41 protein-coding genes are annotated in these 44,651 nt (G+C 71.8%); 30 read left to right on the top strand and 11 right to left on the bottom strand.

The features are described from left to right. The first annotated feature begins 149 nt into the window (after nucleotides 1-149). On the top strand, nucleotides 150-761 hold the full coding sequence (locus Acy02nite_RS36420) for an SAM-dependent methyltransferase (RefSeq protein WP_203751918.1): 612 nt from the start codon (nucleotides 150-152) through the stop codon (nucleotides 759-761). A 291-nt stretch (nucleotides 762-1,052) separates the two neighbouring features. On the opposite strand, the gene Acy02nite_RS36415 is transcribed toward Acy02nite_RS36420, so the two are convergent. Next, on the bottom strand, nucleotides 1,053-2,252 hold the full coding sequence (locus Acy02nite_RS36415) for a YncE family protein (protein ID WP_203751916.1): 1,200 nt from the start codon (nucleotides 2,250-2,252) through the stop codon (nucleotides 1,053-1,055). 57 nt (nucleotides 2,253-2,309) lie between these two features. Here Acy02nite_RS36415 and Acy02nite_RS36410 point away from each other — a divergent pair, with 57 nt between their 5' ends. The 6 genes from Acy02nite_RS36410 (at nucleotide 2,310) to Acy02nite_RS36385 (ending at nucleotide 6,937) form a co-directional block, all read left to right on the top strand. Beyond that, nucleotides 2,310-2,867, top strand: coding sequence for an RNA polymerase sigma factor (locus Acy02nite_RS36410; RefSeq protein ID WP_307872305.1), 558 nt, complete (start codon nucleotides 2,310-2,312; stop codon nucleotides 2,865-2,867). Further along, on the top strand, nucleotides 2,860-3,582 hold the full coding sequence (locus Acy02nite_RS36405; RefSeq protein WP_203751911.1) for a hypothetical protein: 723 nt from the start codon (nucleotides 2,860-2,862) through the stop codon (nucleotides 3,580-3,582). Before Acy02nite_RS36410 ends, Acy02nite_RS36405 begins: the two co-directional genes overlap by 8 nt. A gap of 17 nt (nucleotides 3,583-3,599) precedes the next feature. Further along, on the top strand, nucleotides 3,600-4,595 hold the full coding sequence (locus Acy02nite_RS36400; RefSeq protein ID WP_203751909.1) for a glycoside hydrolase family 6 protein: 996 nt from the start codon (nucleotides 3,600-3,602) through the stop codon (nucleotides 4,593-4,595). 67 nt (nucleotides 4,596-4,662) lie between these two features. Continuing rightward, nucleotides 4,663-4,950 (top strand): hypothetical protein, encoded by a 288-nt coding sequence (locus Acy02nite_RS36395; RefSeq protein WP_239175502.1) that lies wholly within the window; start codon nucleotides 4,663-4,665, stop codon nucleotides 4,948-4,950. 521 nt (nucleotides 4,951-5,471) lie between these two features. Next, on the top strand, nucleotides 5,472-6,062 hold the full coding sequence (locus Acy02nite_RS36390; RefSeq protein ID WP_203751907.1) for a carboxymuconolactone decarboxylase family protein: 591 nt from the start codon (nucleotides 5,472-5,474) through the stop codon (nucleotides 6,060-6,062). Beyond that, nucleotides 6,059-6,937: an RNA polymerase sigma-70 factor gene (locus Acy02nite_RS36385; RefSeq protein ID WP_203751905.1), complete on the top strand. Its 879-nt coding sequence runs from the start codon at nucleotides 6,059-6,061 to the stop codon at nucleotides 6,935-6,937. The genes Acy02nite_RS36390 and Acy02nite_RS36385 overlap by 4 nt, the downstream gene beginning before the upstream one ends. Nucleotides 6,938-6,987: 50 nt before the next feature. On the opposite strand, the gene glxA is transcribed toward Acy02nite_RS36385, so the two are convergent. Beyond that, nucleotides 6,988-8,937: a radical copper oxidase GlxA gene (gene glxA / locus Acy02nite_RS36380; RefSeq protein ID WP_203751904.1), complete on the bottom strand. Its 1,950-nt coding sequence runs from the start codon at nucleotides 8,935-8,937 to the stop codon at nucleotides 6,988-6,990. Beyond that, nucleotides 8,934-10,622 (bottom strand): glycosyltransferase family 2 protein, encoded by a 1,689-nt coding sequence (locus tag Acy02nite_RS36375; RefSeq protein WP_203751902.1) that lies wholly within the window; start codon nucleotides 10,620-10,622, stop codon nucleotides 8,934-8,936. Before Acy02nite_RS36375 ends, glxA begins: the two co-directional genes overlap by 4 nt. A gap of 402 nt (nucleotides 10,623-11,024) precedes the next feature. On the opposite strand from Acy02nite_RS36375, the gene Acy02nite_RS36370 reads away from it, so the two are divergent. The 6 genes from Acy02nite_RS36370 (at nucleotide 11,025) to Acy02nite_RS36345 (ending at nucleotide 17,049) form a co-directional block, all read left to right on the top strand. After that, entirely contained in the window at nucleotides 11,025-11,300 is a 276-nt protein-coding gene (locus Acy02nite_RS36370) for a hypothetical protein (protein WP_203751901.1), read from the top strand. A gap of 136 nt (nucleotides 11,301-11,436) precedes the next feature. Continuing rightward, the gene (locus Acy02nite_RS36365) at nucleotides 11,437-11,958 is read left to right on the top strand and encodes an RNA polymerase sigma factor (protein ID WP_203751900.1); all 522 of its coding nucleotides are present in this window, start codon (nucleotides 11,437-11,439) and stop codon (nucleotides 11,956-11,958) included. After that, complete coding sequence (locus tag Acy02nite_RS36360) at nucleotides 11,955-12,602, top strand: hypothetical protein (RefSeq protein WP_203751899.1); 648 nt, start codon at nucleotides 11,955-11,957, stop codon at nucleotides 12,600-12,602. Before Acy02nite_RS36365 ends, Acy02nite_RS36360 begins: the two co-directional genes overlap by 4 nt. A 93-nt stretch (nucleotides 12,603-12,695) precedes the next feature. Continuing rightward, nucleotides 12,696-14,669, top strand: a complete 1,974-nt coding sequence (locus Acy02nite_RS36355) for an acyl-CoA dehydrogenase family protein (protein ID WP_203751898.1) — start codon at nucleotides 12,696-12,698, stop codon at nucleotides 14,667-14,669. A 155-nt stretch (nucleotides 14,670-14,824) separates the two neighbouring features. Next, the gene (locus Acy02nite_RS36350) at nucleotides 14,825-16,285 is read left to right on the top strand and encodes a hypothetical protein (RefSeq protein ID WP_203751896.1); all 1,461 of its coding nucleotides are present in this window, start codon (nucleotides 14,825-14,827) and stop codon (nucleotides 16,283-16,285) included. 224 nt (nucleotides 16,286-16,509) lie between these two features. Then, nucleotides 16,510-17,049, top strand: a complete 540-nt coding sequence (locus tag Acy02nite_RS36345; protein WP_203751894.1) for a macro domain-containing protein — start codon at nucleotides 16,510-16,512, stop codon at nucleotides 17,047-17,049. A 190-nt stretch (nucleotides 17,050-17,239) separates the two neighbouring features. Here the strand turns inward: Acy02nite_RS36345 and Acy02nite_RS36340 are convergent, their stop codons facing one another. Then, complete coding sequence (locus tag Acy02nite_RS36340) at nucleotides 17,240-17,647, bottom strand: hypothetical protein (RefSeq protein WP_203751891.1); 408 nt, start codon at nucleotides 17,645-17,647, stop codon at nucleotides 17,240-17,242. Between the two features lie 550 nt (nucleotides 17,648-18,197). Beyond that, entirely contained in the window at nucleotides 18,198-19,154 is a 957-nt protein-coding gene (locus Acy02nite_RS36335) for an isocitrate lyase/PEP mutase family protein (protein WP_203751890.1), read from the bottom strand. A 236-nt stretch (nucleotides 19,155-19,390) separates the two neighbouring features. On the opposite strand from Acy02nite_RS36335, the gene Acy02nite_RS36330 reads away from it, so the two are divergent. Both Acy02nite_RS36330 and Acy02nite_RS36325 read left to right on the top strand, forming a co-directional pair. Beyond that, nucleotides 19,391-20,458 (top strand): DUF6348 family protein, encoded by a 1,068-nt coding sequence (locus tag Acy02nite_RS36330; RefSeq protein ID WP_203751888.1) that lies wholly within the window; start codon nucleotides 19,391-19,393, stop codon nucleotides 20,456-20,458. Nucleotides 20,459-20,474: 16 nt separating this feature from the next. Beyond that, a complete protein-coding gene (locus Acy02nite_RS36325; protein WP_203751886.1) occupies nucleotides 20,475-21,377 on the top strand; it encodes a serine hydrolase domain-containing protein in 903 nt (300 codons plus the stop codon). A gap of 326 nt (nucleotides 21,378-21,703) precedes the next feature. On the opposite strand, the gene Acy02nite_RS36320 is transcribed toward Acy02nite_RS36325, so the two are convergent. Next, entirely contained in the window at nucleotides 21,704-23,647 is a 1,944-nt protein-coding gene (locus tag Acy02nite_RS36320) for an ABC transporter ATP-binding protein (RefSeq protein ID WP_203751883.1), read from the bottom strand. Further along, complete coding sequence (locus Acy02nite_RS36315) at nucleotides 23,644-25,425, bottom strand: ABC transporter ATP-binding protein (RefSeq protein ID WP_203751881.1); 1,782 nt, start codon at nucleotides 25,423-25,425, stop codon at nucleotides 23,644-23,646. The genes Acy02nite_RS36320 and Acy02nite_RS36315 overlap by 4 nt, the downstream gene beginning before the upstream one ends. Nucleotides 25,426-25,534: 109 nt before the next feature. Between Acy02nite_RS36315 and Acy02nite_RS36310 the strand changes: the two genes are divergently transcribed. Continuing rightward, nucleotides 25,535-26,758, top strand: a complete 1,224-nt coding sequence (locus Acy02nite_RS36310; RefSeq protein WP_203751879.1) for a lamin tail domain-containing protein — start codon at nucleotides 25,535-25,537, stop codon at nucleotides 26,756-26,758. A 77-nt stretch (nucleotides 26,759-26,835) separates the two neighbouring features. Here Acy02nite_RS36310 and Acy02nite_RS36305 read toward each other — a convergent pair whose 3' ends face one another. Together Acy02nite_RS36305 and Acy02nite_RS36300 are read right to left on the bottom strand one after the other, a co-directional pair. Beyond that, entirely contained in the window at nucleotides 26,836-27,459 is a 624-nt protein-coding gene (locus tag Acy02nite_RS36305; protein ID WP_239175501.1) for a thymidine kinase, read from the bottom strand. Nucleotides 27,460-27,861: 402 nt separating this feature from the next. Continuing rightward, nucleotides 27,862-29,316 (bottom strand): NAD(P)/FAD-dependent oxidoreductase, encoded by a 1,455-nt coding sequence (locus tag Acy02nite_RS36300; protein ID WP_239175500.1) that lies wholly within the window; start codon nucleotides 29,314-29,316, stop codon nucleotides 27,862-27,864. Nucleotides 29,317-29,647: 331 nt separating this feature from the next. Between Acy02nite_RS36300 and Acy02nite_RS36295 the strand changes: the two genes are divergently transcribed. Then, nucleotides 29,648-29,989 (top strand): L-rhamnose mutarotase, encoded by a 342-nt coding sequence (locus tag Acy02nite_RS36295; RefSeq protein WP_203751877.1) that lies wholly within the window; start codon nucleotides 29,648-29,650, stop codon nucleotides 29,987-29,989. A gap of 34 nt (nucleotides 29,990-30,023) precedes the next feature. On the opposite strand, the gene Acy02nite_RS36290 is transcribed toward Acy02nite_RS36295, so the two are convergent. Further along, the gene (locus tag Acy02nite_RS36290) at nucleotides 30,024-30,608 is read right to left on the bottom strand and encodes a TetR/AcrR family transcriptional regulator (RefSeq protein WP_203751874.1); all 585 of its coding nucleotides are present in this window, start codon (nucleotides 30,606-30,608) and stop codon (nucleotides 30,024-30,026) included. Nucleotides 30,609-30,739: 131 nt separating this feature from the next. Between Acy02nite_RS36290 and Acy02nite_RS36285 the strand changes: the two genes are divergently transcribed. The 5 genes from Acy02nite_RS36285 (at nucleotide 30,740) to lexA (ending at nucleotide 35,387) form a co-directional block, all read left to right on the top strand. After that, nucleotides 30,740-31,804, top strand: a complete 1,065-nt coding sequence (locus Acy02nite_RS36285; protein ID WP_203751872.1) for a hypothetical protein — start codon at nucleotides 30,740-30,742, stop codon at nucleotides 31,802-31,804. Then, nucleotides 31,801-32,691, top strand: coding sequence for a hypothetical protein (locus tag Acy02nite_RS36280; protein WP_203751870.1), 891 nt, complete (start codon nucleotides 31,801-31,803; stop codon nucleotides 32,689-32,691). The genes Acy02nite_RS36285 and Acy02nite_RS36280 overlap by 4 nt, the downstream gene beginning before the upstream one ends. A gap of 1 nt (nucleotide 32,692) precedes the next feature. Beyond that, entirely contained in the window at nucleotides 32,693-33,340 is a 648-nt protein-coding gene (locus Acy02nite_RS36275; RefSeq protein WP_203751868.1) for a hypothetical protein, read from the top strand. Next, nucleotides 33,337-34,539: a hypothetical protein gene (locus Acy02nite_RS36270; RefSeq protein ID WP_203751866.1), complete on the top strand. Its 1,203-nt coding sequence runs from the start codon at nucleotides 33,337-33,339 to the stop codon at nucleotides 34,537-34,539. The genes Acy02nite_RS36275 and Acy02nite_RS36270 overlap by 4 nt, the downstream gene beginning before the upstream one ends. A gap of 167 nt (nucleotides 34,540-34,706) precedes the next feature. Further along, nucleotides 34,707-35,387, top strand: coding sequence for a transcriptional repressor LexA (gene lexA / locus Acy02nite_RS36265; protein ID WP_203751864.1), 681 nt, complete (start codon nucleotides 34,707-34,709; stop codon nucleotides 35,385-35,387). Nucleotides 35,388-35,642: 255 nt separating this feature from the next. Here lexA and rhaI read toward each other — a convergent pair whose 3' ends face one another. Beyond that, a complete protein-coding gene (gene rhaI / locus Acy02nite_RS36260; RefSeq protein ID WP_203751861.1) occupies nucleotides 35,643-36,812 on the bottom strand; it encodes an L-rhamnose isomerase in 1,170 nt (389 codons plus the stop codon). Nucleotides 36,813-37,206: 394 nt separating this feature from the next. On the opposite strand from rhaI, the gene Acy02nite_RS36255 reads away from it, so the two are divergent. The 8 genes from Acy02nite_RS36255 to Acy02nite_RS36220 all read left to right on the top strand — a co-directional run bounded on the left by Acy02nite_RS36255 (nucleotide 37,207) and on the right by Acy02nite_RS36220 (nucleotide 44,310). Further along, nucleotides 37,207-38,385 (top strand): MFS transporter, encoded by a 1,179-nt coding sequence (locus Acy02nite_RS36255; protein ID WP_203751858.1) that lies wholly within the window; start codon nucleotides 37,207-37,209, stop codon nucleotides 38,383-38,385. Between the two features lie 88 nt (nucleotides 38,386-38,473). Further along, entirely contained in the window at nucleotides 38,474-38,776 is a 303-nt protein-coding gene (locus tag Acy02nite_RS36250; RefSeq protein ID WP_203751855.1) for a hypothetical protein, read from the top strand. An 84-nt stretch (nucleotides 38,777-38,860) separates the two neighbouring features. Then, on the top strand, nucleotides 38,861-39,988 hold the full coding sequence (locus Acy02nite_RS36245) for a DegT/DnrJ/EryC1/StrS family aminotransferase (RefSeq protein ID WP_203751853.1): 1,128 nt from the start codon (nucleotides 38,861-38,863) through the stop codon (nucleotides 39,986-39,988). Next, entirely contained in the window at nucleotides 39,985-40,629 is a 645-nt protein-coding gene (locus Acy02nite_RS36240) for a sugar transferase (protein WP_203751851.1), read from the top strand. The genes Acy02nite_RS36245 and Acy02nite_RS36240 overlap by 4 nt, the downstream gene beginning before the upstream one ends. After that, on the top strand, nucleotides 40,622-41,257 hold the full coding sequence (locus Acy02nite_RS36235; protein WP_203751849.1) for a NeuD/PglB/VioB family sugar acetyltransferase: 636 nt from the start codon (nucleotides 40,622-40,624) through the stop codon (nucleotides 41,255-41,257). The genes Acy02nite_RS36240 and Acy02nite_RS36235 overlap by 8 nt, the downstream gene beginning before the upstream one ends. 9 nt (nucleotides 41,258-41,266) lie before the next feature. Further along, nucleotides 41,267-42,505, top strand: a complete 1,239-nt coding sequence (locus Acy02nite_RS36230; protein ID WP_203751847.1) for a glycosyltransferase family 4 protein — start codon at nucleotides 41,267-41,269, stop codon at nucleotides 42,503-42,505. A 51-nt stretch (nucleotides 42,506-42,556) separates the two neighbouring features. Beyond that, nucleotides 42,557-42,904: a PadR family transcriptional regulator gene (locus tag Acy02nite_RS36225; RefSeq protein WP_203751845.1), complete on the top strand. Its 348-nt coding sequence runs from the start codon at nucleotides 42,557-42,559 to the stop codon at nucleotides 42,902-42,904. Further along, on the top strand, nucleotides 42,901-44,310 hold the full coding sequence (locus tag Acy02nite_RS36220; protein ID WP_203751843.1) for a hypothetical protein: 1,410 nt from the start codon (nucleotides 42,901-42,903) through the stop codon (nucleotides 44,308-44,310). Before Acy02nite_RS36225 ends, Acy02nite_RS36220 begins: the two co-directional genes overlap by 4 nt. Nucleotides 44,311-44,651: the final 341 nt, after the last annotated feature.

Raw genomic sequence — 44,651 nt, 5'->3', positions numbered from 1 at the left:
CTCTCGCGCGCCCCTCGCCCTCGCGCCCCCTCGACCTCGCACTTCCTCTCGCCCTCGCGGCACCCGGACCCGCGGCGCCGGACCCTGGACCGCGGCGCCGGTGAAGCCCTGACCGCTCGGGCCTGTCGTCCAGAGGGCAGAATCGCGGGGTGACACGTACTCAGGGTGACGCCCTGCCACCGGAGGAATCCTTCTCCCTCGACCATTTCATCGGCCTCTACGAGGCGAAGGACGACCCCTGGGACAACGAGACCAAATGGAGCGACAGGCGTAAGTACGCGGTGGCGATGGCCAGCCTGCCGCGCGAGCGTTACCGCAGCGCCTACGAGCCCGGCTGCGCGGTCGGGGCACTGAGCGTGATGCTCGCCGCGCGCTGCGACGCGCTCCTGGCCACCGACGCGGTCGACGAAGCGGTGGTCCAGGCCCGCGCGGCCGTCGCGGATCTTCCCCACGTACGCGTCGACCGCGCCCTGCTCCCCGCCGAGTTGCCCACCGGCACGTTCGACCTGATCGTCATCGGCGACCTGCTGTACTACCTTTCCGCCGACGACCTGCGCCTGACCCTCGACGGCCTGCTCACCGCCCTGGAACCGGGCGGCGACCTGCTCCTGGCCCACTTCCGCGACCGCGACAACCCCGGCGGCTACGACGGCTTCAACGTCCACGCCGAGGTCGCCGCCCGCCCGGAGCTGGAACGCCTCATCCACCACGAGGACGAGTGGTTCGTCCTGGACGTCCTCCGCAAGGCCGGCCAGGTGTGATTCGTAGGGACCGCCGGGACTGACCAACCCAGCCGGCGATCCTCAGCCGGGCACGCAGACCGCGGCAGTCGAGGATGTCGCGTCGGCGCGGGGTCCCGGCTGGCTCTCCCGGTGGTTGTCGCCGTCGCATCACCACAGTGAGCGCCAGCCGGAAGGTCCGATCTTCTGCCACACTCGTGGCGTGCACGGGAAAGAGCCGGCGTTCACCGGCCCGCCCACGGTGATGCTGCGGCTGCCCGAACTGGATCTCTGGCCGAAGCGGTAGCCGGGACCTGGCGGTTCCCGAGCGGATCAGGCCACTGATCTCAGGTCGGCCGGGTCCGGGACCGGCCGCGACCCCAGGTGGGCCCCGTCGGCGGCCGAGAACCAGTGCACGGCGCCCGCCGTCCCCGCGTAGAGCCGCGTGCCGTCCCGGCTGAGCCCCAGCCCGCGCACCTGGCCCGGCACCGGCCAGGTCGCCTCGACGGCGTCGCTCTCCCGGTTCAGCACGATGATCCGGTCGCCGGCGCCGGCGAACAGGCGCCGGTCGGGGCCGATCGCGAGCGCTGTCGTTGTCCCGGCCGGAAGGGGAGCGGACACCACCCGGTCGACGGCGAGGGACTCGGTGCTCGCGTACGCGATCTTGCCGCTGGTGCTGTCCACGACCGCCGCGCCCCAGGTGTCCGCCGCGATGGCGTGTCCCTGCGCCGGCCCTTCGCCGAACGGGTGCGGCAGGTCCAGGCAGTACGCCCAGCCCTCGGCCAGGTTCAGCACGTGCACGAACGCGTGCGCGTTCCCCGGCCGCCCGGAGATCAGGTCGCGCGTGTGCTGGTGGCCGGGCTGGTGCGTGTAGAGCGTGAGCAGCAACTGCCCGCCCCGGGTCAGCACCGCCTGCCGCCCCTCGCCCCGCATCTCCTCCTCCGTCCCGTTCGGCACCGGCACCTTGTTCCGGGTCAGCAGCGGCTCCAGCCGCCCGGATGCGAGGTCCAGCCGCCGGACCCGGTAGTGGCCGGGGTTCCCGGCGGGCAGCCAGTCGAGCACGAACAGGCCGTCGGCGGCGGTGCTGAACGCGTCCGGCTCGATCGTGCCGGGCAGGTCGTACTCGCGGGCGTTCCCGTCGGTCACCACCGTCAGCGGGGTGCGCGCGCGTCCGGAAGGGATCACCGCGGCCGGTGTCCGGGTCAGGGCGCAGGCACGCCCGTCCGGCGAGATCACCCGGGGCAGCCATCCGGCGGCGACGCCGATCGCCGCGGTCTGCGCGCCGGTTGCGGTCTCGATCAGGGACAGAGACTTCTCCCGTACGACGGCGAGCCACGCCCCGTCCACGCTGAGCGCGGCCGCCGTCCCGTACGCCTGCTCGGCCGCCGGCGACACGCGCACGAGCCCACCGCCGGTCTCGGCGATCAGCACGTCGGTCAGCGGGGCGGCGGCCGTCGTGGCCCGGTCGCGGCAGCCGGCGAGCGCGAGCCCGGCCACCCCGGTCAGGGCGAGGAAGGTGCGGCGAGTCGTCATGTCCCGATGACACCGCTCGATGCGGAACCGGTTCCCGATCGGTGGTGTCCTAGTGACGTGGTGGTTGACGAGGCGGCCGTCGTGGCGAGGGCACGGGCGGGGGACCTGGACGCGTACGAGATCCTGGTCGAGCGCTGCACCGCGCCCGCGCACCGGGCGGCCGTGCTGCTCGGCGCCGGCGCGGACGCGGACGACGTGGTGCAGGAGGCGTTCGTGAAGGCGTACCGGCAGCTCGGTCGTTATCGCGGGGACGCCGGGTTCAAGGCGTGGCTGCTGGCCATCGTGGCGAACGAGACCCGCAACCTGGTGCGGTCCCGGCGGCGGCGTGACGGCGTGCTGCAACGGGCCGGGGTGCGCGCGGGGCCCGAGCCGCACGAGCCGGACCCGGCCGAGACAGCGGTGGCCGGGGAACGCCGCCGGTTCCTGCTCGAGAAGTTGCGCGCCCTCGACGCCCGGGACCGGGACGTGCTGGTCTGCCGGTACCTGCTCGACCTGTCCGAGGCGGAGACCGCGATGACGCTCGGGCTGCCGCGCGGCACCGTGAAGTCACGGACGGCCCGCGCGCTCGGCAAGCTGCGCGACCGGATGCCGGTGGAGGAGGTGCCCGGTGCCTGAGCAGGAGTTCGACGCGCTGATCGAGGAGCTCCGGGAGCTGGGGCGGGCGTACGCCGTACCGGAGGCGGCCGACCAGCGGCAAGCGGTCCGGAGGCGCCTGGCGCGCCCTGCCCGGAGGCGGCCTCGCGCCCGGTTCTATCTGTCCGCGATCGTCGCGGCCCTGGTCGTCGCCGTGGCGGTGATCTCGCCGGCCCGGGCCGCCGTGGTCGGCGCGTTCCGGAGGATCGCCGGGATCGAGCTGCGGCAGGAGACGGCGCGTGAGACGCTGCCGGCCACGCCGAGTCCGATTCCGTCCATCCGGGACGCGGATCTCGCGGAGGCGCGGCGGGTGGCGCCCTTCCCGGTGACGTCACCGGCAGTGCTTGGGTCGCCCGACCGGGTGCTTCTCGCGGATTTGGACACCACGGGCGCGCCGCGTGTGGTGTCGCTCGTCTACCTGGGCGGTACGGTGCGTTTTGACCAGTTCGACGGGACGCTGGAGCCGGCGTTCCTGAAGACCGCTCCGAACGCGGAGTGGGTGACTCTCGGCGACGGCGCGATCTGGCTGCCCATGCCGCACCCGGTCACGTACGTCGGACGCGACGGCGTGGCCAGGACCGAGACCGCCCACCTCGCCGGGCCGACGCTGATCTGGGCGACCGGGAGCGTCACCTACCGGCTGGAGGGACTGACGACGCTCGAGGACGCGATGGAGGTGGCCCGCTCGGTGCGCTGACCAGACGTGAAGGGGATATGAGAGTTCGTTCCGCGGTCCTGGCCGTCCTCGCCTGCACGGGTCTCGTGGCCTGCTCCGACGACCCCGAACCCCAGCCCGCCCCGGCGACGCCCAGCCCGTCCGCGTCCGTCGAGCAGTTCTACACGCAACCGTCCGGCCCGGCCGTCGACCAGGTCCAGCAGTGGACCGCGCAGGGCCGGGTCGCGGACGCCACGGCGGTGCGCCGGATCGCCGACGCGCCGACCGCGGTCTGGTTCGCCGACGCCGATCCCGGTTTCGCCGGCAAGGCCCGTGAGCTGGTCACCGCCGCACAGGCGGCCGGCCGGACGCCGGTTCTGGTCGCCTACTACGTCCCGCAGCGTGACTGCGGCGGTCACTCCGGCGGCGGCGCGCCCGACGCGGCGGCCTACCGGGCGTGGATCGCGCAGCTGGCCGCCGCGATCAGCGGCTCGCCGGCGCTGGTCGTCCTGGAGCCGGACGCGGTCACGCACGTACTGCAGAATTGTCTTTCCCCGGAGGCCACCGAGGAGCGTTATCGGCTGCTCGGGGAGGCGATCCGGGCTCTCAAGGCCGGCCCGTGGGTGCGCGTCTACCTCGACGGGGGCAATCCGGGCTGGGTGAAGGACGTCGACCGGGTCGTCGACTCGCTGCGCCGAGCCGGTGTCGCCGACGCGGACGGGTTCAGCCTCAACGTCGCCAACTTCGAGACCACCAAGGCCAACCTCGATTACGGTACGGCCATCTCCGACCGCCTCGGTGGAAAGCACTTCGTCATCGACACCAGTCGCAACGGCAACGGCCCGGCCCAGACCGAGGGGTCGGGGGACGGCCACTGGTGCAACCCTCCCGGACGCGCCCTCGGCCCGGCGCCCACGACGCAGACCGGCCAGCCCCGGGTCGACGCCTACCTGTGGGTGAAGCGCCCCGGCGAGTCGGACGGCGCCTGCGGCGGCGGCGCACCCGAGGCCGGCCGGTGGTGGCCGGAATACGCCCTGGACTTGGCGACCAATTGAACTCCGGCGCATTTCGGTGCCGCTGTCGTGACCCGGAGGAGCGCCGTCCGGGATAGCCTTGGCGCATATGGCTACTTATCGCAGCACCTCAGTGCTCCTCGCATCGGACGGCACCAGGACCCCGGGCACGGCCGCTCTCTTCGCCGAGCCGGCCCGCAAGAGCGGGATCGTGCCGTGGGCCGGTGACTTCCGGCCTGCCAACAGCGCCGGCAACGGCCCCAAGAACGCGGTCGGCAAGACGTTCACCCTGGAAATGCCCGACGGCAGCACCGGCAAGGTCGTGGTGCAGAGCCTCAAGCGGGGAAAGGGCGGCGTCGTGCTGGCGCTGATGGGCGAGGACGCGCCTCCCTTCTGATGCGGTGATCGCCGCCGGCCACCTCGGCCCGGCGGCTCCGTAGCGGACCGGAGAACCGGCGACGGGCCGGCGACCACAGACCGGCGAGGCGGACGCCTCGCCGGTCACCTTCACGCGCGGGTTGCCGCACGGGCCCGGCGTTCCGGGCCAACCAGCACAACGGACCGCCTCGCCGGTTTCTGGCTTGCGCCGCCCGGCTGGTGCTCACGGTTGCCCGGCAGGTCTGTTGCGACCATCAGTGCCAGCTCGGCTGGCTCGGCTGGTGCTCACGGTTGCCTGACGGGTCTGTTGCGACCACCAGTGCCAGCCGGCGAGAAGGCACCCGCCGACGTCCCTTCTCGGCCGCGGACCATGCGCGGGGAAACGCGGCCGGGGCGGGAAGCACTGCTGTCTGTTCAAGATCTACGGGCGTGGGTGTGTGGCCGGGATGCGGGCTCGGGGTGTCACATCCCGGGCGTGGGTGGTGTCTTGATGGCGTGACGGCCTGCCGGTCGTCGCACGGCATCGACACAGGAGACGACATGGTGCACACGACCCGCATCCCCCCGGCCGAGATCACCGGTGTCAAGGGTGCGCTGCTGAAGCGGATGATCGGGAAGAAGCTGGGCAGGGTGCCGACGGCGGTCGGCGTCTACTGGCACAATCCGCGGGTGCTGTTCGCCAGCTTCGGCATCGGTGGCAAGGTGCAGAAGTGGGACGCCTGCGACGAGGGCCTGAAGTCGTTCGCCCACATGGCGGTCGCCTCGTTGATCGGCTGCTCCTGGTGCCTGGACTTCAACTACTTCGAGAGCCGCAACAAGGGGCTCGACGTGGACAAGGCACGCGAGATCCCGCGGTGGCGGGAGGCGGACGTCTTCACCCCGCTGGAGCGTGACGTGCTGGAGTACGCCGAGGCGATGAGCCAGACCCCGCCGACGGTCACCGACGAACTGGTGGATCGCCTGCACGCCGCGCTGGGACCGGCCGCCCTGGTCGAGCTGACCTCGGTGATCGCGTTCGCGAACATGAGCACGCGCGGCAACGTGGCGCTCGGCATCGAGTCCGACGGGTTCGCCGCCGCGTGCGGGTTGAAGCCGATGGCCGCGCGGCCCGCGGTCGCGTCCGCCGCATGAGCGAGGACGTCTTCGTCGCCCACCGCGGCCTGCTGTTCACCGTCGCCTACGAGATGCTCGGCTCGGTCGCCGACGCCGAGGACGTGGTGCAGGAGACCTGGCTGCGGTGGGCGGGCCTGCCCGGAGCCGAGCGCGACGGCGTCCGCGAGCCACGGGCGTACCTGGTGCGGATCGTCACCCGCCTGTCCCTCAACCGGCTGCGCACGCTCGCGCGCCGCCGCGAGGAGTACGTGGGTGAATGGCTGCCCGAGCCGGTGGCGACCGGCCCGGACGTCGCCGAGGACGTCGAGCTCGCCGAGAACGTGTCGATCGCCGTGCTGGCGGTGCTGGAGACGCTGCTGCCGACGGAACGAGCGGTCTTCGTGCTCCGCGAGGTCTTCGACGTGCCGTACGACGAGATCGCCGAGGCGTTGGACAAGTCGCCGGTGGCGGTCCGCCAGATCGCGGCGCGGGCCCGCAAGCACGTGGCGGCGCGCCGGCCCCGGATGCCGGTGGGCCGTGCCGAGCAGCGGCGGGTGGTCGAGCGGTTCCTCGCCGCATTGACCACCGGCGACGTGCCCGGGCTGCTCGAGGTGCTGGCTCCCGACGTGGTGGTCGTGGGCGACGGCGGTGGCTTGGCCCCGACGATCCCGAAGCCGGTGCGCGGGGCCGCGAAGCTCGTCCCGGTGATGGCCCGCTTCCCGGAGCTCGCGCCCGGCGCCAGGGCTTTCGCCGTCGATCTCAACGGCGGCGCCGGCGCGCGCCTCGACCCCGGGGGCGAGTTCGACACCGCCGTCTCGTTCGTCGTCGAGGACGGCCGGATCACCCGGATCTTCGCGATCCGCAACCCGCACAAGCTGGCGAGACTGGGTGAGGTGGCGCAGCTGCGCCGGTGAGCGGGGTACGGCCCGGTCGCGCGGACCGGGCCGTACGCCGAAGAGGGTCGTCAGGAGACGTGGACCCACTTGGCGGGGGAGGGGACGCCGGCCGTGTCGGTGAGGAAGAGCATGTACCAGCCGGGCGGGATCACCCCGCGTTCCTTCGGGATCTGGACCATCACCCCACCGGCGGTACGGCGGAGCGTCAGCGCCACCGAGCGCTGATCCACATCGGTCGCGTGGGTGACCGCCGCCGGCCGTATCAGGCGGGCCGTCGCGATCCGGGCGGCGTCCGGGGTGGCGTACTGGACGACCGCGCCGCGGGCGACCTCGGCCGGGCCGCCGGCGATCGACGGGCGGGCGCCCTTGAACAGGTACGGCGGGCTGTAGATCTCGATCCGCTGCTCGAAGACGCCGGGGTTCTTCCCGGTCCGGTCGTAGATCGGGTCGCTGCCCATGGTGATCACCCGCCCGTCCGGCAGGAGCAGCGCCTCCGAGTGGTAGTCACGGCCGACCGTGGGCGCGGCCGCGGTCCGGAACACGTTGGCCCGCACGTCGTAGATCTGGGCGGTGAGCAGGTCGCTGCGCTTGCGTCCCTGGTAGGGGCCGCCGCGGTAGCCCTCCGAGCCGCCGCTGGTGAAGACCGTGTCGTCGGGCAGGATGACGGCGTTGAGGTAGCGCGTCGGGTGCGGCAGGTCCGGCCCGGGCTCGTAGACCGGGTGTTTCGCGGCCAGTCCGGCGATCGCGGTCCGGGCCGTGGAGGCGGGGGAGTCGCCGACCGCGCCGCCGCCGAGGATCATCACGCGCTGGTCCTGGGCCGGCGGCAGCAGCACCGACGCGCTGGTCTCGGTCATCGTCGCGTCCCGCAGCCCGGGCACCGGCTGGAAGTCGTTGGTGCGCAGGTTCCACAGGCCGGGGGTGCGGCCGACGGTGGCCGAGCCGTACCCGGCGTTCGACCCGGAGAAGAAGAGCCGCTCGTCGCGGGTGACGAAGAGCGCCGGGTAGGTGGGGAAGGGCCGGGTGAGTTTCGGGGCGGCGACCCAGCGCTTGTCCTTGGCGTAGTAGACCTCGTTGCGCCCGGGCAGCATCCGGCCGAACTGATCGAGCCCGGACACGGCGATGACGTTGCCGCCGGAGAGCGGTGCGAGGGTCGGATACCACCGGTGGTCGGTGAGGTCGCCCGTGCGCACGTAGCGTTCGGTGCGGGGGTCGAACTCGTAGGAGGTGTTGTCGCCGCCGTACTCCTGCTTGTCCCGGCTGATCTTGTCGGCGACACCGTACAGGTTGCGCGCGGCGGCCCCGGTCAGCCCGGCGATCCGGTACTGCGCGGGTTGCGCGATCACCTGGCTGTCCCCGGCGATGAGCGCGTCCACCCAGACCTCGGCCTCACCGGCGTGCACCATGGTCTTCCCGGCGTGCCGCATCTTCATCGCGGCCGGAACGGTGACGTCGACCCTGGTCGCGTACTGCTTGCCGTCCGGCGCAACGAAGATCGTGCCCTTCCTGACCGGGCGTGGCCCGCCGTCCGGCGACTCGTTCTTGATCTTCATGACGCCGGCCGCGAACCTGATGTTCTCCGGCAGCACCTCGTACGACTTGGTGCCCCCGGCGACCAGCAGTTTGCCGTCGGCCAGGAAGGTGTGCCCGCCGCAGAACATGTCGGTCGGCGTGGGGACCAGCGAGTACCTGTCGGTCGCCGGGTCCCACAGGATCGTCTTGAACGTGCCGGCCTCGAAGTTCTGCCGGTTGTTGCCGGAGCCGGCGACGATCAGGACCTTGCCGGTGCTGAGCAGCGCCGCGTGAATCGCGTTGATCGTGAAGGCGTCCGGCACCGCGAGCATCGACCAGTGGCCGTAGGCCTGCTTGTAGGCCGGCCGATCGATCGTGAACCGGTGGTACTCGCCGGCGGCGAAGACCACGATCGGGCGGTTCGCGGCGAGCACCGCCGCGACGGCGGGGACGACGGCCAGGGCGCGGAGCAGGCGCCGGGTCATCGTGGGTTCGGGTCGGGGGATCATGCGTACGTCCTCATCGGCTCTTCGGTTCGTTGTCGGGGGATCACCACGGGCGCCGGCGTCGGACGGCGCCCGAACGCCCAGAGCACGGGCGGCGCGAGGCAGAGAGCGAGGTTGAGCGACGGCCAGAGCCACATCAGGCCCTGGGTGCGGCCGGTGATCACGGCCGTGACCAGCAGGAAGGCGAAGAACGCGGCCCAGGTGAGGTGGGCGCGGAAGGTGGCGATCCGGTCCGGGCTGGCCGAGTCGCCCTTCGGGGTCACCACGAAACCGGCTTGTCTGCGCAGGATCGTCTGCCGGAACGACGCCACGTAGACCGGCGCGCACAGCGTGGAGAGCAGCATGCCGGTCAGCCCGGACGAGCCGGCCTCCTCGTGCGGGCTGACGTTGTGCCGCCGGTTCCACAGGTAGAGCCCGACCTGGAAGAGCGCCGCGTCGACGTAGAGCATCGACCAGACCTGCTGCGGCACCTGCACGCCGCGCAGGCCCAGAACGATGTGACCGAAAGCGGTAGCGGTGCCGAGCAGCCACGCGATCGCGGTCAGCGGGTAGTACGCCATCAGGAGCCCGTAGTGCAGCGATCGCCGTACGCCCAGGCCGGGGATCTTCTTCCAGAAGCCCGTCAGGCACACCTCGTCGGTGCCGCGCGACCAGCGGTGCTGCTGGCTGAACAGGTCGGTCCAGGAGGACGGGCCCTCGCCGACCGCCAGCACGTCCGGCGTGTAGACCGAACTCCAGCGCCGCCCGGTCGCCGGGTTGCGGGTCGCGTGGATCGCCAGGCTGGTCGCCATGTCCTCGGTGATCGAGTCCTGCAGGCCGCCGATGCTGCGCAACGCCGTGATCCGGACCGCGTTGTTCGTGCCGACCAGCATCGGCGAGCCCAACTTGTTGCCGGCCCGTTGCAGCAGCGAGTGGAACAGGTACTGCTGCGACTCGGCCCACCGGGTGACCAGGTTGTCGTAGTTGCCGTAGATCTGCGGCCCGACCACGAACGCCACGTCCGGGTCGCGGAAGTAGCCGAGCAGGCGCTCGCAGAACGACGGCAGCGGCACGTGGTCCGGGTCGACGGAGACGAACACGTCGTACTCGTCGCCGTGCGCGTCGACCCAGGCGTTGTAGTTCCCGTGCTTGGTCCTCGCCTTGAAAGCGCCGCCTCCGGCGTTCCATCTCGGTACGCCCTTCCGGCTGAAATGGTGCGCGCCGACGCGGCGGCACATCTGTTTGACCTGGTCGTCGTCGCCCTCGTCGAGCAGCCAGACGTCCGGGCTCTCGTAGATGCGGCGCGCCGCCCGCAGGGTGCCCTCGACCATCTCGATCGGCTCCTTGCCGGGCACGATCGTGGTGAGGAACGCGACCCGCAGCCGCCGGTCCGGCGGGACCGGCACGGGATCGCGCGCCCGCAGTGTGGCCAGACACAGGGTCACCACGTTGACCAGGCGGAACAACTCGATCAGGGCGATCGCGACGACCATCGTGATGGTCGGGACGGTGAGCCCGCCGGCCAGGTGGGCCGAGGTGAGCAGCCAGCCGAAGAACGTCGCCTCCAGCGTGAACGCGAAACCCGCGATCAGGAGGCTGCGTACCGGGCGGTGGCGGGTCAGGCGCTTGAGCCGGACCCGGTGGTCGCCCTCGGGGGCCGGATCCGGGGACCCGGCGAGGCGGCTGAAGCTGTCGTAGTCGTAGGGCATCGTGCTCCCTGAGCAATGTGGACAGACGGCCCGGTTGCGCGCAGCACGCATTTACGGATTTACAGTGGTGAACCGGATTTTCCGGGCACAGTTGGACACTAGCCAGAGATCACGGGGGCTGGACATCCCCCGTACCCGATCGTGGAAGCCGGGGCGTGCGGCGGGCCGCGGCGCCCGGGTCTTACGGCGCTTCGCATGCGGCCTTCGTCACTGTCGGCGAGGGAGATCCCGGGACGTCCGGTTCCTCACCCCGACGGGGAGGTGTCGCGGGCCGGCGGCGAGGCCCGGATCTGCACCTGACGGAGATCGTTGCGAAACCGTCGAACCGATACGCCCTGTGATCCGTTTGCTTTGACAAGGCGGGCGAGTTCGGTCCGCTCCAGTTCCGACAAGGCGGTGGCGATGCTGATCCTGTTCCTGCTCATCCTGGTCCTGGTCGCCGCCTGCGTGCTCGCAGTGCGGGGGGTTCGTGCCGAGGCGCGGAAAGCCGAGGATCCGCTGCTGGTGCCCGAGGCGTTCTTCTCCCCGCAGAGCCTGGAAGGCGTTCTCTGCACCCAGCTGATGGACGGCGACATCACTCGCCGGCAATACCTGCGATCGATGGAGGGCATCGCCGCGCGCGACGAGGAGCGTCACCCGCTCGTCGTTCCGTGGCACCTCGGCGCCGGGGAAGAGTGACACAGCGCAACGAGACCTCAGGAAGCCCGGCGCCACGTGGCGCCGGGCTTCTTCGTGCCGGGCACCCCGTCACGAGAATCTCCGGCACGGTGTGAAAGCTCCGCCTTCCTGCCGGACATGACGCAGGGTGGAGCTCGTGAACGTGGACGCCCGCCGGAAACGGTTCGAGGCGATCGCCCCGGCGGTGATCGACGCCGTCCGCCGGTACCTGGCCCGGCGCACCGACCCGGCGACCGCCGACGACGTGCTCTCCGAGACGCTGCTGATCTGCTGGCGCCGGCTGGACGAGATGCCCGCCGAGCACCTGCCCTGGGCGTACGGCGTGGCCCGCAACTGCCTCGCCAACGCCGACCGCGGCCGTCGCCGCCAGGCCCGGCTGACCGCCCGCATCGCCACGCTGGACCCGCCGCCCGAGGTCGCGCCGGCCCCAGCCGCGACCGGAACCGATCTGACCGCAGTGCTCGCCGAGATGCGCCCCGAGGACGCCGAGCTGCTGCGCCTGTGGGCCTGGGAAGACCTCACGCCGCCACAGATCGCCCAGGTTCTGGGCGTCTCGGTGAATGCCGCGACGATCCGGCTGCACCGCGCGAAGCTACGGCTGCGAAAGCTGATCGAGGCTGCCGGACATGAGGAGTCGACAGAAGGGAGCCGGCCGTGACCGACGACGATCTGCGCGCCACCCTGCGCCGTGCCGACCCGGCGGCGTCGTTGCCACCGCTGCCTTCCGCCCGCGTCGACCACCTCCTGGAGCAGACCATGGCCACCCCGTTCGCCGACGCCTCCCCCGCCACCGACGGCCGGGCGGCGACCCCGTCGCGATGGCGGCGGCCCGCCCTGCTCGCCGCCGCGGCCGCCGTCGTGCTGGCCGGCGCCGGCATCGGCTGGCTCACCCTGCGCACGCCCTACACGGACTCGCCGTCGACCACGGCCGGTCCCGGGTCGGCCGGCCCGGCGTCGCCCTCGGTCACCCGGCTCACCGGCGCCGGGATCGCGGCCAAGTGTGTCGAGCCGACCGCGCAGGTCCTCGCGTCACGGGCGGACCTGGCGGTCGCCGCGACCGTCCGCGACATTGCCGGAGACACGGTCACCCTGCAGGTGACGCACGTCTACAAGGGCACCGACGCCGACCTGATCGAGGTGCCGCAGGCGCCCGGGGCCTCCGAGGGGCTGATGGGCAGCGGATCCTTCGAGGCGGGCCGGAAGTACCTGGTCGCGGCGTCCGAGGGGAGCATCCTGACCTGCGGTTACAGTGGCGAGGCGGACGCGCCGGGGCTGGCCGGGCTCTACGAGGCGGCGTTCTGACCGGCAGCGGGCCGGTGCCCGGCCTCGGCTCGCGCCTCGATCGGCGTACCCACCGGGCGGGTTAGGGTTCGTACCAGCGGGTAACTTATAGGCATGATCGGCGACACCATCGACCCGGCCCGTCTGCAGGAAGTCCTCGACGGGCGGTGGGCCGGCATCCGGCAAGCGGTCCGCGACGAGCTCGGCAAGGCCGGGTTCGCCGCGGTGCACGGCGAGACCGGCGACGAGGCGCGGGCGCGGATCTCCTCGCTGATCAGGCAGATCCCCACCGACGTCGGCGTGGCGTCGGCGTTCCCGAAGGCCTACGGCGGCTCGGACGACCCGGGCGGCTCGGTGGTCGCCGCCGAGATGCTCGCCTACGCGGACCTGTCCCTGATGGTGAAGGCCGGCGTGCAGTGGGGCCTGTTCGGCGGCGCGGTCGTCGCGCTCGGCACCGAGCGGCACCACGAGCGGTTCCTGCCCGGCATCATCTCGACCGACGTCATGGGCTGTTTCGCGATGACCGAGACCGGTCACGGCTCCGACGTACAGAAGCTCAGGACGACCTGTGTGTACGACCCGGTCACCCGCACGTTCGACCTGCACACGCCACACCAGGCGGCGCGCAAGGACTACATCGGCAACGCGGCCCGCGACGGCCGGATGGCGGTCGTGTTCGCGAAGCTCGTCACCGGTGGCCGCAGCCGGGGCGTGCACGCCTGGCTCGTTCCGATCCGCGACGCCGACGGCAACCCGATGCCGGGCGTGACGCTGAGCGACGCCGGGCACAAGGCCGGGCTGCTCGGCGTCGACAACGGGCGGATCAGTTTCGACCACGTGACCGTGCCGCGCGACATGCTGCTCGACCGGTACGGCCAGGTCGCCGAGGACGGCACGTACACCAGCCCGATCGAGAACGACACCCGCCGCTTCTTCACGATGCTGGGCACGCTGGTCCGCGGGCGGGTGACGGTGGGCGGCGCGGCGTCGGCGGCCACCCGTGCGGCATTGACGATCGCCATCCGGTACGGGGAGAGCCGCCGCCAGTTCGGGGTGCCCGGCGACGACCGCGAGGTGGTCCTCAACGACTACCTCGCCCACCAGCGCAAACTGCTTCCCGCGCTGGCCACGTCGTACGCCTATGTCTTCGCCCAGGAGGAACTGGTCGGCACGCTCGCCGACGTGCAGTCCGGCCCCGGCCCGGTCGACGAGCACCGGCAGCGCGAGCTGGAGTCACGCGCCGCCGGCCTGAAGGCGATGCAGACCTGGCACGCCACGCACACCATCCAGATGTGCCGCGAGGCGTGCGGCGGCGCCGGGTACCTCTCGGAGAACCGGCTGCCCGCGCTGAAGGCCGACACCGACGTGTTCACCACGTTCGAGGGCGACAACACGGTCCTGCTGCAACTGGTCGCGAAGGGCCTGCTCACCGGTTACCGCGACGCTTTCGGATCGCTGGACGGCTGGGGCCGCGCCACGTTCGTCGCCGAGCAGGTCCGCGAGATGGTCCTGGAGCGCACCGCCGCCCGCGGCCTGATCCAGCGCCTGGTCAGCGCGGTGCCCGGCCGCGGCGAGGAGGTCGCGGTCACCGACCGGGGCTGGCACCTCACCATGTTCGAGGACCGCGAGAAGCACGTCCTCGAAGGCGCGATCCGCCGCCTGCGCAACGGCGCCGCGACCAAGAAGGATCGCCCGTTCGAGATCTTCAACGACGTGCAGGACCACGTGCTGAAGACGGCCACCGCCCACATCGAGCGGATCACCCTGGAAGCCTTCGTCGCCGGCATCGAACGTGCCACCGACCCGGCCGTGAAGTCCCTGCTCAACCGGCTCTGCGACCTCTACGCGCTGACCACGATCGAGGCCGACCGCGGCTGGTTCCTGGAACACGGCCGTCTCACCCCGGCCCGGTCCAAGGCCGTCACCGGCGTGATCAACGACCTGCTGCGCGAGCTGCGGCCGCACCTGCCGGTGCTGGTGGACGCGTTCGCGATCCCGGACGAGTGGCTCAACGCCGCCATCCTGCGCGAGGAGCCGGGCCGCCAGGAGGCGATGGCCGAGGAGGACGCCCGCGTCGCCGGCGCCTGACCGCCGTCCTCACCGGCGCGAGGCCCCCGCCATCCTGGGGGAAAAGCGGTGGACCGCCGAGGACCGGTGCCGGGATACTGTGCGGCTGGCCACCGGCCGGCGTCCGGACACGTGCTGACACCCGTGCCGGGCCGGCGCCGGCACGGGGAGCGGCAATGGCGACGAAACGCGGCGGGGACGAGATCCTGCGACGGTTGCACCGGGGACTCGGAGAACGCCGGCCACCCCAGGACGTGGCGGCCGACCTGCTGGAACTCGGCGTGCAGGAGTGGGTCGGCGCGGTCACCGCACGCGACCTGTACCTGATCGTCCGGCGCGCCCGGGCGTACGGGGAGACCTCCTCGATGCCCAAGACCTGGCGCCGCCACGCGGGCCTGGCGCGCGCCTGCCTCGCGGCCGGGACCGCCGTCGCGACCGTCGCCGAGCGGGCCGGACGCGACCTGCCGGAAGCCGCTGATCCCGCCGACCCGGAGTCGCTGCTAGCGTGGCTGACCTGGGCGCTCGACCTGCTCGGCCTGCCGGCGGACGCCCCGGCCGAGCCCCGGCTCACCGTGCCTCGCGCGCCGAAGCGGGTGACCACCGCGTGGGGCACCTATCACGTGCGGCGACGCCCGAACGGCGCCCGCGGCGAGCACGGCGGGCACGCCGACGCGCGCGAGCGGATGACCGCGGCGACCCGCCGCGAGCTGCTGCCCGGGGTGCCGGTCCGCGCCTACCGCCGGGCCGTCCGCGCGGTGCTGCACCTCCAGCAGCGGACCACGGTGCTGGCCGCGGAACGGGACCGGGAGGCCGCGACCGCGTTCGGCAAGTCCCGGCTCGCGCACCTGATCACCGAGGAGGAGTTCCTGGCCTGCCCGCGGACGGCGGCGTTCACGGCGTACTACGTGTCCCGCCTCAACCTGCGCACCCGGTTCACGAACGGCTCGCAGGCCAGGCCGATGGACACCCTGGCCGAGGAGTTGCTCGGGGCCGCGCTGGCCGCACCGACGTGCCGTCCTTGGGTGCTCGCGTCGGTACTGACCCGGTGGGCGGTGCTGGACCGCCTCGACGACGCGCAGTGCGGTGCGCTGCTCGGGCGCTACTACGAGCAGCTCGCGGCGGCCGCGAGGGCGTTGCGGTCGAGCTTCGACGCCAACCGGGACCGGACGCACATGGTGGTGCGGGGCGGGGACGACTCGTACACCTGGAACGTCGCCTCCCGGGCCTTCAACCAGGCACGGACCGGCTGGCTCAACGTGACGCGCGCGCTCGGCTACGACGACCTCGTCGAGCGCTCCTGCCCGGGGAAGGTGCCGGCGCTCGTCGCGTCGGACGTCGCCGCCTGGCACGCCGCCGACGGCGGGGACCAGCATGCCGACGTACGGGTGTGGGCCCTGCTCCCGCTGCCCTGGGAGGTGGTGCTCGGCGACGCGGAGTGCCCGGCGGACCTCGTCCGGGAGAGGTGCCTGCGAGCCGGGGTGGATCCGGAGTCCACGGGGTGGACGCAACCGTACCGGCAGGACGTGAACGAGCTCCCGGCCCCGGCGCCGGACCTGGTGCACGGCGTGGTCGTCGCGTCGCCGCTGCTCGCGACGGTGATGCGCAGGGCCGGCGTCTTCTCGGGCCAGGCCGGTTAAATCGGTTGCGCAGCCATGGGGGATTCGGCAGGCTCGGGCTCGCACGACGGTAGCTCAGAGAGCTGGGGGAGGCTCCAGCCAGGCAGAGCGGGCGGCTCACCGACCTTCCGCCCCGTCCCCGTTTCGACCACGGGTCATCGTGCACAACGGGGGCGGGACCCGATGTTCGGGTCGGGTTCCGTCAACCCGGATTCCTGTCAGAGGTCGTCACTACCATCCGGGCCATGGAGAAGCTGACCTACGTCGTGGGTGACGCCACCGATCCGCCCGGCCCCGGCCCGCGGATCATCGCGCACGTCTGCAACGACATCGGCGCCTGGGGCCGCGGCTTCGTCCACGCCGTCTCCCGGCGCTGGCCGGCCCCGGAGCGCGAGTTCCGTCGCTGGTCCCGAGCCGATTCGTTCCGGCTGGGGGCGGTGCAGCTCGTCCCGGTCGAGGCGGAGCTCTGGGTGGCGAACATGGTGGGCCAGCACGGCATCATGACCGGGCACGGGCTGAAGACCGGCGCCGGTCACGAGCCCGATGCCGGTCCGCCCGTGCGGTACGAGGCGATCCGCGAGTGCCTGGGCACGCTGGCCGGGCACGCGCGGGAGCTCGGCGCCTCGGTTCACATGCCACGGATCGGCTGCGGCCTCGCCGGCGGGGAGTGGCCGAGGGTCGAGCCGCTGATCATGGAGACGCTGGGGGACATTCCGGTGGTCGTCTACGACTGGACCGGCTCCCTGCCGGCCCGCCGCGCCGCCGTCGATCTCACCGCGGGCTGACACGCGCAGAAGCTCGTTGCTGCGCGGCCGGCAGGCGCAGAAGCTTGTCGCCAAGCGGCTGACATGCGCAGAAGCTCGTTGCCAAGCGGCTGACATGCGCAGGAGCTCGTTGCCAAGCGGCTGACATGCGCAGAAGCTCGTTGCCGAGGGGCTGGCAACGAGCTTTCCGGTCGGCTGACGACGGCATTCGTCAGCAGTTGAGAGGCAGGTAAGAGCCGGTCCACTGGCACAGGCCGAACGGGTCCTTGGAGTTGCTGCCGGGCTTCGGCGTGGTCGATCCGCTGCTGCTGGGCTGGCCGGAGTCCGACGGCCCACTGGACGGCCTGATCGTGTAGACCTTGGCGGGGTTGCCACCGGAGTCGAAGCCGGAGATCTTCTGGCATTTGCCGCCCGCGATGTCGCCGTTGTCGACCAGGTTCTGCTTGGCCGACAGACAGTCGCTGAGCGTGTCGTACGTCGAGTCGAGCGGGTCCTCGGCGGGTGCGCCGATGACCTCGGTCGTCCGGCTGTTCCCGGGTGACGCCTGGGCGGGCGAGCCGGTGAAGAGCACTCCGGTCAGGCCGATGCCGGCCAGGGCGATGACGGGTAGTCGTTTCACGGTGAACCTCCTGGTGATGGGATCCTGTGTCGTGCGGTCGTGCAGTGGCGTGCGGGCCCGCAGGTCGCTTTCTCGTCGGCTCCCGCTCGGCGTCTCATCGGCACGCCGGATCACCGCCGGCGACGGCGGTCATGGATCCGGGTGCGGGGACGGGCTCCCGGCGATGCCGCATCGACGGTTGATCGTCGGCGAGCTCGCCAGGTCTGATTCCGGGCCTCGACGGCGGGCCCGGACAGGGCGGGCGATGGCGAACCCGCCCTATCGCACTGATCCGGCGGAGCCATCTGCTCACTGACGACTTCACCATTCGCGTGGCCTCGGGATCGCCGAATGCCGCGCACTAGGCCGTTCGATGAAGATTTATGTACTTATGACAGGATTTGAAGATTTTTGACGTGGATCTCTGCCCAGGTAGGCGGTTTCAGCGGAGAGGAGGGTGGTCCTTCGTCAGTTGGGCCCTGGCGAGACGTCCGGCCGGGTAAGGGGGACGGTCCGTTGGTGACGACCGTGGCTGGCGGCCCTGACGCCGGCGGTACATGGACGGCACGGGTCAGGTCTGCAACCTGTCAGGGACATAGCGGGCGTCGAGGGGCTCGTCCTGGGCGGCGAGCGCGGTGAACGCGGCCCATGGCATCCGCTCGACCGGCTCGGCTGTTCTGGTTTCAGCGTTCCGGGCATCAGCGTTCCGCGGCTCAGCGCTCCGGGTCTCAGCGTTCTGGGCCTCAGCGTTCCGGGTTTCGGCGCTCCCGGTCTCGGCGATCGCGCGATAGGTGACCGACGCCGCGCGCATGGCGGCGAGCAGCGCAGCGACCGGATGCAGGACCAGTCGTACCCCGACTCGTGCCAGGTCAGCGTCGGTCCAGGCGGGCAGTTGGGCAGCGGCTTCGCTGCGGCTGACGACGAGAGGTACGCCGGGGAGCGCGCGACTGATCGCGGCCAGCTCCCCGATGTCCCGCACCCCTTCGGGGAAGACCGCGTCGGCGCCCGCCTCCGCGTACGCGACGCAGCGGGCGATCGTGTCGGCGAGACCGTTCACGGCGTACGCGTCGGTCCGCGCGACGATCGCCAAGTCCGGGACCTGATCGGCCAGCGCCCGGACAGTGGCGGCCGCCAGACCGGTTCCGATCACCTCCCGGCCGGCCGGTGGCCCGCCGCGTCCCGGGTTCACCCGGTCGTCGAGGTGCAGCCCGGAGATCCCGGCGCGGCTGTATGCGAGCCCGGTCCACACGGCGTGCCGGGGCGCGCCGTAACCGGTGTCCGCGTCGGCCAGCAGCGGCGTGCCCCGCAGCGCGGGAACGAGCGTGGCCGCCCGGTCGGCGATCTGCGTCGCCTGCACGAAACCCAGATCGGAACGGCCCAGCATGGTCGCCGAGACGGCCACGGCGGAGAGGTGCACAGCCCGGTTACCCGCGGCGACCGCGAGCGCCGCGGTCGCCGGGTCGTAGATGCCGGGCACGTGGGTGACCTGGCCGGAGGCGAGGAGCGCGCGGAGCGCGGAAGCGGTCATGAGCGATTCTGCAACGCGAATCCGTTTTCACCACCGACCACACGCGGGCCGGTGCAGACCAACGTTCCCCGGCGGGTGGTGTTCATGGCGGCCGAGCCGGCTCTCACCGTGGCGATCCGCGACGGATAACCACCGTGGTGACTAGCCACGAGCCGGCGCCGATGATCACGGCGTACGCGGGGAGCTGATCTTGATCTTGGGGTTGCGGGAGATCAACGGGGCGATAGGCTCACGCGATGTTCGACGAGGCGGTTGTGGTGGGGGTCACGGCGTTCTGTGAGGGCGCGCAGGCGCCGTCGGGCGACGAGGTCAAGGCGCGGCTGCTCAGTGGCGGTGTCGAGCCGTGGCTCGCGGAGCGGTTGACCTACTTCCTGCCGCTCGCGTTCGGGCGCCGGGTGCTCGGCGGCGTGCAGGTCGACGAGACGTTCCTGGACGGTGAGACCCGCCGGCGCCTCGACCGCGACCCGGTGTTCCGGGCCGCCGTGGCGCGCGCCGCGATCGCCGGCGAGGCGGAGATCGCGCGGATCGCCGGGTACAGCAGCGAGGTCGCGGTCGTCAGCCAGGCCCTGCAGGGCGGCGCCGAGCAGGGCAAGCTGCGGCTCGGGCCGGTGTCGCTGGACAACGGGCTGCCGCCGATCGGGAACGGCAGCGGTGGTGTGCCGTCGCCCGCGTCCGTTTTCGCCCACTGGATGGCGGCCTACGGCGTCCCGATCGGCGAGGACCTGAAGCTCGGTGACGCCGAGTTCCGGGCGACCCTGGCGGCGCCTCCGCGGCCGACTCCGGAGCTCGTGGTGGCGCAGGTGAACTTCGCGGTGAACCATCCGGCGCTGGCCCGGCCGTGGATGGTGGAGAGTTGCGTCGGGGTCGCGCCGACGTGGAAAGAGGCGATCTTCCTGACCCTGGCGATGTTCGAGCGGGCCGTGGCGTACCCGATGATCGCGGCGCTGATCGACCGGAAGGCGGCCGCCGAGCACGTCGCGGTCGAGCGCTATCGGCACCCGGCGGGCGAGTTCGAGCTGCTCCTGGGCGCGCAGGTGGACCTGTTCGCGACCGAGCCGGTGCCGTCGGCGGAACCGCTCTTCGACCAGCTGCTGGTGGCGCTCCAGGACGTGCCGCTGAGCCGGGCGGTGCACGCGCTGCGATTCTTCACGGCGTACCAGGACGGCCGGATGCTGACGAACGAGGTCTTCCTGGACGGTGAGCCCTGGGAGGCCGGCATGACGGTCGCCGCGGCGGCACCGGCGCCGCTGGCCACCGGCCCGGTCGGTGTCCGCGTGTTCGCCTTCCTGGTCCCGGCCGGGTGAACGGTAGTTTCGGGGGATGGCTGACGATCTGCTCGCCGATTTCGTGCGCGCCGACCAGGAGAAGAGTCTCGGCTGCTACGGCATCCACGTGCACCGGGAGGGCGGCACGCCGCTGAGTCACCGGTTCCGCTCCGACGACCGGGTCAACCTCTACTCGGTGGCGAAGACCTTCACCGCGGTCGCGGCCGGGATGGCTGTCGCCGAGGGCCGGTTCGACCTCGACGATCATTTCCTGGACCACTTCCCGGAGCTGCGCGGCATCGCGGCGGACGGCTTCGAGCGCGTCACGCTGCGGCACCTGATCACGATGACCAGCGGCTCCACCCACAAGTGGCACGCGAACGAGCGGATCGACGCGGCCGACCTGCTGCACGAGTTCGTCGCGGCGCCGCTCGACGCCGAGCCCGGCGCCCGTTTCCAGTACACCGGCTCCGGGCCGTACGCGATCGGCCGCCTCCTCGCCCGGACCACCGGCGCCGACGTCAAGGCGTACCTGGAACCCCGCCTGTTCAAGCCGCTCGACCTGCACAATCCGGCCTGGCACACGTGTCCGCTCGGGTTCCCGTTCGCGGAGAGCGACCTGTTCCTGCGCACCGAGGAGCTGTCCCGTTTCGCCCAGTTGCTGCTCCAGGAGGGCACGTGGCAGGGGCGGCAGATCATTGCTCCGGCGTACGTGCGGAGCCTGCCCGCCGATCCGGTCGACACGTCATCGCTGTCGGAGTACGGGCCGGGGTTCACGAACGGCTACGGCCTCGGGGTCTGGCTCAGCGGGGACGGGACGTACCGGATGGACGGCGCCTACGGCCAGTACGCGATCGTCGACCCGGCCCGCCGCGCCACGGTCACCGTCACCGCCCACAGCACCGACGACGTCGCCCTGCTCGACGCCATCGACACCCTCGTCCTCCAGCGACTGTGAACCCCGCCCGGCCGTAGCCCGCTCCGAGCGGCATCGAGGCGTCGGTGGGCGGGTTCCGCTCCGAGCAGCGGCGCGAGGCTGCGGCCTGCTCCGGGCCGCGGCGCGGCCAGCGGTCCGGGCTGGTTCTCATGGGCGTTATGAGGGACGAATAACGCCCATGAGAACCAGCCGAGGCCCGGCGGCCGCGGCTGGGCCGGGAGGGAAGACGGCCTTGCGCGAGGTCCGCGGCGGGAACTCACGCCGGGCGTGCGGCGTGGGTGGGGCGGCGGGGCCGGCGGCGTGGGGCTGCTGGGTCGCGAGGCTGGGCGGCCGCTTCGGCGGGCGGCTCAGGGCGTACCCGGATCGGGGGTTGTGGTGTGGGATTCCCAGGTGGCGTACATGGTGGCGTAACGACCGCCGCGCGCGACCAGGTCGTCGTGGTGGCCGGATTCGAGGATGCCGCCGTTGTCGACGACGATGACGCGGTCGGCTCGGCGGGCGGTCGACAGGCGGTGCGCCACGAGGATCGCGGTGCGTCCTTCGAGCAGGCGCTGGACGGCGGCCTCGACCCGCAGTTCGGAGCGCAGGTCCAGGCTGGACGTGGCCTCGTCGAGGACGACCACCCGGGGCGCCGCCACGAAGACGCGGGCCAGGGCGATCAGCTGGCGTTCGCCGGAGGAGACCGATTGGCCGCGTTCGTGCAGGATGGTGTCGAGGCCGTCGGGGGAGCGGTCGACCAGGTCGCGCAGGCCGACGGCGTCGACAGCGGCGGAAACCTCGTCGTCGGAGGCGTCCGGGCGGGCGAACGCGATGTTGTCCCGCAGCGTCCCGGCGAACAGGAACGGCTCCTGCGGCACCACGCCGACCTGCCGGTGCAGTGAGTCCAGCGTGACATCGCGCAGGTCGTGGCCGTCGATGAGCACCGCGCCACGGTCCGGGTCGTAGAGGCGGGCGACCAGCTTGGCCAGCGTCGACTTCCCGGCGCCGGTCGGGCCGACGCACGCGATCGTCTCGCCCGGGGCGATGCGCAGGGTCACGTCGCGGAGCACGGGGCGCTCGGGGTCGTACCCGAAGGAGACGTTCCGCAGCTCGATCCCGCCGCTGGCCGGTGGCAGGGCAAGAGCGTCGATCCGCTCCGGTACGGACGGTGCCGTCCCGAGCAGCCCGCGCAGCTTGCCGAGCGCGGCCCGGGCCTGCTGATAGTTGGTGTAGAGCTGCACGAGCTGCTGGACCGGCTGGAAGAACGCGTTGATGTAGAGCACGAACGCGGTCAGCTCGCCGATGGTCAGCTCGCCGCGCAGCACCATGCGCCCGCCGATGAGCAGCAGCGCGGCCAGCCCGAGAAGGCCGATCACCGAGCTGCCCGGGCCGTAGACGGCGCTGATCCGCCCGGTGTGGTCGTTGGCGTCGCGGTAGGCGCCGACCACCTCGCGATGCTCGGCGACACTGCGCTGCTGCTGGTTGTGGGCGGTGATCACGCGTACGCCGTAAAGGCTCTCGGAGAGGTGCGAGAAGAGTCCCGCGATGGCGTCGCGCTGCCGCTCGTACCCCTGGTCGGCAGCTTTCCTGAACCAGATCGACAGCGCCGCGAGGGGCGGCACGACCAGCAGCAACGTGATCGCGGCCAGCTCCGCGTCGTAGTGCACGAGCACCACTGTCACCACGATCATGGTGAGCCCCTGGATCAGGAACTGCGCGAAACCGTCCTGCAGCAGCTGCTGGATCGCCTCGACGTCGGAGGTCATCCGGGTCATCGTGACCCCGGCCTTCTCCCTGGTGTAGAAGTCCAGGCTGAGCCGCTGCAGGTGCTTGAAGACACGGACCCGCAGGTCACGGGTGACGTAGGCGGCGAGCCGCCCGCTCTGCCGGATCCGCACCCCGGACGCGAACGCGGTCAGCCCGACCGCCGCCAGGAACGCGACAGCGGACAGGACCAGCACCGGCACGTCGCGCGCCACGATGCCGTGGTCGATGCCGATCTGCACGAGCAGCGGCCCGGCCTGCAGCAGCAGGGCCTCGGCCAGGACGGCGACCGCGGCGGTGACCAGCACCGCGGGGCGGTTGGCCAGCAGCGTCCCGAGCGTGAGCCGCCGGTTGTCGGGCTGCTGGTGGAACGTCTCCCTCGGCGGGTCGAGGGGTGGCTCGGACGACTCCAGGCGGGCCACCCCGGCGGCCAGCTCGGCCGGGATCCCGGCGAACGGGGCGCCGCCCGGCCGATCCCGGCGGGCGCCGCTCATCCCGCCGGGCATCGCGCCGCCGGGCCCGCCGAACCCGCCGCCGAACATGCTCATGCCACGGCCTCCTGCTCCTCGCTGGACGCGGCCAGGACCCGCGCGTACCGCGGCTCGGTGGCCAGCAGCGACGCGTGGGTGCCGTCGGCGGCCACGCGACCGTTCTCGATCAGGATCACGCGGTCGGCGAGGCCGATCGTGGCGAGCCGGTGCGCCACCATGATCGTGGTGCGGCCGGCCATCAGCGCGCGCAGCGACTCGTGGATCTCGTGCTCGACGCGGACGTCGACGGCGCTGGTCGCGTCGTCGAGGATCAGCACCGGCGGGTTGACCAGCAACGCCCGCGCGATCGCGACCCGCTGCCGCTGACCGCCGGAGAGCGTGTAGCCGCGCTCGCCGACCACCGTGTCGTACCCCTCCGGAAGGTCTCTGATGAAGGCGTCCGCGCCGGCCGCCGTCGCCGCCGCGACGACCTGCTCGCGGGTCGCGGCGGGCCGGCCGAAGGCGATGTTGTCGTGCAGCGAGACGGAGAAGAGGAACGGCTCGTCGGGGACGATGCCGACCCGGTCGCGCAGCGTCTCGAGGGGATAGTCGCGCACGTCGGTGCCGTCGAGCAGCACCTGCCCGCCGGTGACGTCGTAGAAGCGGGCGGCCAGGCGGCCGACGGTCGACTTGCCGCTGCCGGTCGCGCCGACCAGGGCGACCGTTTCGCCGGGACGGATGTGCAGGTCGAGGCCGGTCAGGGCGGCGGTGCCGTCGGGGTAGGCGAAGGTGACCTCCCGGAACCGCAGGTCACCGCGCGCTGGCGGGACCTCCAGCGACGGCGGGTCGACGATCTCCGCCGGGGTGTCGAGAATGTCGTAGATGCGCTGCGACGACGCCGCGGCCCGCTGGCCCATCATGATGATCATGCCGAGCATCCGGAACGGCGGTTGCAACATCAGCACGTACGAGTTGAAGGCCACCACCGTCCCCACCGTCGCGTGCCCGTGCAGCACCATCAGCCCGCCCACGAGCAGCACCAGCGCCAGCCCGAGCCGCGGCAGGTTGTCCATCACCGGGGTCCACCGGCTGCGCAGCCGCGCGTCCGTCGTGTAGGCCCAGCGCACCCGGTCGGCGGCGCTCGCGAGGGTGTCGACCTGGCGCTGTTCCGCGGCGAACGCCTTGACGATGCGTACCCCCTGGATGTTCTCGTCGACCACGGTGGCGACACCGGCCAGGCGCGACTGGATCAGCCAGGAGACCGGGAAGATCGCCTTGCGCATGCGGACGCCGAGCACCGCGACCGCCGGCATGGTCAGCATCGCCACCACGGCCAGGAGCGGGTTGATCGAGAGCATCAGGACGAACGCGATCACCGCGATCATGCACTGGACCAGGATCGACGGGCCGAACGTGAGGTACATCTGCACGGCGCGGATGTCGGAGGTGGCGCGCGACATCAGTTCACCGGACTGGACGCGGTCGTAGAAGCCGTAGGACATCCGCATGAGGTGGCTGAACACGATGCTGCGCAGGTCGTACTCCAGCTCGTACGCCGTACGCAGTAGATAGAGCCTGGCCAGGTAGTTGATGACGCCCTGGGTGAGCGCCAGACCGGCGATCAGCCACACATAGCGCGTGAGCCCGGCGGTGTGCGTGACGAGGGCGCGATCGATGCCGACCCGGACGAGATTCGGGATCTGCACCTGCACGATCAGCCCGATGAAGGAGAGCGCGAGCGACGTGATCAGCAGCGCCCGGTGGGCCTTGAGCAGCGGCCAGGCGCGCCGCAGCCAGCTCTTCGACTTGTCGGGGTGGATGCCGGCCCGCGGGGCGCGGCGTGGGACGTGGGACAAGCGGCGCTCCTTACCTAGGTGCTTAGCTTAGCTAACGACCTTGGGGGAGCGAAACCGCACTGCGAAGCACCGCCTCAGGCGGTGACCGAGATGTGCCGATCGTGAGGGCATGCTGCGCCGACTCGTTGCGCTCGCCGCCTCCATCGCGCTGACCGCCGCCGTGATGCCGGCGCCCGCGGCCGCGGCGACCGTCGCCTGCCGGCCCGGCACCGGAAGCCCGCGCTGCACGGTGTGGACCGGCAAGGTCGACTGGGTGCCGGACGGGGACACGCTGATGGTCCGCGTAGGCCGGGCCGCCGCCCGGTCCGTCCGGCTGATCGGCGTGCAGGCCATGGAACAGCACCGATACTCGCCGAACCCGGCACGGCGCCGCGGTGAATGCCACGCGCTGGAGGCCACCGCCCGGGTGGAGCAGCTGGTCAAGGCCGCGAACGGCGTGGTACGGCTGACCGCGCAACACGCGAGCAGCAGCAGTCGCGGACGGCCGCTGCGGTCGATCGCCGTGCGGATCGGCGGGCGATGGGTGGACCTCGGCTCCGACCTGGTGCAACGAGGGCATGCGCTGGCGCTGGCGTTCCCCGGGGAGGGCGCGTGGGACCAGGCCTACGCGCGGGCGGCGGCGGAAGCGGCGCCGCGGCGGAAAGGCCTGTGGGACGACGACGCCTGCGGGACCGGGCCGGCGTCCGGCGCGAAGCTGACCGTGTGGGCCAACCCCGACGCGGCCGGCGGCGACCTCGACGACGAGTGGGTGCGGGTCGGGAACACCGGACCCCGTGCCGTGGACCTGAGCGGGTGGTGGGTACGGGACTCGGGGCTGCGGCGGTACACGTTCGCGCGGGGAACGGTCGTGCCGGCGGGCGGGCGGATCTACGTGCACGTCGGCAGGGGGCGGGACAGCGCGACCCACAAGCACTGGGGGCTGGACGCGCAGATCCTCACCAACACCGACCCGGCGCACCCCGGGGCGGGCGACGGCGCGTACCTCTTCGATCCGCAAGGTGACCTGCGGCGATCGTTCGTCTACCCGTGCCTGGTGCGGTGCGGGAGCCCGCTCACCGGCACGGTCGAACTGAAGGTCAAGTACGGCGGGATCGAGAAGGTCACCCTGACCGGCATCGGCGGATCACCGGTGAACCTGCAGGGACACGTCATGGTCGGCGGACGGTATCGGCATCGCTTCGACGAGCCGACGATCCTGCGGCCCGGTGAGACGATCGACGTGCCGCTGGCCGGTGGGCGGGCGGTGCTCGACGACGCCGGTGGTGAGGTGCGGCTGGTGACCGCCGACATGTGGACCGTGGCGTGCCGGTGGTGGGGCACCGGCACCTGCTGACCGGCCGGTCTCCCCTCGGCGGGCCCGGCAGCGGTTATGCGGAGCCGGGCTCTGGTCACGCGCGGGCCTGTCTCTGGTTACGCGGGGCCGGGCTCGCCGTTGCGCCAGTGACGGCGGCACAGCACCCGGTAGGACACCGCGGACGTCTCCGACGTGTCGCCGACCGCGACCTGCTCACCGGCCCGCGCCACCTGGCCGTCGACGATCCGCGCGTTCTGCCGGCCGGGACGACCGCACCAGCAGGTCACCTCCACCTGCAACGGCGTGATCACGTCGGCCAGCTCGACCAGGCGCTGCGCGCCCGGGAACAGCCGGGACAGGAAGTCAGTCGTGATGGCGTAGCAGTCGATGTCGACGGCCAGCTCGTCCGCGGCCCAGGCCAGCTGCTCCACCTGCTCCGGAGTGAGGAACTGTGCCTCGTCGGCGATCACGAAACCCCCGGTCGGCACCCGGTCGACGACCAGGGCGGCCAGATCCATCCCCGTGGTGACCTCGATCGCGTCGGCGGTCACCCCGAGCCGTGACGACATGATTCCCTCGCCGGCCCTGTCCTGGCTGGTCAGTAACACGCCGGGGCGGCCGGCCTGGCGGCGGTTGAACGCATTCTGCAGAGCGAGAGTGCTCTTGCCCGAGCCCATCCGGCCGGTGAACAGGGTGAGGGTCCCGAAGACCGGGGCCAGTGCCGGCTGCCGTAGGGCCATCACGGTCGCGGCGGAGACCGGTATCAATCGGGGCCTTCTCTCTTCGGCAGCGCTGGCGCCCACTGATCCGGGTTTCCCGGCCGGGGCCGGTACACGCTACCTAATGATCGAACGCCAGGTTACCGCCGGTCGACGGTCAGGTTCGAGACACCCGACGCGAGATCGATGCCGGATCGGTCGGCCGCGGTGCTCCATCCGGAGAGCGCGAACCCCGTTCTACCAGCAATTCCCGATCCACGTACGCCGTCGAAGGTCATGGAGCCGGTGCCGCCGGCGCCCCCACGGTGAGCTGAACCTTAGGGTGACCGTCAGTGATCGGAACGATGCTATGTGCGCCAGGCGGGGCAAGTGGCCGGCGCAGGTGCCGCTTTCCTGCGCCGGCCGACCGCCTGGTCCGCGTGATCACTCCCGGACGCTGAGCGGCTCCCGCTCCGGCGTGGCGGTTGCCGGCTGCTTCTCGGCCGGGGCGGCGTTGTCGAGCAGCTCCTTCTTGTGGGCCGTGACCGCCTCGGCGCGCTCCCTCTCGAAGGGGTCGCCATAGGCTCGGATCGCCCGGCGAGCGAACGCCTGCTGCTGCGTGGCCACCCGCTCGGACCGCCCGCGGCCGATGAAGCTGACCGCCCAGTGCAGCACCGCCGTCACCCGGTTCTTGAAGCCGACCAGGTAGAACAGGTGCACAGCGACCCACACCACCCAGGCCAGGAAGCCGGACAGGTGCACCTTGCCGATGCTGGCCACCGCGGAGAACCGGGAGATCGTCGCGAGGCTGCCCTTGTCGAAGTACTTGAAGGGCTGCCCGGTCTCCTTCCCGCTGAGCCGCCGCTTGATCTGGTCGGCGGCGTGCCGGCCGCTCTGGATGGCGACCTGCGCCACCCCGGGCAACGGCTTGCCGTCCTCACCGGCCAGGTTCATCATGTCGCCGAGCACGAAGATCTCGGGGTGCCCGGGCAGCGTGGTGTCCTTCTCCACGAACACCCGGCCGGCCCGGTCGGTCTTCGCTCCGGCGGCCTCGGCCAGCTTGCGGGCCAGCGGCGGAGCGGCGACACCGGCCGCCCAGACCTTGGTGATCGACGGGATGGTGTGCCGGCCGTTCGCGTCCTCGACCTCGATGCCGGTCGAGTCGACCCCGACGACCTTGGTGTTCAGCTTGACCTCGACACCCAGTTTCTCCAGCTGGCGCTGGGCGCCGGCGGAGAGGTGGTCGCCGAACGTGTTGAGCACCGCCCCGATCGCGTCGACCAGGATGATCCGCGCCTTGCGGGGGTCGATGTGCTTGTACTGCCCCGGCAGGGTGCGGTGGGCCAGCTCGGCGATCTGGCCGGCCAGCTCGGTGCCGGTCGGGCCGGCGCCGACGACGACGAAGGTCAGCCACCGCTGGATCGTCTCCGGGTCGGTGTGCAGATCGGCGACCTCGAACGCGCCGAAGATCCGGGCACGCAGCTCGAGCGCGTCATCGATGCTCTTCATGCCGGGCGCGTGATCGGCGAACTGGTCATTGCCGAAGTACGACTGGGAGGCGCCCGCCGCCACGATGAGCGTGTCGTACTCCACGGTGTAGTCGATGCCCGGGCCGGAGACGGCGACGACCTTCTTCTCGATGTCGATGTCCGACACCCAGCCGAGCCGGACGTCGACGTTGTCCTGGTTCTTCAGCACCTCGCGGATCGGCGGAGCGATCTCACCCTCGGACAGGATGCCGGTCGCCACCTGGTAGAGCAGCGGCTGGAAGAGGTGGTACGCCGTACCGTTGATGAGGGTGATGTCCACCGGAGCCTTGCGCAGTGCCTTGATCGCGAAGAGTCCACCGAAACCGGCCCCCACCACGACCACGCGTTGGCGGCGACTTGCTTGAGTCATTGCCTGCTCCCGTCCCAGTCTGTCCGCTTAGTACAGCGCACCTCGGCATACCCGTATGCCGTGAAAATGACCACTCACGTGCGGATTCTCACCAGGGGCCCCGAACAACACCGTGCGCTTCCGACGCTGAGCACCCGCTGAGCCGCCCCGCCCAGGCGAGCATCGACGCTGGTGACGACGCCGCGCGGGCCGCGGAGGCAGCCGAGTGCACAACGATCCGAGGCGCGACCCGGTGTCACCGCCGTGGCGGGTCGGGAGTGCGGCGGGCCTGCGAGTCGAGTCGATGTGCAGGACTGTTCCACGCCACCTGCCGACTGATACGTTTCACAGAGTGACCCACGTCTGCTTCACGCTCCAGGTCGACCCTGCCAAGCTGGACGCCTACCGCGAGGCGCACGCCGCCGTCTGGCCGGACATGCTGCGGGCGCTGCACGAGACCGGCTGGCGGAACTACCGGCTGTTCCTGCGCCCGGACGGCCTGCTGGTCGGCACTCTGGAGACCGACGACTTCGCGGCCACGCAGGAGGCGATGGCCCGCACCGAGGTCAACGGCCGCTGGCAGGCCGCGATGGCCGGCTTCTTCCCCGCCCTCGGTGAGCTGCGCCCCGACGAGGGCATGCTGGTCCTCGACCAGGTCTTCCACCTCGAGGAACAACTGGCCCATCTCGCCTGATTCGCGGCCTCGGGTGGGCGACGTCGAGGGGCGGTCATGCCAGCAGGTGGCACCAGGAATCGGTGAGCGACCGGAGGGTGGTGTCGCGGTCGAGTGTCCAGCCGTTCCGTAACCACCGCCGGGCCACGAACTCGAACTGGCCGAACGCCAGCACGCAGCGGACGTTCCGGCTCGCCGTGTCGAATCGGCCGGCCCGGTCCAGTCCTTCCTGCATGGCGCCGGTGGTCGCCGTGAACCAGGTTTCCAGCGCCGCGGCGATCTCCGGCTCGATGGCCGCGGCCTGGTATGCCGCGACCAGGTAGGAGCGGATGGACGTCCACTGGTCGAACTTCCGGTCGATCCACTGCTCGATCAGCGCCCGGTCGCCGCGTTCGACCACCTCGGCCAGCGGCGGGTCGTCGGCGCCGGTGAGAATGTCGGCGACGTCCGTGATCAGGGCCTGCATCAGCTGCGATTTCGACGCGAAGTGCAGGTAGAACGTGGTGCGGGTGGTGCCGGCCGCGGCCGCGATCTCGTCGATCGTGGTGGAGGCGTACCCCTTGTCGTGGAAGAGCGTCAGCCCGTGATCCAGAAGCAGCCGCCTGGTCATCAGCTTCTGGGTTGCCCGCAGGTTCGCCACGGCAGCCACCCTATCGGCCGTGATCATGCGTACCGCGTCGAGCCGTTGTCCACAGGGTCCGGAATCTGATCGATCCATGTAACAAGAGCGATGTAGGTTACGGTCGCCTGGTTTCGAACGGAGGAGGAGACGTGACGACGTCCGTGGAACGGCCACAGCCGGCCGAGGCGACGCCGGCCGTCGCCGCGTTCACCGCGCGCGAGCGGTGGGTGCTGTTGGTGGCGAGCGCCTGGCTGGTGATCGGCCTGCAGCTCGACGCGTATGCGCATGCGACCACGCCCGAGCTGGAGACCTTCTGGACACCGTGGCACGGGGTGCTCTACTCGGGCATCGCGGCGTCCGGCTTCACCCTGCTCTGGATCATGCGATCGCGGCTTCCGGCGATCCCGACGTACCGGACCCTGATCGCCCTGCCCAACGCCCTGCGGATCCCGCTGCTCGGCATGGCGTCGCTGCTGGTCGGCGGGGGTATGGACACGCTCTGGCACAACATCTTCGGGATCGAGAAGAACCTGGAGATCTTCGTCAGCCCGAGCCACGAGCTGATCATCCTGGGCATGGTGCTGGTCGCGATGGGCCCGGCGCTGATGACCGCCACCGTGCCCGGCCGCAAGCTGAGCGCGGGCGGGGCGTGGCTGGTCGGCATCTCCGCGCTCTTCGCCGTGCTGCCGCTGCACATCTACTCGCTGCACGCCAGCGCGCTGGGCTTCCGCCACCTCGGTTCCGGCGTCGACGTGCCGAATGTGTTCTCCACCGACGGTCAGCTCGTCCACGGGTACCTGTTCAGCACGGTTCTGCTGCTCGTCCCGATCCTGATGATCGGCCGCCGCTGGCCGCTGCCGATCGGCCTGCCGACCGCTCTGGTCTCCGTTCCCGCGCTGCTCATGCACCTGATGTTCGACTCCGAGGGGCCGTGGTGGCCGCAGCTCACCGTGGCGATCGCCGCGCCGGTCGTCGAGCTCGTGCTGCGCCTGGGGAACCGTCTGATGACGTGGCCGGTCACCGGCCGCTGGGTCACGCTCGGCCTGATCGCGCCGCCGGCCGTCTGGGGCGCGGTGCTGCTCGTCGGTCAGCTCCAGACCGGGTCCGTCGGGTGGAACATCCACATGGTCAGCGGCCTGCTGACCCTCACCGCGCTGACCGGCGCGGGGACGGTGCTGGTGACCCGCAGCATCCAGTTCCTGCAGTCCGAATGAGACGGTGGCACGTGGTCCGGCGGCTGGCGACGTTGGCGCTGGTCGCCGGGGCGATCGTGCTCGGTTCCGGCGCTCCGGCGTCGGCGCACGCCGGTGGGCTCGTCGCGACCGACGCGCGCAGCAGGGTAACGGCGATCACACCGGAGATCCCGGGCCTCACCGTGATCGCGATCGAGGACGGCGCGAAGCTGCGCCTCACAAACCGGACGGGCCGCCCGGTCACGATCAGCGGCATCAACCGGACAGTTGCCCCCGGCGAGACGCTGACCTGGGCAGATTCAAGGTCGACACCCGAGAACAAGGAGATCGATTCCGGGCGTACGGCGGAGTGGGAGCTCTCGCTCGACGCCGGCGGCACCGCCGTCACCGTCAGCGGCGTGCTCACCGGCGAGCGCCCGCCGGAGCCGTTGCCCTGGTGGGGGCTGGCTATCGTGGCGGCCGTGGCCATTCCCGTGATCGCCCGGCGCCTGCACCGTGCCGACCTGCTGCTCTCCGCGGCCGGTCTCGTGGCGATGGCCGCGTCGGTCGCGCACGTCACCGGGTCCACGCTCGCCGTCGAGTCCGCGCCGGTCGCCGGCACGTTCCTCAACGCCGCCGGGATCAACCTGCTGAGCTGGCCACTGATGCTGGGCGGCGCCTGGGTCGCGCTGCGCGGCAGGCCGGCCGGGCTGCTCGCCGTCTGCGCGGGGGCGGCGCTGACCGCGGTGTTCGTGCTGCCGGACGTGACGTCGTTCCACCGGGCGGTGCTCCCGTTCGCCGGGCCGGCCGCTCTGGAGCGGATCCTCGTCGTGCTGGCGCTGGGCCTCGGCGCGGGAGTGGCGATCGCCGGCGCCTCCGTGCTGCGCACCCTGGCGCAGCGGGCGGCCGTCGCCGAGGAGGGGGTGTGAGGTGCTGATCGCTCTGTTGCTGCTGGTGTCGTCGGCGTTCCTGACCCTGCCGGCGCTGATCGGGGTGAAAACGCTGGTGCTGGCGCCCAGCCTGGTCTCGCTCCCGTCGCTGTTCGCGGCGTTCGTGCTGCTGGTGTCGTCGGCGTCGATCGCGATCTTCCTGCAGCTGGCGGTCCTGTCGCTGGCCCGTTGGCAGGCGCGGCGGCCTGCCTCGCCCAGCTCTCCCGAACCGATCCCGTCAATGGTGGCCGTGCCCGTGGCTCCCGCCGGTGGCGCGGGGAGGCGGTTGGTGCCGTTCCTGCTGGCCGCGCTCGCGCTGCTGCCCGGGTGCACCCAGGCGCCGGCGGCGCAGGCCGCGGCCCCGGCCGCGTGCGGTTCGGCGGCGCCCGATCAGGTCGTCGCGAACGCCGCTCTGCAGGACGGGAAGGCCTCCCCGGCGCCGCACCGGGTGAGCGTGCCCCTCGGCAGTCAGGTGCGGCTCGGCGTCTCGGCCGACACCGCGGCGCAGATCCACGTGCACGGTTACGACCTGGAGTACCAGGTGCAGCCCGGCCAGCCGATGTGCGTCGTCTTCGTGGCCTCGCAGGCCGGGCTCTTCGACGTCGAGGCCCACCCGGACACGCTGCTCCTCCAGCTCGAGGTGAAGTGAGCCTGCTCGCTCACGGTGTCGGCAACTCCTCCGATCTGCCGCTGCCCCTCGATCTGGTGTTGCAGGCCGGCGCCGCGACAGTGGTGTTGTCCTTCCTGATCGCGGCGGTGCTGTGGACCAGGCCGCGGTTGAGCGGTGGCACGGCCCGTTTCGTGCGGACGGGCGGCTGGATCGCCGTACCGCAAGCAATCGTCCTGGGTCTTTGTCTCTATCTGACCGGGAATGCGCTGGCCGGGCCGCGGGACGCGACGAACCCGGCGGCGCACGCGCTGTTCGTGTGGCTGTGGGTCGGCCTGGTGCCGCTCAGTGTGATCTTCGGGCCGGTGTGGCGGGCGGTGAATCCGCTGCGGACGCTGTTCCGGCTGTTGCGGCTTCCGCGGGCCGGGCTGCGACCACGTGCCGGCTCGGGCGCGTGGCCCGCGGTGCTCTGGTTGCTCGCGTTCGTGTGGTTCGAGCTCGTGGCGCCGCATCGGACCGATCCGCTGGTGATCGGTCTCGGTCTGCTGGGGTATGCGATCGCGCAACTCGGGTCGGCCGTTCTCCGGGGCGAGGAGTGGTTCGCCCGGGGTGACTGCTTCGAGGTGTACTCGTCGCTAGCCGGCCGCCTCAGTCCCGTGCGCTGGCGCCGGCCGCTGAGGGGGCTGGCGGCGCCGTTCGCGGTCTCACCGGCGTCGCTGGCCGCCTTCGTGGCGGTGTGGTGGGGTTCGACGGTCTTCGACAGCGCGTCCGGGTCGCCGGCGTGGGCCGGGTTCGTGCAGCGGGCCGGGCATGCGCCGCTCTATGCCACCGCCGCGCTGGTGCTGATCTGCGCCGGGGTGCTGCTCGCGGTGCGCGGGACCGCGGGACGCCTGGACGTGACGGCCTCGCTGATCCCGATCGCGGTGGGGTACGCGCTGGCGCACTACCTGTCGCTGCTGATCGTGGAGGCGCCGCGCGGGTTCCTCCTGCTCGTGCAGGAGTGGGGACTGGCGCCGGGCGTGGCCTGGAACGTCATGCCGATCCCGTCCGTGATCGCGACCGCGCAGGTCACGCTGATCCTTGTCGGACACGTCCTCGGAGTGATCGTCGCGCACGACGCGGCTCTGGCCTCCGCTGAGCGACCCAGGCCTCTGCTGGCCACGCTGGCTGACGAGTTCCCGCTGGTGCTGTTCATGATCGGCTGCACCTGGGCGGGTCTGTTCCTGCTCTTCGTCCGCTGACTCCCGGGCCGCGTGAGGCCGCTGACTCGGTAGGGGACGAGCCGGGTGTCCGGGACTGCGCCGGGTGCTTGTGGAGCAGGTGCGGACGGGCGGTGATCGGATCACCCGAACGTGCGGTTCCGGTCACGATTCGTACATCTGATCTAATCATGGGGTAGGGTGCGGACATGAGCGTCGATGCCGGTGACGACGAATCGCAGCCACGGATAGCCGCCAAGCAGCAGATAACCGCCAAGCAGCAGCGCATTCTCGCGGTGATCCGCGACTCGGTGCGGGAGCGGGGCTTCCCGCCGACCGTGCGGGAGATCGGGGCCGCGGTCGGGCTGGTCTCGCCGTCGTCGGTGGCGCACCACCTGAAGGTGCTGGAGCGACACGGGTTGCTCCGCCGCCAGCCGCACGGTTCCCGGGCCGTCGACGTCCGCGAGCCGCACGGTGCGCGTTCCGCGGGTGTCCGTGAGCCGGCCTCGTCCGACCCGGTGGTGACGATCCCGGTGCTCGGCGACATCGCGGCCGGTGCTCCGATCCTCGCCGACGAGCACGTGCGTGATCAGCTGACCGTCTCCACCGGCATGGTCGGTCACGGGACGCTGTTCGCCCTCAACGTCAAGGGCGACTCCATGATCGATGCCGCCATCTGCGACGGGGACGTGGTGGTCGTCCGCCAGCAACCGGTCGCGGAGAACGGGGAGATCGTCGCCGCCATGATCGACGGCGAGGCGACGGTGAAGACGCTGCGGCTGCGGGGCAAGCACGTCGAGCTGGTCCCGCAGAACCCGGCATATCAGGTGATCCCCGGCGACAACGCCACCATCCTCGGCAAGGTCGTCTCGGTGATCCGCCGCCTCTGATCAGCCGGCCGCGAAGTGATCCCGGCTCCGGCCCGCGCCGCGACCCGCGCTTGCCGGCTGGTGCTCACGGTGGTCATTCCCGCCTCATGACCACCGTGAGCACCAGCCAGAGCCGCGAGTCGCGGCACTGCCGGCTGCGGCGTTGAGCTCGCGCTGCTGTCAGTTGTGGCACCGGGCTGCCGCGCCGGGTTGTGGATGAGGGCTGGGCGGGCCGGCGCGGACGGTGCGCCGGGGATGGGGTGCGGGAGACTGTGGTCAGGCGCCCCAGCCGGCCTGCTCGCCCCCGACCCGCTCGGTGGCGATCTTCTCCTGGTAACCCGACCGGCGGTAGGCGGCGATCGGGTCCGGGTCGAGACCGTTCTCGGCGCGCAGGCCGGCCAGCAGCGGGCGTACGTCGGAGTTGAACGCGTCCATCAGCGCCGCGTTCGCCGCCAGGACGTCGCCCGAGCGCTGGGCCTCGCCGAGCGCGTCCCGGTCCACGAGCAGCGCCTTCGCCGTCGCCTCCTGGACGTTGAGCACCGAGCGGATGATCGCCGGGATCTTCGCCTCGATGTTGTGGCACTGGTCGAGCATGAAGTTGATGCCGTAGGCCGGGTCGAGCGCGTCGCCACGGACGATCTCGTACATGATCCGGAACAGCTGGAACGGATCCGCGGCGCCCGCCATCAGGTCGTCGTCGGCGTAGAAGCGCGAGTTGAAGTCGAACGCGCCGAGCTTCCCCTGCCGCAGCAGGAACGCGACGATGAACTCGATGTTGGTGCCGGGCGCGTGGTGGCCGGTGTCGATCACCACCTGGGCTTTCGGGCCGAGCTCGAGGCAGTGCGCGTACGCGGTGCCCCAGTCGGGCAGATCCGTCGTGTAGAAGGCCGGCTCGAACAGCTTGTACTCGACGAGCATGCGCTGGTTGTCTCCGAGCCGGTCGTAGACCTCGCGCAGCGCCGTGGCGAGGCGGTCCTGCCGGGCGCGGATGTCGTCCTGACCGGGGTAGTTCGTGCCGTCGGAGAACCACAGTTTGAGGTCGCGCGAGCCGGTCGCGTCCATCACGTCGACGCACTGCAGCAGGTGATCGGTGGCTTTGCGGCGCACCCGCGGGTCGGGGTTGGTGACCGAGCCGAGCTTGTAGTCCTCGTCCTGGAACACGTTGGAGTTGACGGCGCCGAGCGTGACGCCCTGCTCCTGGGCGTGTTCGGCGAGCTTGGTGAAGTCGTCGACCCGGTCCCACGGGATGTGCAGGGAGACGGTCGGGGCGATCCCGGTCAGGCGGTGCACCACGGCGGCGTCGGCGATCTTCTCGTACGGGTCGCGGGGGACGCCGGGCTGCGGGAAGACCTTGAACCGGGTGCCGGAGTTCGCGTACGCCCAGGAGGGGGTTTCGATGCGCTGGGCGCGCAGCGTCTCCTTGATCTGGTCCAGGGAGAGGCTCATCGGGCGGTCCCGCTTTCTTCGGTGATGAAACGTTTCAGACATTATCCAGGCTACGGAGGTCGCTGGTTGCTCGTCAACAGTTGAAACGATCCGGCACGTTCGAGGCCGGCGTTGCGGTGCGGGGGGCTGCCTGTGCGACGTTGCGGACAGTAGGCTCGCCGGGTGACCCCACTTCACGCCGCCGCCGCTGCGTTCGCGGCATGGGTCACACCCGATCTGCCGCTCTACGGCCTCGACCACGATCGGGCCGACTTCGCTCCCTGAGCCGCTCGCCGGCCGGTTCTCCCCGCTCGGAACTCCGCGATTCCTCGGCGTCGCGACGCTCGAGCAGGTGCGGAATCGGCTCACGCGTGCGACCCGTCCCGCCCGGAGCGAATCGGAAACGAGAGAGCGCATGTCCGCAGTCACTGAACTGCTCAGAACGCCGTACGTCGGAAGGCTTCTCCTCGCGAGCCAGATCGGGCGCCTGCCGATGGCTTCCGCTCCGCTCGCGCTGCTGCTTTTCGCCCGTGAGGCGCACAGTCTCGCCGTCGCCGGCCTGGTCGTCGGCGCCTACACCGCGGGAATGGCGGTCGGCGCGCCGATCCTGGCCCGGATCGTCGACCGGTGGCGGCAACCGCCCGTGCTCTGGGGTTCCGCGGCGCTGTCCGGCGCCGGGTTCCTGCTGGTGGCATGCGGTGGGCACGCACTCGTGCCGACGTTGGCCGGCGCGGTGCTGGGCGGACTCGGCACGCCGCCGCTCGAGGCCTGCCTGCGCGCGCTCTGGCCGGACCTGGTCGCCGCGGACGTGGTGGCCGCGGCGTACTCGCTGGACATCGCCGTTCAGGAGGTCATCTACGTGACCGGGCCGCTCGTCACGCTGCTTGCGGTGGCGATCGCCGGTCCGCCGGCGGGACTCGTCATGGCGGCGTTGCTCCAGCTCGCCGGGGTGGCGGTGTTCGCGTCCACGCCGGTGGTCGGGGTCTGGCGGGCGGTGGCGGGCGTCCGGCACTGGGCGGGACCGTTGCGGGTGGCCCGGTTCGTGGTGATCCTGCTCGGCGTGGTCTGCGCGGGAGCGGCGATCGGGAGCCTCCCGGTCGTGGTCACCGGCTATGCCGAGGCGGCCGGGAACCGGTCCCTGAGCGGCTGGCTCCTGGCGGCACAAGCCGTGGGTGCGTTGGCCGGCGGGCTCGTCTACATACGCGTCCGTCCCGGCGGGCGGTGGCGGTTGCCACTGGTCACCGGCATGCTGGCGGCCGGGTTCGTGCCGTTGCTCGCGGTCCCCGGGGCGGCGATGACGGCGGTGCTGCTCGCGATCGCCGGGTTCTCGCTGCCGCCGGTGCTGACCGCGGTCTTCCTGGCGGCCGACCGGCTGACGCCGGCCGGGACCGCGGTCGAGGCGTTCGCGTGGATCATCACGGCGTTCACGGTGGGCAGCGCGGCGGGCGCGGCGATCACGGGTCCGCTGGTCGGCGTGTCGATCCGGGCCGGGTTCGGGTTCGCGCCCGTCGCGGGCCTGCTCGCGGTGGCGGCGATGTCCGCGGCATCGTTTGCCCGGCGTCCCGCCCTGGTCCGAGGCTCCGGATCGGGATGACTGATTGATGGGCATTTGGGCGGGGCTCGGCGGGAAAGGGGTACCCCACCCCCGTGTCGGGTGTTGCGGGTGCGGCTAACGTTCCGGTGTGGCTAAGGGATCTCTGGCGGTGCTGGTCGGGATTGTCGTGCTCGCGGTGCACGTCGGTCTCGGCCTGTTCGCGGCGAACTGGTTGTGGACCGACACCGACGATCCGCACCAGTGGATGTACTTCTACGGCACCGGCGGCTGCTGCATCGCCCCGGTCACCGGGATGATCGGCGCGGTGCTCTTCAACGACCCACGGTTCAAGGTGATCGGCGCCGGCGCGCTGGCCGGGCTCTTCCTGGCGCTGGCCGGCGCGGTGGTGCTGTGGGCGATCGGCTTCATGCCGTCCTGGATCAACGGATAGGTCCCGGCAACCGGCGCGGGCTAGCATGACGGAGGCCGAGCCGACCGAATCCCCCCGAGGCGCCGGCCCGATGGGTGGTGGGGGATGCTTGCCGAGAAACGCACTGTGCTGCTGTCCGGCCCCGATGTCGGACCTCTGGAGCAGGAGTATGTGCTCGCGGCTCTCCGCTCGGGCTGGGTCGCCCCGGCCGGGCCGGATCTGGAGTTCTTCGAGCGCGAGATCGCCGACCGGACCGGCGTGCCGCACGCCGTCGCCGTCAACTCCGGAACCGCCGCGCTGCACCTGGCGCTGCTGAGCCTCGGCGTCGGGCCGGGGGACCTCGTCGTCGTGCCGACCCTGACGTTCGTGGCCACCGCCAACGCCGTCGTCTACACCGGCGCGACGCCGGTCTTCGTGGACTGTGACCCGGCGACCGGCAACCTCGACCCGGACCTGCTGGCCGGGGTGCTCGCCGCGGACGCTTCGGTGCGCGCGGTGCTGACCGTGGATCTCTACGGGGCCTGCGCCGACTACGAGCGGATCATGCCGGTGTGCGAGGGCCACGGCGTCCCGGTGATCGAGGACGCCGCCGAGGCGCTCGGCGCCGGGCATCGCGGCCGGCCGGCCGGCTCGTTCGGGCGGGCCGCAGCGCTGTCCTTCAACGGCAACAAGATCATGACCACCTCGGGCGGCGGCATGCTGCTCACCGCCGACGCGGAGCTGGCCGCCCGGGCGCGGCACCTGGCCGGGCAGGCCCGGTTGCCGGCCGAGCACTACGAGCACGCCGAGATCGGCTACAACTACCGGCTGAGCAACATCCTGGCCGCGCTCGGGCGCGCCCAGCTGCACCGTCTCGACGAGATGATCGAAAGGCGCCGGGCGGTACGCGACCAGTACGCCAAACTCTTCGCCCACGCCGGCGCCGTGACCCTGATCGGCGACGACCCGGGGGCGAACTGCTGGCTGACCGGCATCGTCGTCGACCCGGAGCGGGCCGGCTGGCACGCCCGTGACCTGGCCGCCCATCTCGCCGCGCGGGGCATCGAGACGCGCCCGGTCTTCAAGCCCATGCACCTGCAGCCGGTGTTCGCCGGCGCGCGCACGGCCCTGACCGGCGCCGCCGAGCAGCTGTTCCGCAACGGCCTGGTCCTGCCCAGTGGCTCGGCCCTCACCGGGGACGAGCTCCGGCGGGTACGCGACGCCGTCACCGAGTTCCTGGACGGCCACCGGTGAGCCGCGCGTCCCGGACCACTGACGTCGTGCAGCGCGCGGTCGACGTCGCGGTCGCCGCCACCGGTCTGGTCGTCTTCTCCCCGGTGATGGCCGGGGTCGCCGTGGCGGTCGCTGCCCGGCTCGGCCGGCCGGTGCTGTTCCGCCAGCTCCGCCCGGGTCTGCACGGCCACCCGTTCACGCTGGTCAAGTTCCGCACGATGCGGGACGTGGACGAGGGGCGCGGGCTGATCAGCGACAGTGACCGGCTCACCGGGCTCGGGCGGGTGCTGCGCACGTTCAGCCTGGACGAGCTGCCGACGCTGTGGAACGTGCTGCGCGGCGAGATGAGCCTGGTCGGGCCGCGGCCGCTGCTGATGCGTTACCTCGACCTCTACACGCCGGAGCAGGCCCGCCGCCACCTCGTGCGCCCGGGCGTCACCGGGCTCGCCCAGGTCAGCGGTCGCAACGCGCTGAGCTGGGAGGACCGGCTGGCGATCGACGTCTGGTACGTCGACCACCGCTCGCTCGCGCTGAACGCCCGGATCATCGTGCGCACCGCCCTGACCCTGCTGCGCCGGGAGGGCATCAGCGCCCCCGGCGAGTCGACCATGCCGGAGTTCACCGGCACCGCCCAGCCAGGGAAGGGGCCGGACGTTGTCTGAGTCCATCGTCATCGTGGGCTGCGGAGGGCACGGCCGGGAGGTCTACGGCGTGGTCGTGGCCGTAAACGACGCCGGGGGCGGCCCGTGGAAGGTCGCCGGGTTCCTCGACGACGCGCCGGCCGACGCGAACCTGCGCCTCCTGGAGCGGCTCGGCGTCCCCTGCCTGGGGCCGAACGCGCTGCTGGCCGAGCTCGACGCGCACTACGTGATCGGCATCGGCGACCCGCGGATCCGCGCGCGGGTCGCCGCTCAGCTGAAACCCTGCGGCCGGCCGGCGGCCCGGCTCGTGCACCCGGCGGCGACCGTGGGCCTGGCCGGCGAGCTGGCCGACGGTGTGGTGCTGTGCGCCGGCGCGCGGGTCACCACGAACGTGACCCTGGGCCGGCACACCCACCTGAATCAGAACGCGACCGTCGGCCACGACGCGATCCTGGGGGAGTGCGTGCAGGTGAACCCCCTCGCGGCGGTCTCCGGGAGCTGCCGGATCGGGCGGGAGGTGCTGATCGGGACGAACGCGTCGGTCCTGCAGGGCCGGGCAGTCGGCGACGGGGCGACGGTCGGGGCCAACGCCTGCGTCGTCCGGGACGTGGAGCCGGGACGGACGGTCAAAGGCGTACCGGCGGCGTGAGGGGACCTTGTGCGCATCACCTACATCCACCAGTACTTCAGGACGCCCGGGATGGCCGGCGGCACCCGGTCCTACGAGTTCGCGCGGCGGCTGGTCGCCCGTGGCCACGAGGTGCACCTGATCACCGGCGAGCCGAACGGCACGCGGGCCCGGATCAGCACCGAGGCCGGCATCGTCGTGCACTGGCTGCCGGTGTCGTATCACAACGCCATGTCGTACCGTCGCCGGATCTTGGCCTTTCTGGGGTTCGTCGGTCACGCGGCGGTGGTCGCCGGGCGCCTGCGCCACGACCTGGTCTTCGCGACCAGCACCCCGCTGACGGTGGCGATCCCGGGGGTGTTCGCGGCGCTGCGCCGGCGCGTGCCGATGGTCTTCGAGGTCCGGGACCTGTGGCCGGAGGTGCCGATCGCGATGGGGGTGCTCCGCTCGCCGGCCACCCGCTGGGCCGCCCACCGGCTCGAGGCGTGGGCCTACCGCCGGTCGGCGCACGTGGTCACGGTCTCGCAGGGCATCGCCGACAGCATCGTGCGCCGGTTCCCCGGGGTGCCGGTGACCGTCGTGCCGAACGGCGCCGACCGGGAGCTGTTCGCCGGCGCGGACCGGGCGGGCCGGGCGCTGCGGCGGGCGACGCCGTGGCTCGGGGACCGGCCGATGATCCTCTACGCCGGGACGATCGGCGTGGCCAACGGCGTGGACTATCTCGTCCGGATGGCCGCCCGCCTCGCTCACACCGATCCGGAGGTACGGATCGTGATCGTCGGCGACGGCCGGATGCGTGACCAGGTCCGGGAGCTCGCCGCCGAGCTCGGGGTGCTGGACCGGAACCTGTTCCTGCTGGACCCGGTCGCCAAGTCCGAGGTGGTCGCGTACTACGCCGCCTGTGATCTGGCCACCTGCCTGACGGTCAACGTTCCGGAGCTGAGCAGCGACTCGTCGAACAAGTTCTTCGATGCGTTCGCGGCGGGGCGGCCCGTCGCGGTGAACCACGCCGGGTGGGGCGCCGACCTGCTCGCCGCGACCGGGGCCGGCCTGGTCCTGCCGGCGGACGACCCGGACGGCGCGGCCGCCATGGCAGCCGCCTTCCTTCGCGATCCGGCGGCGTGCGCCGAGGCCCGGGCGGTGTCGGCCGCGCTCGGGCAGGACCGTTTCGACCGCGACCGGCTCTTCGGCGACTTCGAGCGGGTGCTGCTCGGCGCGGCCGGGGAACGGCCCGGTCTCGTGACCCGCGAGGGGTCGCGGAGTCGGTAGCCCGGGACAGGGCTCTTGTGGCATATAAAGATCATCTTTATATTGGACGGCATGGCCGAACCGATGCGCGATCCCAGCTTCTGGGTCCTCACCGCCCTGGCGCCCGAGCCGCGGCACGGCTACGGGGTGATCCGGGAGGTGGACCGGCTGTCCGGCGGGCAGGTCACGTTGCAGGCCGGCACCCTGTACGCGGCCCTCGACCGGCTCACCGCGCTCGGCCTCATCGAGGCCGACCACGAGGAGACGGTGGACGGACGGCCGCGACGGTACTACCGGCTCACCAGCGACGGCGCCGCCGCGCTAGACGCCGAGACCGAGCGGCGGCGGGCGGCCGTCGCCGCGGCCACCGCACAGCTGTCGGCCCGCCGCCGGCTCGGGCTGAACCTGGGCGCGTCGTGAGCGACCGGCTCGCCCGCCGGTACGCCCGCCTGCTCCGCTTCTATCCGCCCGGCCCGCGCCGCGCCGAGATGCTCGGCACCCTGCTGGAGTGCGCGCCGCCCGGCCGTTCCCGGCCGACCGTCGAAGAGATCGTGAACCTGACCCGCTTCGGGCTTCGCGCCCGCCTCGGCCGGCCGGCCGGCACCGCTGTGGTCGTCCTGTCCCTTCTGGTCATGCTCGCCTGCGGCCTGCTCGGCGCGGCCGCCGGCGCCCGCCTCGGGTGGACGCTGCAGAAGCCGCTGCCCACGGGGGCGGAAGCGGAACGGCTCACGGCGACCGCCTTTCCCGGGCTGCCGGTGCTGGGCGGCGGCGACGCGCCGCCGTTCGTACCGGCCTTCGGCGCTGACGGCGGCGAGATCTACGGCTTCGCCGAATACTGGGTGCGGAACACCACGGAGACCCGGGACGTGCCTGCGTACACGAAGGGCGTCCGCGACCGCCTGGCCGGCGCCGGCTGGGAGATCCGCGACGACGTCTCCTACGACGAGGACCTTGAGCAGCCGTCCTGGAGCGCGGGGTTCTCGGCCACCAGGGGCGGGCTGACCCTTGCCTACAGCGCCTACTACGTGAAGAACCACCCTTGGTACGACTCCGACGGCTCGGCCGGCTTCCAGTTGTCCCGCACGACGCCGCCATGGCCCGCCCGGTTCGCGGTGCCCGGCGCGCTGCTGGCCGCCTGCGTCGGCTGGCTGCTGTTCGGCTGGGCGAGCCGCCGCAGCGAGGACCATCCGGGGCGGACCGTTGGCGCGGCCGCGTTCGCCTGGTCGGCGATCGTGGTGGTCGCGCTGAGCCTGTTCTTCGTCTCCCTGTGGTTCTCGCAACCCGAACCGCTGGAGGGCAGGGCGCTGTGGACGACCCTGGATCAACTGTCCCAGGCGCCCACCACGCTGGCGCTCGGCCTGGGCCTGCTCGCACTGGCGACAGCCGTCCTGCCGGCCCGGTCGCGGGTCTTCGCGGCGGCGGCGCTGGTGCTGATCACGGTGGGAGCCATGACCGGCTGGCCCGGTTGGGCACGCCCGGGATGCACCCCGTCCGGGCCGCCGGCCGACCTCCCGGCCGCCGAGGTCGCCTCCAGCCTGGTGGCCCGCGTCTACGTGGCCGCCGACGCCTCCGACGACCAGCGCAACATCGCCCAGGCCGCGATCTGGCACGTGCCGTCGGTACGGACCACGGCCTGGTCCGCCGATGTGACGGACCAGGACTTCCGGGACGCGTACTGCGGCGGCGGCCGGATCACCGGCGCCTCGCGGGCGACGCTGCCTCAGTTCTGGCTGGTCGAGCTGAGCAGCCCCGGCGCGTTCGAGGGCCTGGTGGCCGAGGTGAGCAAACTGCCCGGGGTGGCGGCCGTCCGGCACGCCGCTTCCTGACACGCCGAGATCGTCGAGGACACCGGCACCGACCATGACCGTGGTTGTCCAGCCGGCGACAACCACGGTGGCGGCCGGCCTTGGGCTGCGGGCTGGGTCCTGACCGTGGTGACGCCGCCGCCGGACCACGGTGAGAACCAGCCGGGCAGTGACGTTCTCTCATCGGCAGATCAAGGCGTCGGCGTGGAGATTGGACCGATCCAAGTTGCGGTCGAATCCGGTCTGCGGCGAGGCTGGGACCGCGCGCCCCATCTATTCGGGTCGCAGATGAGGGTAGGTCGGCCATCGTGGAAATGCGGTGCCAATTTCCGTTTCGGTGTCGCTCGGAGGAAATAGTTTTT

The sequence above is a fragment of the Actinoplanes cyaneus genome, assembly GCF_016862095.1.
GTDB classification, from domain to species: Bacteria; Actinomycetota; Actinomycetes; order Mycobacteriales; family Micromonosporaceae; genus Actinoplanes; species Actinoplanes cyaneus.
Note: the sequence above shows the minus strand (reverse complement) of the source record. Positions and strands in the feature narration are given on the sequence as shown.

What these genes read in the sequence shown, in the direction of transcription:
- Acy02nite_RS36335 (WP_203751890.1), bottom strand. Translation starts at nt 19,154, where the DNA reads ATGACCGCTTCCGCGCTCCGCGCGCTCCTCGCCTCCGGCCAGGTCACC.
- Acy02nite_RS36300 (WP_239175500.1), bottom strand. Translation starts at nt 29,316, where the DNA reads ATGACTCAAGCAAGTCGCCGCCAACGCGTGGTCGTGGTGGGGGCCGGT.
- Acy02nite_RS36310 (WP_203751879.1), top strand. Translation starts at nt 25,535, where the DNA reads ATGCTGCGCCGACTCGTTGCGCTCGCCGCCTCCATCGCGCTGACCGCC.
- Acy02nite_RS36325 (WP_203751886.1), top strand. Translation starts at nt 20,475, where the DNA reads ATGGCTGACGATCTGCTCGCCGATTTCGTGCGCGCCGACCAGGAGAAG.
- Acy02nite_RS36345 (WP_203751894.1), top strand. Translation starts at nt 16,510, where the DNA reads ATGGAGAAGCTGACCTACGTCGTGGGTGACGCCACCGATCCGCCCGGC.
- rhaI (WP_203751861.1), bottom strand. Translation starts at nt 36,812, where the DNA reads ATGAGCCTCTCCCTGGACCAGATCAAGGAGACGCTGCGCGCCCAGCGC.
- Acy02nite_RS36415 (WP_203751916.1), bottom strand. Translation starts at nt 2,252, where the DNA reads ATGACGACTCGCCGCACCTTCCTCGCCCTGACCGGGGTGGCCGGGCTC.
- Acy02nite_RS36370 (WP_203751901.1), top strand. Translation starts at nt 11,025, where the DNA reads ATGCTGATCCTGTTCCTGCTCATCCTGGTCCTGGTCGCCGCCTGCGTG.
- Acy02nite_RS36400 (WP_203751909.1), top strand. Translation starts at nt 3,600, where the DNA reads ATGAGAGTTCGTTCCGCGGTCCTGGCCGTCCTCGCCTGCACGGGTCTC.
- Acy02nite_RS36320 (WP_203751883.1), bottom strand. Translation starts at nt 23,647, where the DNA reads ATGAGCATGTTCGGCGGCGGGTTCGGCGGGCCCGGCGGCGCGATGCCC.
- Acy02nite_RS36395 (WP_239175502.1), top strand. Translation starts at nt 4,663, where the DNA reads ATGGCTACTTATCGCAGCACCTCAGTGCTCCTCGCATCGGACGGCACC.
- Acy02nite_RS36355 (WP_203751898.1), top strand. Translation starts at nt 12,696, where the DNA reads ATGATCGGCGACACCATCGACCCGGCCCGTCTGCAGGAAGTCCTCGAC.
- Acy02nite_RS36245 (WP_203751853.1), top strand. Translation starts at nt 38,861, where the DNA reads ATGCTTGCCGAGAAACGCACTGTGCTGCTGTCCGGCCCCGATGTCGGA.
- Acy02nite_RS36280 (WP_203751870.1), top strand. Translation starts at nt 31,801, where the DNA reads ATGAGACGGTGGCACGTGGTCCGGCGGCTGGCGACGTTGGCGCTGGTC.
- Acy02nite_RS36390 (WP_203751907.1), top strand. Translation starts at nt 5,472, where the DNA reads ATGGTGCACACGACCCGCATCCCCCCGGCCGAGATCACCGGTGTCAAG.
- Acy02nite_RS36375 (WP_203751902.1), bottom strand. Translation starts at nt 10,622, where the DNA reads ATGCCCTACGACTACGACAGCTTCAGCCGCCTCGCCGGGTCCCCGGAT.
- glxA (WP_203751904.1), bottom strand. Translation starts at nt 8,937, where the DNA reads ATGATCCCCCGACCCGAACCCACGATGACCCGGCGCCTGCTCCGCGCC.
- Acy02nite_RS36255 (WP_203751858.1), top strand. Translation starts at nt 37,207, where the DNA reads ATGTCCGCAGTCACTGAACTGCTCAGAACGCCGTACGTCGGAAGGCTT.
- Acy02nite_RS36350 (WP_203751896.1), top strand. Translation starts at nt 14,825, where the DNA reads ATGGCGACGAAACGCGGCGGGGACGAGATCCTGCGACGGTTGCACCGG.
- Acy02nite_RS36305 (WP_239175501.1), bottom strand. Translation starts at nt 27,459, where the DNA reads ATGGCCCTACGGCAGCCGGCACTGGCCCCGGTCTTCGGGACCCTCACC.
- Acy02nite_RS36385 (WP_203751905.1), top strand. Translation starts at nt 6,059, where the DNA reads ATGAGCGAGGACGTCTTCGTCGCCCACCGCGGCCTGCTGTTCACCGTC.
- Acy02nite_RS36225 (WP_203751845.1), top strand. Translation starts at nt 42,557, where the DNA reads ATGGCCGAACCGATGCGCGATCCCAGCTTCTGGGTCCTCACCGCCCTG.
- lexA (WP_203751864.1), top strand. Translation starts at nt 34,707, where the DNA reads ATGAGCGTCGATGCCGGTGACGACGAATCGCAGCCACGGATAGCCGCC.
- Acy02nite_RS36330 (WP_203751888.1), top strand. Translation starts at nt 19,391, where the DNA reads ATGTTCGACGAGGCGGTTGTGGTGGGGGTCACGGCGTTCTGTGAGGGC.